The sequence below is a fragment of the Lentilactobacillus senioris genome (assembly GCF_026798195.1).
GTDB classification, from domain to species: Bacteria; Bacillota; Bacilli; order Lactobacillales; family Lactobacillaceae; genus Lentilactobacillus; species Lentilactobacillus senioris_A.
Genome location: NZ_JAPQEZ010000004.1, coordinates 1 through 57,208 on the forward strand (window position 1 = coordinate 1; position 57,208 = coordinate 57,208).

A 57,208-nucleotide genomic window follows, 5' to 3' on the forward strand; every position below is an offset into this window, starting at 1 on the left:
CACAGTAGTTAAGCTTCTGCACGCCGAGAGTAGTTGGGGGATCACCCCCTGCGAGGGTAGGACGTTGCCACGCTTTTTTTATTCCGGCATAGCTCAGTTGGTAGAGCACCTGACTGTTAATCAGGTTGTCGACGGTTCGAGCCCGCCTGCCGGAGTTGATTTACCTTTGTTTCATGCCGGCTTAGCTCAGTTGGTAGAGCATCGGTATCGTAAACCGAGGGTCACAGGTTCAAGTCCTGCAGCCGGCATATGAATAAGATCGCATAAAGAGTAGACGTAATNGATTTACCTTTGTTTCATGCCGGCTTAGCTCAGTTGGTAGAGCATCGGTATCGTAAACCGAGGGTCACAGGTTCAAGTCCTGCAGCCGGCATATGAATAAGATCGCATAAAGAGTAGACGTAATGTCTGCTCTTTTTTTGTCCATAATATTAAAGCAAAGCCCTTAAATCAGTTGATATTAAGTACTAACATCTATACCAATTTTTAATATATCATCAATATTCAAAATTGGTATAGATTCATTTTTAATATAAAATCTTTATATAAAGGCAAAAAATAAGATATTATCACTTGTGGTATATGTTTTAATTTGTTACTATACAGATGTAGATAAATTAAATCGATGAATGTAACGGAGGAAATAATAATGAAAACAGTTCTTTTAGTATGTGAAGCAGGTATTTCAAGTGATTTTTTGGCTAAGTCAGCTAAGATTTTTGTTGAAGGCTATCAAGCTCCTATTAACTATATAACTACAGATTTTGCAGAAGCCAATACATATTTAGATAATGATATTGATTTAATTTTAGTTGCTCCACAAGCTCAATATCATGATGAAATGGAAGAATTATCCAAGAGTGGTATTCCAGTTAGTCAAATTCCAGACGTTGTTTATGGTTGGGCTAATGGCGAAAAATTAGTTAAGTTCACGTTAAACGAATTAACCCTTCCTGAAGCACAAGCAATGTAATCATGGACATTGATGAATTAAATCAAATTTCGATGACGATGTTGTCTCGGGCGGGGAAAGCTAAACAACTTTTGAACCAGGCACTAGTTGCTATGGAACAATCTGAGGTTGATGAGGTAATAATTAGTAAATATTTGCAAGATGCTAAACAAACGCTGATAGAGGCTCATAAAGCCCAAAATCAAGCAATTAAGCATAGTGATACGTTAACTTACTCATTATTGTTTACGCACGCTCAGGACACATTAATGAATACTGAAGAGAGTTTATTTTTAGTTCAACACTTTATTAAAATTATAAATAGCAAACTAAAATGAGAAAAAATCAGACAAAATTAGAAAATGGCGACGTTTTCAATAGAAAAATTTGATTTTTTCTCATTTTTCTATTGTTTTACGATTTATTCAAGGCTATAATACTGTCTATGGTTTATTTGATAAACGAGAACTAAAAATATAATATTCGAAGCAATTATTATTATTCGGATTGACCCTGGAGGTATTACTTTATGCAAGATAAAACGCAAGAACGTTTAGACATGGAAAAAAAATCTGACGCTTCCTTCTTCGGCCAACCCCGTGGATTATCTACTTTGTTCTTTACTGAAATGTGGGAACGGTTTAGTTACTACGGGATGAGAGCCATCCTGTTGTACTACATGTACTTCAGTGTTTCCAAAGGTGGGTTAGGTTTCTCAGAAACCACTGCTGCTTCAATTATGGCGATTTACGGTTCATTAGTTTACTTATCATCAGTTGTTGGTGGTTATGTGAGTGACCGTTTGTGGGGAAGTCGTAGAACCGTCTTTTACGGTGGGATTCTTATCATGGCTGGTCATATTATTTTGGCCTTACCGATGGGGTCAGCCGCATTATTTGGTTCTATCGCATTAATCATTTTAGGGACTGGGCTATTAAAGCCAAACGTTTCTGAAATGGTAGGGGGTCTTTATACAGAAGAAGATACCCGTCGTGATTCTGGTTTTACCATTTTCGTATTCGGGATTAACTTAGGTTCCTTCGTGGCTCCATTATTAGTGGGTTACTTAGGAATGAACGTTAACTTCCACCTGGGTTTCTCATTAGCAGCTATTGGGATGGCCTTTGGTCTTCTTCAATACTACTTGGGTGGTAAGAAACACTTACCTAGTGGAAGTCTTTATCCTTCTGATCCATTGGAACCAGAAGACGCTAAGAAACTTTCTCTTCGAATCGTTATTGGAATCGTGGTCTTTGGCCTAATTCTATTAGTTCTTCAAATGATGGGCTCATTAAACATTAACAGCTTTATCACTCTCTTGAGTATCTTGGGTGTGCTTACTCCGATCGTTTACTTCATTATCATCTTGTCTAGCAAGAAGATTACCAAGACTGAACGGTCACGAGTGGTAGCTTACATTCCATTATTCATTGCCGCAGCTGTTTTCTGGGCTATTGCAGAACAAGGTTCAGTGGTATTAGCATTGTTTGCTGAAAACCAAACTAATAACCACTTCTTAGGCCTTAACATTCCTGCCGCTTGGTACCAATCATTAAACCCATTGTTCATCATGTTATACACTCCAATCTTTACCATTCTTTGGGTTAAATTAGGTAAACGCCAACCAAGTTCACCTACTAAATTCTCCACTGGGATGTTCTTTGCCGGTGCTTCATACCTTTTGATGGTATTACCAGTGATGATGTTTGGGGCTCATTCTAAAGTTAGTCCATTGTGGTTAGTAGGTAGCTGGGCAATTATTGAAATTGCTGAAATGTTGATTTCACCAGTTGGGTTATCTGTAACCACCAAGTTGGCTCCTAAGGCCTTCGAATCTCAAATGATGAGTATGTGGTTCCTAGCTAACGCAGCCGGCCAAGCCGTCAACTCTCAAATTGTTCGCTTCTTTACACCTGAAAACGAAATTGCTTACTTCACCATTATTGGTTTGGTAGCTATCGCGGCCGGAATTGTTTTAGCCTTGATGGTTAAACCAGTTAAGCGCCTTATGGAAGGTGTCAACTAAATAAAGTTTTAAAAAAGTGTTATCCTATGGGTAACACTTTTTTTGTGGGAGAAAAACATTGAAAATTGCCGTTTCTAGCGATATGCATTTAGATATTAATCATTTAGCAGTCAATGACGTTATCGACGCTCAGGCGGCTTATTTGCGTGCTCAGAGCGTCCGGTATTTTTTTATTGCTGGGGATACGTTTAATGACTTTACCTTAACTGAGGATTACGTAAAACGTCTGCAAGCAAAATTACCTACTACTACCGTGAAGTTTTTAGCGGGAAATCACGATATGCTGAGGGGGATAACGTATGATCAGCTAATGGCACAACCGGTACCGGAGTATTTTAACAATCAATTTGTTGATTTACCGGGAACTAATTGGCGAATTATTGGTAACAACGGGTGGTATGATTATTCTTTTGCTGATCAACTACAGCGTAGTCCAGAGCAATTCTGGCATTGGAAGAAAGCGTATTGGACTGATGGTCAAATTGATCAACCAATAACGGATCCTCAAAGAGAAACTTTAGTATTACAGCAAATTAAGTCTCAATTATCATCAGCACGAAAAGTTGGCAAACGAGTCGGATTAATCACCCATTTTGTACCCCACCATCACTTTATTCATTACACTAATGATGATCGCTTTTTTAACGTGGCAAATGGCATGTTAGGTAGTCGAAGATTAGAACAAACTATTGATCAGTATCACGTTCCGCTAGTGGTCTTTGGCCACCTACATAGACACTTTCAACCAATTACCATCAAGGATACTCGTTACTATAACCCGGCAATTGGGTATCGCGCGCATCGCCATGACGAGTGGCTAAAACGTGATTTTATCAGTGAGTGGAAGGCCCAAACAAATTTTTTTGAATTTTTTTGAGAAAAGTGGTTGACGAATCCTGGTTTATTTTGTATTATTATATTCGTTGGTTCGGTACGAAAGAACGAACGCAAGACATGGAGGGGTAGCGAAGTCTGGCTAAACGCGACGGACTGTAAATCCGTTCCTTCGGGTTCAGTGGTTCGAATCCACTCCTCTCCATTTTTAATATTGGGCTATAGCCAAGTGGTAAGGCAACGGGTTTTGATCCCGTGATGCGCTGGTTCGAACCCAGCTAGCCCAACTAAGTGATCACCAATGCGGAAGCGTTGGTGATTTTTTTATACCAAAAATTTAAGTTAGTGAGGTAAGATTATGAAAATTGGCTTTATCGGTGTCGGTGCAATGGCACAAGCAATTGTTCAGGGGCTTTTGCGAGCTGAATTCGTGCCAGCTTCAAATATTTTGGTTCATAGCGCTCGAAAGAATCATTACACGGCCTATGCTGATCAAAACGGATTAACAGCAGTGGCTTCAAATACTGAATTGGTAAAACAAAGTGATATCGTAGTTTTAGCGGTAGTTCCTAAAGTGGTTACTTCGGTATTAACTGAAATTAAATCAGCTTTAACTCCCAAACAAACGTTGGTTTCTATCGTTTCTGGTATCTCATTAGATCAATTAGCTCAAATGACTACTAATGACCAACCGATTTTACGCACCTTACCTAATATTAACTCTGAATTTGGGGCTGGCATGACGGCTGTAGCTGCTAACGATAATTTAACCGGGACTGCATTACAACAGGCTACAGATATGTTTGCTGCTACTGGAGAGGTTTTAGAATTAGCCGAGGATCAATTTGCAGTCTTTTCAGCTATCTCTGGTAGTGCGGTTGCCTACGTTGATTTCTTCATTGATGCTTTAAGCCGGGCAGGAGTAAAGTATGGGCTTAATAAACAGGTGGCGACAAAAATTGCTGCTCAAACTACTTTAGGATCTGCTAAATCACTGTTGGATGCTGATGTTAGTCCAGCAGAAATGATTGACCAGGTTTGTTCTCCAGGTGGCGACACCATTGCCGGGATCTTGGCAATGGAAAAAGCGGGCTTCTTAAGTTCTGTAGTTAGTGGAATTGATGCCACAATTGCCAAATCGACTGGAAAAACTGAAAGAGATTGAAATTTTGGTATAGACCATCTATAATTGATGATAGATTCCCACTGGGAAAAATTCAGGAGGTCTTACCATGAGTACTGTTTTGAAACACGCCAAAATTTATACCGGAGATCGGGTAATTGCAGATGGTTTCATTCGCTTTGGAGCCAAAATTGAAGCCGTAGGTCCAATGAGTGAATACGTAGCACTACCAGATGACGAAATTCATTATCTAAGAGATCGGGTGATCACCCCCGGTTTTATTGACGTGCATACGCACGGTGGCTACAGTTTCGATTCAATGGATGGTAATGCTGAAGAACTAGAGCAAATGGTTAATTTAATGGCTCAAGAAGGGGTTACCAGTGTCTTTCCTACCACAATGACCCAATCTACTGAAAACATTAATAACGCCATGAAGGCCATTAATGAAGTAGCCCAACACAATAAATTAATTCAAGGGGTCCACCTAGAAGGGCCGTTTATTGCGGCAATCTTTAAAGGTGCTCAACCTGAAAAGTATATTCAAGATCCTAATCCAGAACTCTTAGGTCAATGGAACGAACTTTCTGGTAACCGGGTTCGGTTAATTACTTACGCTCCAGAAGATAAGGGCGCTAAGGAATTTGAAGCTTACTGCTTGGAACATAATATTGTGCCTTCAGTAGGGCATAGTAACGCCACTAGAGAGCAACTTTTAAATAGTAAAGCAAGTCACGTAACCCATTTATACAATGCTCAGCGTGAATTTAAGCACCGGGAACCAGGAGTTACTGGCCATGCTATGTTAGAAGATAATATCTACACGGAATTAATTTGCGATGGCTTCCACATCGTTCCTGATATGATTAAGTTAGCTTATGAACAAAAGGGTCCCCACAGAATTGAATTGGTAACCGATTCAATGCGGGCTAAAGGGATGCCAGAAGGAATTAGTGAACTAGGCGGCCAAAAGGTTATTGTAAAAGATAAGCAAGCACGCCTAGAATCAGGTAATTTAGCTGGTTCAGTACTTCGATTTGACGATGCTTTCAGAAATATTATTGCATTTACTGGTTGTTCGATTGAAGAAGCTGTCTGGATGAGTTCTACTAATCAAGCTACCGAATTTAACTTACCTGAGAAGGGCCATTTGGAAGTTGGTTACGATGCTGACTTAAATGTATTTGACAAACAGCTACAAATTGAGCAAACTTATAGTTATGGTACAGCTGTAAGCGAAAAATAAAGGAGTGAGACGCTTTGGGGTTGCCAATTTATATTCAAATTCATAATGAAATCAAGCGCGATATTGAGAATGGGAAATGGCAAGTTGGTGACCGCATTCCGTCCGAGCGCGAATTGTCACTTAACTTTGGGGTTAGTCGGATGACGTTACGTCAAGCCATTCAAACGTTGGTTGACGAAGGAATTTTAGAACGCCGAGTCGGATCTGGGACATACGTTGCTAACCAAAAAGTTCAAGAAAAAATGTCTGGGGTAACTAGTTTTACTGAATTGATGGTGGCTTCCGGCAAGGAACCCGCTAGTAAAACTATTTCTTATCACACCATGGAACCATCGTTAAGTGAAATGGAAAAATTAAAGATTGATCAAGACGAACCCGTTTTACGAATGGAACGAATTCGTTACGGAGATGGAGTGCCCATTTGTTTTGAAGTGGCTACCGTCCCGGAAAAAATTGTTGCTGGTCTTGAGAAAAACGAAGTAACTAGTTCTTTATATCGGGCTTTAGAACAGAAAAAAGATCTGCGACTAGGTAAAGCTGAACAAACTGTCTCAGCGATGTTAGCTTCAGAACGAATTGCTGAATTTTTGGACATTAAGCGAGGAGACGCCATTTTACGATTGCGACAAATCTCTTATTTGCAAGATAATACGCCGTTTGAGTATGTACGGACTCAATACGTTGGCGATCGCTTTGAATTTTACCTGGAAAAGGGTTAATAAAAAGGAACCGAATTTATTTTCGGTTCCTTTTTATTTTGATCTGGGTCACTTTAACTAGATACTTGGGTAAAACCATTAGGCGGCCAATTCGTTTAGGATCGGATAAACCACGATAAAGCCATTCTAAATGAAGATCTTGCCATACTTGGGGAGCTCGTTTAACTGTCCCAGTGAGGACGTCAAAGGAACCTCCTAAACCAATCCAGACGGCATTGGCAGCGTGACGGTGCTTTTGGATAAATGTTTCCTGTTGGGGAAAACCAGTTGCAATAAAGACCATATCTGGTTGGGTAGTTGTGATTTCATCCACTAACGGTTGATCATCATCGAAGTAACCGTCGTGAATTCCGGCTACAACTAAATCAGGATAGTTATTTGCGAGAATCGTTTTTAATTTTTGAATAACTTCAGGCTTAGCTCCGATAAAGAAGGCGGACTTATGATTATTGTTGCCCCAAGTTAATAAATCAGTAAAAATATCATAGCCGGTGACCCGTTCTGGTAGTGGTGTATCTAGCATTTTAGCGCCAATGATAATTCCAATACCGTCCGCTACGATGGCGTCTGCACTTGAGATAGTTTTGCGGTATTCAGGATGCTGGTTAGCATACATTACAATTTCTGGATTAGCTGTGACAACAAAAGTATTTTGGTGATTGTTGATTTTAGTATGTAATTTTGAGGTGAATTCGGAGAGGGTAGTAACGTCAAATGGGATGTTTAAAATGGAAACGGTTTGCTTATTCATGAATTTTCCTTTCGCAAGTCATGTGAATTATTTCGTTTTAGGTTTTTTTCTGTCAAAATAATGATAGAATTAACTTATTGTACCTACTACTTACTTTAGATCTTCAAGGAGGATTTACGGGATCATGCCAGAAATTGACAATTTAACCCTTCATACGGACGCGTATGAAATTAATATGATGGATACTTATTTTGAACAGGGGATTGAAAATCGGCATGCTGTGTTTGAAGCCTATTTCCGCAAATTACCATTTGGTAACGGCTACGCGGTATTTGCTGGCTTGGAACACGTAATTGATTATATCCAAAATATTCACTTTACTGAAGATGATATCAGTTATTTGAAGTCAGTTGGCGACTATTCGCCAGCCTTTTTGGAATATTTAAAAAATTTTGAGTTTAAAGGAACTATCCGCTCCGCTTTGGAAGGGGATTTGGTTTTTAACAATGAACCAATCGTACAAGTCGAAGGTACGATTGCTGAGTGTCAATTAGTGGAAACGGCAATTTTAAACATTGTAAATTACCAAACCTTAATTGCTACTAAAGCTGCTCGCATTAGAACGGTTGCTGGTAGTGATCCGTTATTAGAATTTGGGAGCCGCAGAGCACAAGAAGTTTCGGCTGCTATTTGGGGGACTCGTGCTGCTATTATTGGTGGCTTTGATGCCACTTCTAATGTTTTAGCTGGTAAACAATTTGGGATTCCAATTAGTGGAACCCATGCGCATTCTATGGTGGAAGCTTATGGTAGTGATTATGCTGCTTTTAAAGCCTATGCGCAAACTCACCACGATTGTGTCTTCTTAGTAGATACTTATGATACTTTACGTAGTGGGATTCCTAGTGCCATTCGGGTAGCTCAGGAATTTGGCGATCAGATTGATTTTCAAGGGGTGCGAATTGATTCTGGAGATATGGCTTACATTTCTAAACGAGTTCGCCAAATGCTAGATGATGCTGGCTATCCTGATGCTAAAATTTACGCTTCCAATGATTTAGATGAACAAACCATTACCAGCTTGAAAATGCAGGGAGCTCGAATTGATATCTGGGGCGTAGGAACCAAAGTGATCACTGCATTTGACCAACCTGCTTTAGGCGCCGTTTACAAGATGGTCTCGGTAGAAGACGAAAATGGTGAAATGATTGACACCATTAAAATTTCTAGCAATGCTGAAAAAATTTCTACCCCCGGCAAAAAACAAGTTTGGCGCTTAACCGATAAAGCGGATGGCAAATCCGAAGGTGATTATGTGGCATTGGCCGATGAAGATCCACGAGAAGAAGATACCTTGTATCTATTCCACCCGCAATATACTTATATTAACCGGACCTTGGAAAACTTCACTGCTAGACCAGTATTGCAACCAATTTTTGAAGACGGCAAGTTAGTGTATGAATTGCCGACCTTACAAGAAATTACGGAATACGCTAAGGCTAATCGGCGGTCGCTATGGCCAGAATATAAGCGGGAATTAAATCCACAATTTTATCCGGTGGACTTGTCTAAAGAATGCTGGGACAACAAGAACCGAATCATTAAAAAAGTGCGCACTTACGTTGATTCTATCAATCCTAACGAATAGGAGGTTAACTAATGCGAACTAAACAAGCTGAAATTATTGCTACTTTACATGTTGCTACTAAAATCGATCCGCAAACAGAAATCAGAAGAACAATTGATTTCTTAAAAGAATACTTACGAGTTACCGGACTAAAGACGTATGTCTTAGGCATTTCTGGTGGTCAAGATTCTACGCTAGCTGGTAAATTAGCCCAATTAGCTGTTAACGAATTACGACAAGAAGATCAAGATATGGGCTATCAATTTATCGCTGTTCGATTGCCATATGGGGTACAGGCTGATGAGTCTGATGCGCTAGCCGCTATTGACTTTATCAAAGCCGATCAAACCATGCGAGTGGACATTAAAGCGGCTACGGATGCCGCCGTCCAGTCTTTGCAGACCAATCATTTGATGATTAGTGATTTTAATAAGGGAAATATCAAGGCTCGCCAGCGCATGATTGCCCAGTACGGGATTGCTGGTGAAACTAGTGGGGTAGTAATTGGCACGGATCATGCTGCGGAATCAGTTACCGGTTTTTACACTAAATTTGGGGATGGTGCCGCTGATATTACTCCGTTATGGCGACTCGATAAACGTCAAGGACGTCAAATGTTAGCAGAATTGGGAGCACCAGAACATTTATATGCTAAAGTACCAACTGCTGACTTGGAAGAAGAACGACCAGCCTTACCAGACGAAGTAGCATTGGGAGTTAGTTACGATGAAATTGACGATTACCTCGAGGGGCGTCCAGTTTCTGATCAAGCTGCTAAGACGATTGAGGGTTGGTACGACCGCACTGAACACAAGCGGCATTTACCCGTTACCATCTTTGATAATTTTTGGCGGTAGTTTTAAGTGACAAACTAAAAATTAACAGTTATAATAACTATAATCAAAAGGGAGTAACCGGCGGCCGTTGGCTGCGATTATCTCGTCAGCGTGAAACTTTACGGTTTCCGGGATGTCTTAAACGGTGAGACTTATGAATCCATATTTATGTGGGCTCATAAGTCTCTTTTTCTTTATAAGGAGGAAGCAGATGGCAAATCAAACTGAACAATTTTACCAGCAAGATAGCTCCACCGTTTTAAAAGCAATGCATAGTACTGAAACGGGTTTAACGGATCAACAGGTCTCAGAACGTCTTAATCAGTATGGACCTAATAAGTTGGTGGCTAAACGACGCACAACTTTAATCGAAAAATTTTTAGCACAGTTTAAGGATTTAATGATTATTATTTTGCTAATTGCGGCGGTTGTTGCCGGCATTGCCGGTGAACGTGCAGATGCCATCATTATTTTAACGGTGGTAATTTTAAACGCTGTCTTTGGAGTTTTTCAAGAAGCCAAAGCTGAAAATGCGATTGATTCCCTAAAGCAAATGGCTGCTCCCATGGCTACGGTGGTAAGAGCCGGCCACGAAACGCGGATTAATAGTGCTGAAATTGTCCCCGGCGACATTGTGTTACTAGAAGCTGGTGATATCATTCCGGCTGATATTCGTTTCTTAAGCGCCAACGCGTTAAAGGTTGAAGAAGCGGCGTTAACTGGTGAATCCGTTCCGGTTAACAAGCAAGTAGCTGCTATTGAAACCGCTGATTTACCATTAGGGGATCGTAAGGATTTAGGTTTTATGAACAGCAACGTTACTGCCGGCCGGGGATCAGGGGTGGTAATTGGTACTGGGATGCAGACGGAAGTGGGAAAAATTGCCACGATGTTAGATGCAGCTAGCGAAACCACTACGCCACTTCAAGAAAACTTGAAACAGTTAGGAAAAGTGCTGACCGTTTTAATTTTAATTATTGCCGTAGTGGTTTTCGGGATTGGAATGTTACGTGGTCAAGAATCAGTTTTAGATATGCTGTTAACTTCGATTTCATTAGCGGTAGCGGCTATTCCAGAAGGCTTACCAGCGATCGTTACCGTTACGTTAGCGTTAGGAACCCAACAAATGGCCCGTCATAAAGCATTGATTCGAAAATTACCAGCAGTGGAAACTCTGGGAAGTACCGACATTATTGCTTCTGATAAAACTGGGACACTGACTCAAAATAAAATGACGGTTGAAGCGGTATTTGTGAATCAACAATTTCATGGCGACGTAACTCAAGATTATGAAACAACTAAACCGTTAACGGCTGTGATGCTGTTAAATAACGATACTAAATTTGATAATGGTCAGCTCCTGGGGGATCCAACGGAAACGGCACTAGTTCAGTACTATTTAGATCAAAATTTAGAAGTGGAACAGTATATTAAAGAGAGACCACGGCTGGCAGAAATTCCGTTTGATTCGGAACGAAAACTTATGACGACGTTTAACCAATTACCAGACCAACGAATTTTGGTAACTTTTAAGGGGGCACCCGACCAATTACTCAAACGAGTAACCCAGATTGATGTCGATGGTCAGGTCCGTCCCATTACTGATGCAGATCGTGAATTAATCTTGGCAACCAATCATGATTTAGCGTCTGAAGCATTACGGGTACTGGCAATGGCATACCGAATTACCGACCAAGTACCAGCGGAAGCTGAGTTAACTTCTGAAAGCCAAGAACGTGATATGGTATTCGTTGGGTTAATCGGGATGATTGATCCAGAACGACCAGAAGTGTATCAGGCAGTTAAAGAGGCCAAGGCAGCTGGAATTGCTCCAATTATGATTACTGGTGATCATAGTGATACTGCCGGGGCCATTGCTGCTCGCTTAGGAATTTTAGATAATCAACGCGGTAAGGAACAAATTTTAACTGGGGCTGAATTGGACGAACAAAGTGATGCTCAATTTGAGCAAAACGTGGCTAAGTATACGGTATATGCACGAGTAGCCCCAGAACATAAGGTTCGGATCGTAAATGCTTGGCAGAAAAAGGGCAAGGTAGTTGCTATGACTGGTGATGGGGTTAATGATGCCCCAGCGTTAAAGGCAGCCGATATTGGAATTGGCATGGGAATTACCGGAACTGAAGTATCTAAAGAAGCCAGTGACATGGTACTAGCCGACGACAATTTTGCTACTATCGTTACCGCAGTTAAGGCCGGTCGTAAGGTGTTCGCTAATATTCAAAAAGCGTTGCAATACCTGTTATCAGCTAACTTAGGCGAAGTGCTAACCTTATTCGTGATGACTTTGATGGGGTGGCAAATTTTGGCACCGGTTCAAATTTTATGGATTAATTTGGTGACCGATACTTTTCCAGCCATTGCTCTGGGAGTTGAGCCAGCGGAACCAGGAATTATGAATCGTAAACCACGAGGTAGGAAGTCTAATTTCTTGTCCGGTGGGGTAATGAGTAATATCTTATATCAAGGGATATTAGAAGGGGCGATTACTTTAGGAGTTTACGCCTTTGCAATTACTTTTCCGGTACATCACAGTCCGGAATTAGCTCATGCAGATGCATTGACCATGGCTTACGCCACCTTAGGTTTATTACAGTTATTCCATGCAGTTAACTCTAAAACCATTCACCAATCTATCTTTAAGGTAGGAGTGTTTAAAAATAAATTCTTTAACTGGGCCTTGCTTAGTTCAGCGATTTTATTGGTGTTAACAATTGCAGTTCCTGGCTTTAACCAACTCTTCCATGTGACCGAATTAACAGCTTTTCAATGGTTAATTGTTGTATTCGGTGGTATCCTTATGGTATTAGTTGTAGAAATAGTGAAATTGGTTCAACGAAAAGTATTTCACTTAGAATAGGAGAATGATAATGAAACAAGCTAATGTTCAAGTTTATGCGGGGGTTTTATCACAAGTCATTGATTCCACTACTCAAAATGGTTCTGACTTAAACGATGACTTTGAAATTTTAAGAAAAGCTGTTGATGACAACAAAGTAGCGGATATTGATACTGCTGAATTAACTAAGATTCAAAAGCATTTCCAAGAGGGAACTGATATTTACAAGGAAAACCTCTTAAAATTAGAAAAAGTGGCGGTACCGGTTAAAATTTTGGGTCGCCACAAACAATTAATTAAGCATTATGAAGACTATACTAACGCTTGCCAGGCCATGACTGACAGCATCAATCCGGAAGCTAACAGTGTGGTAGTTGATATGTTTAACCAATCAGAAAAAGACCAAGAAGCTGCCATTGCTGCTATTTCGAACACTACTAGTCGAATTATGAGCGCAATGTAATTACTACATTAACGATTACCAGTTGGTAGTCGTTTTTGTTTCGCAAAAAGGAAGGTACTATGGCTGATCAAAAACTAACTCAACAAATTTTAACCCAGCTGCCGGAATTAAAGGCAGCTCAAATTAATGCCACCCTCGATATGCTAGGAGAAGGTGACACTGTTCCATTTATTGCTAGGTACCGAAAAGAACGGACTCAGAATTTAGATGAAGTCCAAATTCGGGCGATCATGGATACTGCCAACCAAATCCAAACGTTAAATAAACGTCGGGCGGATATTTTAAAACGAATTGAAGAGCAGGGGGCTCTCACCCCTAAGTTACAGCAAGCGATTAATGCTGCTGATAAAATGCAACAATTAGAAAACTTATATCTGCCATATAAACAAAAACGACGGACTAAGGCCACGATCGCTAAGGAATTGGGATTAGCGCCAATTGCGGAAGCCGTTTTTAAATTCGCTCCCCAATTAGATTCGCAAATTAATCAAATGATTAATCATAGCCCCGAATTACCGGATCGCGAAGCCGTTTTAGCTGGTGTCCACGAAATATTAGCCGAAACAATTAGTGAGCATGCTCAATTTCGGGATTGGATTTTAACTGCTACTCAAAAAAACGGTAATTTGGTAGTTAAAGTCAAAAAAGGCAGGCAAGAAAAAGATGAAGAGGGCAAGTACGAGCAGTATTATGACTTTAATCAACGACTCAAAGCTATTCCGGGATTTCGAACTTTAGCCATTAACCGCGGTGAAAAAGAGGGCATTTTAACCGTTAAGGTCGAGGCTAATACTGATGAAATTATTAATTACTTGCAATTTAAGTTAATTCAAAAACGTTCAGGTTTGGCAGCGGATTTACTTAATGAAGCTATCGATGCCGCTTATAAACGTTTTATTGGTCCAGCAATTGAACGAGAAATCCGGAATGAATTGACAGAAACTGCAGAAACTCACGCGATTACCGTTTTTGGAGAGAATTTATATCATTTATTAATGCAAGCCCCTTTAAAGGGAAAGATTGTTATGGGCTTTGATCCTGCTTACCGGACTGGATGTAAGCTGGCGATTATGGACGCTAACGGTAAATTTTTAGCCAAACAAGTCATTTATCCGCACAAACCTGCTGCCACCAGCAAACGAGAAGCCGCAATGCCAGCCTTTATTGATTTACTAGAGAAGTATCAAGTAGAAATGATTGCGATTGGTAACGGAACCGCTAGTCGAGAATCAGAACAATTTGTAGCGGAAGCTTTGAAAAAAATTAAGCGACCAATTTATTACGTAATTACTAATGAAGCCGGTGCTTCTGTTTACTCGGCTAGCCAAGTAGCTCGGGATGAATTTCCAGATTTCAACGTGGAAGAACGGTCTGCCGTTAGTATTGGCCGAAGAATTCAAGATCCACTGGCAGAATTAGTTAAAATTGACCCGCAAGCCATTGGGGTGGGCCAATATCAACATGATGTGTCCCAAAAACAGTTAACAGCTCAACTAGATCAAGTGGTCGAAACAGCGGTTAACCAAGTAGGGGTAAACGTTAACACGGCTAGTCCGGAGTTATTAATTCACATTTCGGGATTAACCAAGACCACGGCCCAAAATATCGTTAAATTCAGAAACGAAAATGGACCGTTTGCTTCTCGAAAAAATTTAGCTAAGGTTCCCCGACTAGGTCCCAAGGCATACGAACAATCGGTAGGTTTTTTAAGAATTATTGGAGGTCGATCACCGTTAGATAATACTGACATTCATCCAGAAAGTTATCCCCAAACGTTGGCTTTGCTGCAGGAGTTGGGATTAACGGAGGCTGATTTAGGTACTGAAGAATTAAAAGATCACCTAAACCAAATCGATATTGCCACAGTTAGTCAAAAGTTAGCAATCGGTGAACAAACGTTAATTGATATTATTGCTAGTTTGCAACACCCTGGACGAGATTTACGAGACGAGATGCCAGCGCCACTTCTAAGACAAGATGTCTTAACGATGGCAGATTTAAAACCAGGGATGAAGTTACAAGGAACGGTTAGAAACGTGGTCGATTTTGGGATATTTGTGGATATCGGAGTGAAACATGACGGTTTGGTGCATATTTCCAAGATGAGTGATCACTACGTTAGTTCTCCAGCTAAATTAGCCTCGGTGGGCGACATTGTGACGGTATGGATAGATTCAGTAGATGAAAAACGTAATAGAATTCAGTTAACGATGGTGGCTCCTGAATAGGAGAACAAATGACAAACGAACAATTACAGAAATTGGTAGAACAAATTTCTTTAGAATTTTTTGCTAAGCCATTTAAGCATCAAGCAACTTTTAATCCGCGTTTGAAAACTACTGGTGGACGTTACCACCTGACCAGCCATAACATTGACATTAATCCGTTAATGTTAACTGAATTTTCACGGGCAAATTTAATGGGAGTGGTCAAACACGAACTGTGTCATTATCACCTGCATTTGGCGGGGGTGCCCAGTAACCATCGAAATCAAGAGTTTAAATCCTTACTATTAGCAGTAGGGGGCAGTCGGTATGCTCCGCGAACGTCAAAAGTTAAGGTACGAGCAAAATTACACCACTACCAGTGCCTCAGTTGTGGTCAACAGTATGAACGTCAAAGACTAGTAAATACTGTTAAATATCGTTGTGGCAAGTGCCATGGCAAATTGAAGTTGATTTCGGCATAGGATGCCAGAATAGCTTATAATTAAAGAAAACATGTTGGAGGTTAGAATATGTCAAAAACAATTGTGCGAGTGCCAGCTTCTTCAGCAAACGTGGGATCCGGAATGGATTCCATTGGGGTAGCGTTTCATTTGTACTATACGGTCATTGTCGAAGAAGAGACTGACCGTTGGCAAATTAACCATGCTTTGGGTAGTAATATTCCTACAGATGAAAATAATTTGATGGTACAAACTATCTTACGAATTGATCCTAAAATTCATCCGCACCAACTAACGGTAATTTCAGATATTCCGATTGCTCACGGCTTAGGTTCTAGTACTACTGCCGTGGTAGCCGGAATTAAAATTGCTAACGTGTTAGGTGAGTTGAATCTATCGTTAGAAGAACAGATTGATCTAGGAGCTAAGTTTGAAGGCCATGCAGAAAACGTTGCGGCAGCCATGATGGGTAACATGGCCATTACCAGTTTTGATGGTAAACATGCTCAAGTGGTTAATGCTGAATTACCTGATGCTTCAGCACTGTTTTATATTCGTCCAGATGGAATCAGTGAAGCTGCCAGTCGGGCCAAGTTGCCACAAGAAATTGACTACTTGACGGCTATTCAGTCCAGCAGTGTTACTAATGTTTTTGTTGGCTTGGTATGTCAAGGTGAATGGGAAAAAGCAGTTCCTTTGGTTGAAAATGACCAGTTCCATGAACCATATCGATTGGATTTGGTTCCGGAGTTAAAAACTATTCGGGATAAAGCCCATGAATTAGGAATTTATGGGACTTACCTGAGTGGAGCGGGGCCAACTATTGCTACTTTTGGTGATTACACTAAATTAACGGAGTTGCGCATGGAACTCCAAAAGATGAATCTAAAAGGTAGTTTACGGATCATGAACGTTGACCATAATGGGACTGACGTTCGCGGAGAATAAAAAAAGCTTGCAGACAAGATAATTATTTGCTATAATTTTTCTTGTTGATGCGGCCATGGCGGAATTGGCAGACGCGCAAGATTAAGGATCTTGTCCGGATTTACCCGGGTGGAGGTTCGAACCCTCTTGGCCGCATAACTAAGGATCGAAGCAGCTTGCTTCGGTCTTTTTTGTGCCTTTAATTTAAAACGATTATTGTCAAATTAATTCTGGTTGGTTCTTTAAGAACATGCTATTGTAGAAATAGTAATATGGAGGAGGAGCAATTGATGCAAAATTTTATTTTTGATATTGATGGGACCTTAATTGATACTGAAAAAATGTATATAAAGCCGCTCTACGACGTTTTAGTTAAACGAGGATATGATATTACCTACGACCAAGCTGCTGCTACGTTTGGTATTACAGCTATTGATGCTTTAAAACGGTTAAACGTTACTGACCAAGATGCAGTGATGACTGAATGGAATCAGTTAATTCCGAATTATGCCAAGTACCTTAAAGTATATGCTGGTATTCCAGAATCTTTGGCAGAGTTAAAGCAAACTAAAAAATTAGCAATTGCGACTTCCAAAGTGCGAAGTGAATTCGAACGGGACTTTACTCCAATTGGCATCAACCACTACTTTAATGAAGTGGTAACTTCCGATGAGGTTGCTACCGGTAAACCAGCTCCGGATATGATTTTAAAGGGAATGGAAAAATTAAACGGAACTCCTGAAACTACGGTTTATGTGGGGGATACTGTCTATGATATGCAAGCGGCTCATAGTGCTAATGTGGCGTTTGCGTTAGCCGGATGGCGAACGCCAGCTGATGAAAATTTTCAGAAAGCCGACTATGTATTAAACCAACCTAACGATTTATTGAAGCTTTAGCTCTAAAAGAGGGTGAAAAATATTTTCACCCTCTTTTGTTTTGAAAGTTTAGTAAAACGTTACAACAAAAAGTTCTGAAATTTGAGAAAACTAAAATAAGTGGTGGTTGGAAGCGCTTTTTTATGCTAGAATAAAAACATACCCTTTGAACGGCTCAAATGCTGGTAGAATCTGTTTTCACAATTTGAATTTCATTTTCAAAAAGCAATTAGCCAATCACCAATGAGAGAGGAGGTGGATTGAATGTTATCAATTATTATTGCCAGCCACGGAAAGTTTGCAGATGGTATCAAGCAATCTGCTGAAATGATTTTCGGGCAACAAGAAAATGTAAGTAGCGTCACTTTTATGCCTGATGAAGGGCCAGATGATTTGCTCAAAAAATATAATGATGCACTTGAAAGCTTTGGCTCAGACGCATCAGTATTATTTTTAGTTGATCTTTGGGGCGGTTCTCCGTTTAATGCGGCTAGTCGAATCGTTGCAGAACATACTGATCACATGGCATTACTCACTGGGCTTAATTTGCCAATGCTAATTGAAGCCTATGCTTCTCGTTCAATGAGTTTGGATGAAATCGTCCCTCACTTGGAAGAAACAGCAAAAGAAGGCGTCAAGCACTTAGAATTAGTTGAAGATCAAGGAGATGATTTACTATGACGATGGATATTCGCCTAGCTCGAATCGATAGCCGCCTACTTCACGGCCAAGTTGCTACGGTTTGGACTAAATCTGTAACTCCCAATCGAATTTTGGTAGTTTCAGATACAGTTGCTAAAGACAACCTTAGAAAAACATTAATCACCCAAGCAGCTCCTCCTGGAGTCAAAGCTAATGTGATTACTTTGGATAAGATGATTCAAATCAACAAAGATCCGCGATTTGATGTCTTCAAAGCCATTATCTTAACTGAAACTCCAGCTGATATGCTTAAATTAGCTGAAGGTGGCGTTGATTTCTCACAAGTTGGAATTGACGTTGGAAGCATCGCCTTTTCAGATGGAATGACTATGTTAAATGACTCAATTGCTGTTGATAACGATATGGCAGCTCAATTGCGGAAACTTCATGATGATTTCAACTTAGATGTTTACGCTCAAAAAGTGCCTGCTGATAAAAAGCAAGACATGATGGAATTACTTAGTAAGAAAGGGTTCTAAGCCCCTGATATATTTATTGCTTACCGGTATTTAATCGGTAAGTTGTGTTTGAAATTATTATAAATTATCCCAGAAAGGGGAAAATTTTATGTTAAGTATCATACTAGTTATTATCATTGCTTTTTTAGCCGGTATGGAAGGTGTCTTGGATCAATGGCAATTTCACCAACCAATCGTAGCTTGTACTTTAGTTGGAATTGCAACCGGTAACATCGCAGCCGGAGTTGCCTTGGGCGGCTCCCTTCAATTAATTACATTGGGCTGGATGAACATTGGTGCTGCAATCGCTCCCGATGCTGCTTTAGCATCAGTTGTTTCTGCTTGGTTAGTTTGTGGCCCTTCAGGACTTTCAGTTCATGATGGGATTGCCATCGCTATTCCATTGGCCGTTGCCGGACAATTATTAACTATTTTGGTTCGGACCATCGTTGTTGGTTTGGTTCATGGTGCTGATAAGGCAGCTGAAGCAGGTAACGTTCGTCAAATGGAAGCTATTCATTTGACTGCTCTTAGCTTGCAAGGATTACGTATTGCTTTGCCAACTGCCGTAGTTATGTTAGCTAGTGCTTCTACCGTTCAAGCTGTTATGAAGGCTATTCCAGAAGTTATTACCAATGGTTTAAATATTGGTGGTGGGATGATCGTTGCCGTTGGTTATGCCATGGTTATTAACATGATGGCTACTAACGAATTATGGCCATGGTTCTTTATTGGTTTCGCTCTTGCAGCGGTTGATAAGTTGAACTTGATTGCAATGGGTATCATGGGTGTTTGTTTCGCCCTCATTTACATGCAATTAACACCAAAATACAATTCAAACAACTCAGGTAGCTCAGAAGATGCCGGTGATTCCCTCGAGGATGAACTTGACCGTGAGCTAGAAGACTTATAGGAGGGCGAAAAAATGGCTGATAATCCAACAACTGAAAATCAAAAATTGAAATTAACCCATGGTGACCTAGTAAGTACTTTCTGGCGTGCTGGTTTTGAACAAGCATCATGGAACTACGAACGAATGCAAAACTTAGGGTTTGAATATATTATGGCTCCAGCGATTAAACGTCTTTATCCTAATAAGGATGATCGAATTGCTGCCATGAAACGACACATGGAATTCTTTAACACCCATCCTTACATGCAACCAGCCATTACCGGGGTTGTATTAGCGATGGAAGAACAACGTGCTAATGGTGCTGACATTGATGATGCTGCTATCACCAGTGTGAAGGTCGGAATGATGGGACCTTTAGCCGGTGTTGGTGATCCAGTTTGGTGGGGAACTGTGCGACCAGTATTGGGTTCATTTGCTGCTAGTTTAGCGCTTAGTGGCTCTGGTTTGTTAGGACCGATCATCTTCTTTGTAGTTTGGAACTTACTCCGGTTAATTTTCTTCTGGCAAACCCAACAATTAGGTTATCGCCAAGGAACTAACATCACTTCTAGTTTAGGTGGCGGATTACTTCAAAAAGTAACTGAAGGAGCATCAATTCTAGGGATGTTCATCATGGGGGTTCTGGTTCCTAGATGGACTAACATGAACTTCCCAATGGTTATTTCTAAAATTACCACTGACGGTAAAACTAAAGTTACTACCTTACAAGATGTCTTTGACCAAATTCTGCCTGGTTTAATGCCATTACTATTAACTTTTGGATGTATTTGGCTTCTTCGGAAAAAGGTTAATGCTATTTGGATTATTTTAGGATTATTCGTTGTCGGTATTCTTGGCTACTGGTCCGGAATCTTAGGACTTTAATATTAAAAAAGTTTGGTATTCCATTGGGAATTACCAAACTTTTTAATTTACTGAAGTAAGGAGAAAATCCATGTTACCACGCTCTCATAAACCATTGAATGAAATTAACATTCTAACGGTGGATGCACGCTATATGCAGGACCAGATGAATGGTTTGCAAGGAACCGTTACGTTGGGAAACAATGGCATTGAATTTGAACGCCAATTCAAGAACGGTTTTATACAAATACCATATAATCAAATTGAACAGGTCCAAGTGCAAATTGCCTTTGGCAAATTTTATCGCGGATTCTATTTGATTACTAAAGACGGTAAGAAAATCAATATTTTAACTCGGAAAACTAAGCAGGTAATCCACGTCTTTAATCGAAAGCTACAAAGCGGACAAATTGTTCGTTATCGTCGTAATCAAAAGTAAATAAAAAACCGAGGATATATTATCCTCGGTTTTTTATTTACTAATATCCACCATTTGTAACTGGTTGCTGAGTAGTATCATAACCGGTAGTAGCAGAAGGATCGGTGTAACCAGTACCATAAGTACCGGTAGTATTAGAACCAGAATCAACTGCAGTTTTTTGATCATCCGTTAATTCTGAAGCTTTGGATAAATCCAGAACGGAACGTAATTTGTTAGTTACTTTGAGTAATTCATCGTCTGAAACCACTTGGTAAGCTAAATTATCGATCATAGCATCTTGGCCTTGAAGGGTTTGTGACTTGATGTGATGCGATGCATCACCATATTTGGCTCTAATGGCAATCATATCATCAAAAGTAAGGTCACTCTTAAAGTTGCCGTTTAATGATGACAGAATGTTCTTATAACGGGTTAGTGAGGAGATATTGATCATTTTCATCACTAATGCTTGAATAACTTGTTTTTGCCGTTTTTGGCGACCGTAATCACCCTTAGGATCATCGTCACGCATTCTAGAGTAATCTAAAGCTTGTTTACCGTTTAGGGTTACCTTTTGGCCCTTGGTTACGTTAGCGTGGCCATATTGGAACGTCAAAGGAGGGGTTACCGTAACTCCGCCAACCGCATCAACCATCGTTTTTAAACCACCCATGTTAATGATGGCGTAAAAATCAATTGGTACGTTTAACAGGTTTTGAACCGTTTTGACAGCTGTCCCGGCTCCCCCGATTGTATATGCCGCATTAATTTTTTCGTATGGCATAGAATCACCAGGAACAACCACCTTAGTATCACGAGCAATACTAGTTAAATAAACGGTTTCTTTTTCAGGATTGATACTTGCTAAAATCATGGTATCAGTTCGTCCAGTATCATGACGCCCCAGGGCACCAGTATCCGTACCTAACAATAAGATGTTTAAGGGTTTGCCGGATTTAATAACTGACGAAACGTTTCGTGATTTTTGAATATTGGTGGAGTCATAGGTTTCTTTAAAGGTTTTCTTGGCGCTTTTATATGCGCCGTATCCCCAAATCAACCCTGAACCAATTATGATTAGTAAAATGGCGAAAATGCTCCAACCAATCATCCGCCGTTTCTTTTGGTTCTTTTTCTTGTAGTGGGGCTTATTCTCAGATCTCCGGGAGTATACCGGATCAAAATCTTTTTTATTATCTTCAGATGGCATAGTCTATCCTCGTTTGCAAAATTATAAGAGAATTATATGGCATAATTCCCATTTATTTATCAGGTAGGGTACTTTTTTAAGCATTCTTTAACATTCTAACATAGTCCAGATGGAGGCCAAACGATTTTTACTTTGTGCTACAATAATTGATGTATTACTTATGGAAAAATAATTAATTTATGAGGAGTAAAGTTGTCGTGAAAAAAACTTTTGTTTACATAGCTATCTCTACATTAATGTTTAGTTCCATGGAAATTGTTTTGAAAACCGTAACTGGTCTTTACAATCCCATCCAATTAAATTTAATTCGATTTTTGATTGGAGGGTTAGTTTTACTACCATTAGCTCGACATGACTTAAAAGTGAATGGGCAAAAACTATCCTTATTTGATTATTCAATGTTTGCACTAACTGGCTTTTTGTGCGTTGTGGTTAGCATGACGTTATATCAACTAGCCATTATTTATGATTCACCAGCAACAGTGGCGGTATTATTTAGTTGCAATCCAGTATTTGCGTTAATGTTTGCTTTTTTACTTTTGCACGAACGGCTAGACCGAGCAGAAGTGGTGTCTTTGTTAATTACCATTATTGGACTAGTGGTCATCGTTAACCCAGCCAATTTAACTAATCCAATTGGAACTTCGTTAGGTGTTTTATCGGCCTTAACTTTTGGCTTTTACAGTATCATTTCTCGCTGGGCAGCCCTTAAAGACGATTTAGGGGGCATTCCCATGACGGCTTACACATTTATTGCTGGAGCGATAGAACTGTTTATTCTAGTTTCTATTAGTCATATTCATGGCGTTAGTGCTTGGTTAAATCAATCTAGTTGGTTAAAAAGTTTTAGTAATATTCCAGTTTTAACAAACATTACACCGGAACACTTCTTAGTATTATTTTTTATTAGTGTCTGCGTAACTGGTGGCGGCTTTGCCTTTTACTTTTTAGCAATGCAACGGGGCGGCGTAGCCATGGCTTCGTTGGTCTTTTTCATTAAACCAGCTTTAGCTCCCATTTTAGCTATGCTTTTAATTCATGAACGGTTGACTACTAACATGATAATCGGAATTTTAATTATTATTTTAGGATCCGTAGTTTCTTTCGTTGATAATCAACGACAACAAGCAGTGTCTTAAATAGTGTCAAAAAGAGGCCTTTTTTGCTACAATGTGCACTAAGAGAAATGAGAGTAAAGAGGGAACTATCATGACATCGTTAATTATTACTAGACATGGCGAAAGTCAAGCTAATCGGGATAATATTTTTACCGGTTGGAGTGATGTGGATCTGACTTCTAAGGGATATCTACAGGCACAACAAGCAGGGCAGTTAATTCAAGATACTGGCCTAGATTTTACTGCTGTTCACACCTCGATGCTAAAACGGGCAATTATTACCGCTAATATTATTTTGACAGAAATCGATCAACTTTGGTTGCCAGAATATAAATCTTGGAGATTAAATGAACGGCACTATGGTGCTTTACGTGGCCAAAACAAGCAAGTGGTGGCCCAAAAAGTGGGAACAGCTCAAGTTAAAATTTGGCGGCGAAGCTTTGAAACTGTGCCACCGTTGTTAGCCACTCCGGATTATGATAAGCGGTATGCGAAACTAGGAGTAACAATTCCACGTGGAGAAAGTCTGCAGATGGCTCAAAAACGGTTATTACCTTACTGGCAAGATCAGATTGCTCCGCGCCTGTTAGATGGTCAAAATCAATTAATTGTGGCTCATGGTAGTACTATGCGGGCCTTAATTAAGTACCTAGAAAATATCTCGGATGAAGAAATTAGTTTAGTAGAAGTCCCTAATGGAGAACCGATTAGATACGATTTTGATGAGCATTTAAACATTATTAAAAAAACTTTTTTGCAGTAAATAACTAGCCCGTAAGGCTTTTCATGAAAAAGAAAAACAAAAGGGTTGTATTTTTTATTGGCTGTGATAATATAGTCCTTAAATAAAATCCAGTGACGAGAACCAGTAGTAAATTAGCGATTATTCAGAGAGCAAGTGGTTGGTGTGAACTTGCTAATCGTCTTTACGAAGACATCTTACCAGGAGATGGGGTATTCACGTACTTCATCCGCTCTTAGATGAAAAAAGAGCGATATCTTTTGAGTATCTATCAAGGTGGTACCGCTCGCGAGCCCTTGTACACTATTAAGTGTGCAGGGGCTCTTTTTGTATTTTCATACATAAAAAGAGCTTGACGGAGTACCAACTATATTAACGTTTAGGAAGGGATGTAATTTTTATGGTTGAAAGAACTACTTATGCGGGACTTGTAAATGAAAGTTACCTTAATCAAAAGGTAACACTCTTCGGTTGGGTTGATCGCCGTCGTGACTTAGGAAAGCTAATTTTTATTGATTTGCGTGATAGAGAGGGCATCGTTCAATTGGCCTTTAACGAAGACCGCTCTAAAGAAGCATTTAGCGTTGCTAAAGAAGTAAGAAACGAATACGTTATCAAAGTGGTTGGTGAAGTTGTTAAGCGTGCAGAAGGACAAGAAAACCACGATATTAAGAGCGGAAACGTTGAAGTTAACGTTGAAGAAGCCACCATTTTAAATACTAGTGAACCACTACCATTTGAAATTCGTGACGATGCTGACGTTAACGAAGATTTATTATTAAAATATCGGTACCTTGAATTACGTCGTCCAAGTATGCAACGGGGACTTCGTCTTAGAAGTACCATTACTCGGGCTGTTCGTGAATTTTACGACAACAATGGTTTCTTAGATATTGAAACTCCTGATTTGGCTAAATCTACTCCTGAAGGAGCTCGGGACTACTTAGTACCTAGCCGAGTATCTAAAGGTCATTTCTACGCATTGCCTCAATCACCACAACAATACAAACAATTGTTGATGGGCGGGGGCTTTGATCGTTACTACCAAATCGCTCGTTGCTTCCGTGATGAAGATTTACGTGGTGACCGCCAACCAGAATTTACTCAAATCGACGTGGAAACTACTTTCTTAAGCCAACATGACATCATGGACTTAACTGAAGGTATGTTGAAAAACGTAATGAAAAAAGCCTTGAACAAGGATATTGAAACTCCATTCCCACGAATCAGCTGGCAAGAATCAATGGACCGTTTTGGTACTGACCAACCAGATGCTCGTTTCGCAATGGAAATTCAAGATGTTACTGAAATCATTAAGGGTGCTGAGATTGCTACTCCAGCCTTTGAAGATTCAGAACACGAAATTTTAGCACGGGCCATCGTTGCTGAAGGGGCTGCTGATAAATATTCTCGTAAGGATATTGAAGCAAAAGAACAATACCTTGAACGTTATGGTGTTAAGCGTTTGGTATGGGCTAAGGTTGAAGCTGATGGTTTCAGTGGTTCATCTGCTAAGTTGCTTACTCCAGTTTACAAAGAATTGACTGAACGTTTAGGTGCCAAAGAAGGCGACATTATCTTTATGGTCTTTGATCGTTTCAAAGTGGTATCTGACTCATTAGGTGCTCTTCGGGTTAACTTGGCTAACGAACTTAACATGATTCCAGAAGACGTTTACAAGTTCCTCTGGGTAATCGATTGGCCATTGTTTGAATACGATGAAGGTGATCAACGTTGGGTTGCAGCTCACCATCCATTTACTGCTCCAAACGAAGGTGACGAACATTACTTAGATGAAGGCGAAGATCCTCATAAAGCCCATGCTCAAAGCTACGATATCATCTTGAACGGTTTGGAACTTGGTGGTGGATCCATTCGTATCCACAATGCCGAATTACAAGAAAAGATGTTCCGGGCGCTTGGCTTCACTAAGGAAAGTGCTTACGCTCAATTTGGTTACTTCATCAATGCGTTGAAGTTTGGTTTCCCACCTCATGGTGGTATTGCTCTTGGCTTAGACCGATTTGCTCGTCTCTTAGCTGGTGCCGATAACATTCGTGAAGTGATTGCGTTCCCTAAGAATTCTAAAGCTGTTGAACCAATGACTCAAGCTCCGGCTGAAGTTAGCGAAGAACAACTAAAAGAATTAGGAATTAAGCTAGATTTAGATCCAGAAATTAATGAGTAGTTATCTACTTTACAATTAAATTGGTATACTTTAAGAAAGCCCTTATAAATAATAGGGGCTTTTTTTGTACATTTGATTATTAAAACCTTTCAATGAATAATGATAGTGTTATGAAAATGCTTAACTCGCTTTTACCCTTGTAATAACTGACACAAACAGGTAAAATAATGGTCGGAAAGTGGATACGATTACAACAAGTCCCGCAATCTTGTTTTTATTGTTCTTTCAGTTTCCGAGAGATAATTTTGGCCAATTTTATTTCGTATGTTTCAGAAATTATATATATTACAAAGGAGTACTTTCTCATGGCAGATACAGCACTTGATAAATTTGAATCAATTGATGGCTCCAAATTAGGTGAACTTTCACACCTATCAAACTTTGAAGTTACGGCAGATTTCCGTAAAATCGCCCCAGATAACTTGAACGGCAACGAACCAATCGATGTTGGTCGTGGTAACCCTAACTGGATTAACACTACTGCTCGTTTGGCTCAAGGTCGGATGGTTGAATTTGGTATCAAAGATTCAGAACGGACTTTCACCAAAGACAACGGCTCAATGGCTGGTTACATTGAAATGGACGGGATTGAAGATCGTTTCAAAGAATTCATGAACCCAGAAAATCCTGCTGACCAACTTCTTTTGAATACAGTTAAATACGCTACTGATGAACTTGGTATTAATGGTGACGAAATGGTTCACGAAATGGCTGATGGAGCTATTGGTAACCATTATCCAGTTCCTTCACGTTCATTGGTTAATGTTGAAAAGATTCTTAACAAGTATCTTGAAAAGGCATTATACCGTGGCGCTGAATTAGCTAATGAAACTGAATTGTTCCCAACTGAAGGTGGAGCTGCATCAATGGTTTACATCTTCAACGAAATGAAACTTTCACACATCTTGGAACCAGGTGATAAGGTTGCCATCAACACCCCAATCTTTACTCCATACTTGGAAATTCCTATCTTGAAGGAATACAACTTGGAAATTGTTCCTTTGCTTTCTAGTGAAGACAATGATTGGCAAATGACTGATGAACAATTGGATCAATTGAAAGATCCTAGCATCAAGGCATTCTTCGATGTTAACCCTACTAACCCTGCCGCTCGTGCATTTAGTAATCACGCTCTTGACAAGATCAAAGAAGTTGTTGAAGCAAATCCTAAGTTAACTATCGTTACTGATGATGTTTATGGTACCTTTGCTGAAGGCTTTAAGACTATTTACTCAGTTGTTCCTCACAACACTTTATTAGTTTACTCATTCTCTAAACTATTTGGTGTAACTGGACACCGTCTTGGTCTTACTGCTGCCCACAAGGATAACGTATTTGATCAAATTATTGCTGAAAAGACAGCTGCAGATCCTGAAATCAAGGCTGAATTTGAAGATCGTTACTCTAAAGTTGTTACTGATCCATTGCACATGAAGTTCATCGACCGGATGGTTGCTGACAGTCGTGCAATTGGTTTGTATCACGTTGCTGGTTTGTCAACTCCACAACAAATCATGATGGAATTGTTAGCTGCTAACAACTTGACTGTTGGCGATGACACTTATCTTGATGCTTCTCGTGAAGTAGTTGGCGAACGTTACAACGCCTTCTGGAATGGTTTGGGCGTAGATGCTGACGAATCTGAAGGTAACACTAAGTACTACACACTTATCAACATTCCTACTTTGATGGAAAAATCATACAACAAGGACTTTAGTGATTGGTACGTTAAGAACTACAACTACCTTGACTTCTCTTACCGTTTGGTACGTGAATTCGGTGCTGTAATTATGGACGCTTCATCATTTGGTGCTAACAAAGGTTATGTTCGGATTTCATTAGCTAACATGCCAACTGAAAGTTATGCTAAGATTGCTGAATACATGAAAGAACTTTTGGCTCAGTACTATGCTGAATACCAAAAAAACAATAAATAATAATAGTAAGAGTGGTCTTTAATTATGAGTGGAATTGGTCAATTTTTTGTTGCTAATCCAGTTATTTCAATCTTCATTTGTTTGGGACTGGGTTACATTTTAGGACGGGTTAAGTTTGGCTCGTTCACTTTAGGTGCCACTGTTGGTGTCCTAATTGTATCATTGATCTTTGGTCAAATTGGTGTATTTACTCGAGACACTGTCTTAGGTGATATCTTCTTTGACTTCTTCATGTTTGCAATTGGGTATCGAGTTGGACCTACTTTCGTTTCAAGTATGAAACGTTTTGGGATGAAGATTATTATTTCAAGTTTCTTGTTCTTAATCTTCGCCTTCTTAACTGCCTGGGCTTGCTTCAAGATCTTTAACGTTGGCCCTGGTGTTGCCGCTGGTACAATTGCCGGTGCTTTGACTCAATCAGCCGTTATTGGTAGTTCTTTGGAAACTATCCAAAAATTACCTATTTCTGGTTCATTAAAAGCATTGTACAGTTCTCAAATTCCAATTGTTTACGCGTTGACTTACGTATTTGGTACTATCGGGGTTCTTATCTTCTTGCGGGACCTTGCACCAAAGATGTTACACATCAACGTTAAGGATCAAGCTACTAAAGTTGCTCGTGAAATGAACTTTACTGCAGCTGTTCCTAGTATGACTCGGATCCGGACTTATGATGTTGTGGATAATTCAACTTTTGTTGGTAAGACCCTTGCTGATATTATGAATAGCTTGGATGCAACTAAGGTTCAATTATTAGGTGCCGTTCGTAACGGTAGTGATTTGAAAGATAGTGATGCTTTGCAAGCTAACGACGTTGTTACCTTTGCAGGTTACGCTAACGATCTTTCAGATACTGTTACTGGTACTGGTTTGCATGAAGTAATTAATGATGACACTAAGAAATTTAGTGAAAAATTCTTTATCTTGGGTAAAAACTTTACTAAAGATGGTATCGTTGCCCTTGAAAAGAAGGGAATCTTCGTTAACTTAATGGATCCTGCAGAAGGTAACATGCGTACTTTAGATGACCTTCATGCTGGTAGCCCAATTGGGTTAACTGGTGATTTTGCTGCAGTTAAATCAGAACTTAGTTCATTAGGTAAGTGGAAAGCTTCTGCTAGCGCTATTAACTACGCTATGTTCTGTTTAGGTATTGCAGCCAGTGCTGCTTTAGGTGTTGTTGGTACCAAGGTCGGTGGTGTTCCATTGGCTCTTGGTGGTGGTACAGGTAGTGTGATTGTTGGTTTGATCTTGAGTATTTGGCAAGATAAGAATCAATACATTGACTCTATTCCTGACAACATCATGGAATTCTTCCAAAGCTTTGGTTTGAACATCTTTATCGTTACGGTTGGTTTGTCAGCCGCACGGACTTTCGTTTCAGCCTTCAAGTCACTTGGAATTTCCGTTTTCTTAATTGGTGCAATTATTTCAATCCTTCCACATATCATTACTTTGTATGTTGATAAGTGGATATTGAAGATGGAACCCGTTGCTTTGATTGGTTCATTAACCGGTGCGGATACACTTTCTGCTGGGTTGAATGCCATTACTGAAGCTTCTGGTCCAGAAGGTGGCCCTTACTTCGCTGCTACTGTTGCTCCAGCTTACGTTATTGGTAACATTTTCTTAACGTTAATGGGACCTATCTTCTTAGTATTACTTGCCTAATAGCATTTAATAATAAGCAAAAAGCCTTAAATTCGATTAATTTCGAATTTAAGGCTTTTTTTGTGGAAATGATTATTTTAAGCTAAGGCTCCCATTGGGTCCCAAGGAGCTAATTCAATCGGTTCTTGTTCTTGGGCTGCTTGTATTTCATCAGGCATAAAGTTTTTGTTTACCACGATTTGATAAACAAATTGATCCATCCAGTCATCACTCATTACAAAGTAACCTTTATTACCAACTTTTTTACCCCAGCTATTTTCAACTTTCCACTTAGTAGGTTTACCATCTACTAAGTCAACGCCGGTAATGACCATAGCGTGAGTCATCAGACTTTCACCGTAGTCCAAACGAGCCCCTTTAGAAAGGGAAAGGTCGGTATCAAATAATTCATCTGGAGCGTAAAGAGAAGTATCCATAATACCCTTTTGAGAGTTAGAACTTTGACCTACATCACTACCAAACCATACGGATTCACCGCGTTTTAATTGTTCAATAGCTAGTTGTTTCAAATCGTTCATTTCTAGATTAAGATGCTTAACTTGGCGACCACCAACCACGTTACCTAACATTTCGACAGTGTAAGTTTTCATGAAAGGTTTGTTATCAGTGGGGGAGTTAATCAAAGAAACGTAGTTAGTTAAATCTACATCAATATATTTTTGGAAAAATGCTCGAGGGGTAAGATTTTGATCAATATGATATTGGCTATCTTTATCTCGGTATTCAAAATCAAATTGTTGTGTAGGTTCCCCTAATGTATAGGCCAACATACGATAGATATCATTTAACATGTCAGTTTTAGTAGCAAGTAACTTAGCATCGCTTGTATCAGCAGCTACTAATTCTCGTAAAACTGCAGCATTGTGCCGTAGTTTAAGGTTAAGGAATTTGTTTAATTGTGCTGATTTTTCGCTACTAAAAGTTTCTGGCATAGCAGACTTAGGAACGATCCCGTATTTTTCAATTAAGGCACATAACATGTCCCACTGACCGCCATCTTGTTGCGGCGTAGCCATTAACCAAGCTACTTTGCGAGAATCAAGGGGTTCATTGGCAGTTTTAATAACGTTATCTAAAAAGAAGTTAGCTTTTTCAAACTTATCCCAAAAGTTGATGTAGTTTTGAGAAAGTTCGAAATCATCGCTCATTTTAAAGTTAGTCATTAATTTGTGCCGCATTGTATTTAACGCTGCAAACATCCAGCAACGACCGCTTTGCTTTTGGTCGGCTACGTCTCCAGTAGCTAAATCAATTGAAAAAACGGGATTCATAGTTACCTCGGAAGCAAAATCGGCACTAGTGGCCAAAATTCCTTGATGGGTAACGGCCCGTTCGATTACTTTGGCTTCCTTTTTGGCATCTAGATTATTTTGAAACTGATTAATTTGATCAAAACTGATAGCAGCTGACAAAAAAATCCCTCCTTAAATTTTAATGAGTACATTGTACTCTGATTAACATAAATAAAAAAGGGACTTGATCAATAGACAATTACTAGTCTTTGATCCGTCCCGCAAATACAATATTAAATTATGGGCGAGCTTTTAAAACTTCAGGACCGTTATTGTGACCAACGATCACAATATTAACTAAGTCTAAGAATAAACCGTGTTCCACGATACCGGTCATGCTGTCTAAATCTTTAGCCAAGGCATGGGGATCATCGATGTGACCTAAATGTAAATCAATTACATAATTTTTGGAATCGGTCAAAACATGTTCTGAGCCGTTTAATCTGAATTCTGGTTTGTAACCTCGATTGGCAAGGCGTTTGATAAGTTGGGTACTGCCATAAGGGATAACTTCAAGTGGTAGTGGGAAAGAGCCCAATTCATCAGCCATTTTACTTTCATCAACAATCCACATATTTTTACGGGAGTTAATGGCTACGATTTTTTCCCAAAGATGAGCGGCGCCGCCTCCCTTAATTCCTTGGAAATTTTTATCGATTTGATCAGCCCCGTCGATGGTTAAATCAATGTGATCAACTTCATCTACATCTTTAATAGTGATTCCTAAGTCGCGAGCTTGCTTAGCTGTTCGTTCTGAGGTGGGAACGCCCACAATAGATAAGCCTTCTTCTTGAACTCGTTTACCTAAAGCGTCAACTAGATATTTAACGGTTGACCCGGTTCCTAGTCCAACAACGGTGTTATTTTCAACGTATTTAGCTGCTTCTTGACCAACTAATTGTTTCAGTTCGTTTTGATTCATGGAGTGCCTCCTGCTGTTTATCGTTTAAGGTTTTACTAACGTCCATTTTGCAGGTTTTGTTAAGTTTTGTCAATTAATGTTAAAAAGTTGGTCTTTAGTTTATAATTAGAACGGTAAACGAAAGGATGATTTGATGACTCGAGGCTTCGAAGTAGTTTCTAAATACCAGGATCAGGCAATTAACTTACCTAAACGGGCTACCAAACAAGCAGCCGGTTATGACTTTGAAAGTGCGGTAGACATGGTACTACCGTCTATTTGGCGTTTTCCATTTTTAAAGGCTTTGGCAACTATTAAAAGTACTAAAGAATTAAGTGCTCAAGAAATTAGTGATGCTAATGCGACTTTAAAACCGTATTTAATTCCAACGGGGATTAAAGCATTTATGCAACCTAACGAAGTATTAATTATTGCTAATCGTTCCAGTAATCCACTTAAGCGCGGTTTAGTAGTGCCCAATGGTATTGGAGTAATTGATGCCGATTACTATAATAATGATGCCAATGAAGGCGAAATTTTTATTCAAATGGTAAATTTGGGAATTACTGATTTAAAAATTAAAAAAGGTGATCGAATTGGACAGGGAATTTTTATGCCTTATTTAACCACTGACAGTGATAATGAAGATCTAAAACAAACTCGTTCCGGAGGCTTTGGTTCTTCCGGTAAATAATTAACGAATCGGAGGATAGTTTAGTGGCGAAATCAAAAACGCAATTTGTTTGCCAAAACTGTGGGTATATATCCCCACGTTATTTGGGCCGGTGTCCTAACTGTGGTGAATGGAACACTTTAGTAGAAGAAGTAGTTACCCAAACTAAAGCAAATACTGCTACGGGATTACGACGGACGGGTACTAGTAATGTACAACCGGAATTATTAGGTGAAGTAAAATTTGAAAATGAGCCTCGAATTCAAACGGATTTAGAGGAACTTAACCGGGTATTAGGTGGTGGAGTGGTTCCTGGATCACTAGTCTTAATCGGGGGAGATCCCGGAATTGGTAAATCAACATTACTATTACAGGTTTCTAGTCAGCTAAGTCGAAAAGGCAAAATTTTGTACGTGTCTGGAGAAGAAAGTGCTAACCAGATTAAAATGCGAGCTGATCGACTCAACGTTAATAGTGACCAACTTTATATTTATCCCCAAACTAATATGGATGAAATTCGGGCTACCATTAATGAATTAAAACCGGATGCAGTGGTAATTGACTCAGTTCAGACCATGCAAGAACCCGAGGTGCAATCAGCTACTGGTTCAGTAGCCCAGGTTAGAGAAGTGACGGCTGACTTAATGAAAATTGCTAAAGGCCAAGGTATTACTGTCTTTGTAGTGGGACACGTAACTAAGGGCGGAGCAATTGCCGGCCCCAAAATTTTGGAACATATGGTGGATACCGTTTTATACTTTGAAGGGGACCTAAACCATTCTTACCGAATTTTGCGGGCGGTTAAAAACCGATTTGGTTCCACTAATGAATTGGGTGTTTTTGAAATGCGCGAAGGTGGTTTGGCGGAAGTTACTAATCCATCAGAAATTTTTCTAGAAGAACGATTAAAAGACGCCACCGGATCCGCCATTGTGGTCTCCATGGAGGGAACCCGACCAATTTTGGTTGAAATCCAAGCGTTAATTACCGCTTCAGTTTTTGGAAATGCTCAACGAACTGCTTCCGGAGTGGATCGAAACCGTGTTTCTTTGATTATGGCAGTGCTAGAAAAACGAGCCGGATTAATGTTACAAAATCAGGACGCTTATCTGAAGGCTGCTGGGGGCGTGAAGCTTAACGAACCGGCTATTGATTTAGCTATGGCAATTAGTATTGCTTCGTCGTACAAAGACCGGGGAACTAACCCTAGTGAATGTTATGTGGGAGAATTGGGATTAACCGGTGAAATTCGCCGGGTGACTAGAATTGAAGAACGGGTGGCAGAAGCTGCCAAATTAGGATTTAATAGAATTATGGTGCCAGCTAATAATTTGCAAGGGTGGACGCCTCCAAAAAACATTGAAGTAATTGGAGTTTCCACTTTGTCTCAAGCACTTAAATTAGCGTTAGGTTAAATGATAAAGGAGGTGAAATGATGAGACGCAAGGGAGTTGTTAGATTAATTTTTACAATTGCTGGAGCAGCAATCGGGGCGAGTTACTTTCCCATTTTTTGGATGGTATTGCAACTTAGCTATGGTACCTTGTTCAACAACATGTTTACCAATGCCATTTTAGGAGCCATTATCTTTTATATTATTTCGTTGTTGCTGGACAAACAAGTGCTAAAGGTAGTAGATCAATTAGAGACGTCGTTAGCTAAACAAAATCCAATCTCTTTGTTATTTGGAACTTTGGGAATGATTGTAGGATTAGTGGTGGCTATTTTAATTTCGACTGTCTTTTTCCGGGCTCACACGTTCTTCTTGAACACTTTAGTACCGGCTATTTTGATGCTGGTGTTAGGTTATGTGGGATTGCGGTTAGGTTCAACACAAAGTGGTCGGTTTAAGCGAGTATTTCAATCACGCAAAAAGGCTGAGGAAGAAGCGGACTTAGACGAAAAAATTATTGATAAACCCATTGATGAAAATTATCATCATTACAAAATTTTAGATACTAATATTTTAATTGATGGTCGAATCTACGATATTGTCAAAACTGGTTTCTTAGAAGGGACGTTGTTAATTCCTAACTTTGTCTTGTATGAACTACAATATATCGCTGATTCTAGCGACAGTGTTAAACGGGTTCGGGGCCGGCGAGGATTGGATATTTTGAATAAATTACAAAGTGAAAAATTAATGCCGGTTGAAACCTACGAAGGTGACTATGATGACATTGATGAAGTTGATAGTAAATTAATTCAATTAGCTAAAGATGTTAATGGAGTAATTGTTACTAACGACTACAACTTAAACAAGGTAATTCAGTTCCAAAATGTTCAAGTTTTTAACATTAATGCCTTAGCTAATGCGTTACGCCAAAAGATCGTTCCGGGCCAAAAACTAAACGTAATGGTTGTTAAAAACGGAACCGAACGACAACAAGGGGTAGCTTACCTAGACGATGGAACCATGGTAGTAGTTGAAGATGGTCGTTATTTCTTAAATCAACATATCGATGTAGTGGTAACTAGCGCTATTCAAACTGACGCTGGGAAGATGATTTTTGCTAAACCAGAACATTCTACTAAAGGAATTAGTGATACTAAAGATCCTAAAAGTAAAGAAAATACCCATAATCCTAAGAGAAACGGGAAGTAAGCAGTTCAACCCTTTATTTTTAGGGCGGAGCATTGTACACTAAAACTACTAACTTAATTTAAAAAACTAGAAAGAGGCGTTAAAACATGGCAAACGATGCAATTCGGGTTCGATACGCACCAAGTCCTACTGGACATTTGCATATCGGTAACGCGCGGACGGCAATTTTTAATTATTTGTTTGCGCGACACAATAAAGGAAAGTTCATCATTCGAATCGAAGATACTGATACGAAGCGAAATGTTGAAGATGGTGAACGCAGCCAATTAGAAAACCTTAAATGGTTAGGATTAGATTGGGATGAAGGTCCTGACAAACCGGGTGATTTTGGTCCTTACCGCCAATCAGAACGTCAAGATATCTATACGCCACTAATTCAACAATTAATGGATGAAGATAAAGCTTACGAATCTTACCGGACTGAAGAAGAATTAGAAGCTGACCGAGAAGCTCAAAAAGCACGTGGTGAAATGCCTCATTATGAATACGAATATGCTGGTATGTCTGATGAAGAACGCCAAGCTGCTATTGAGGCTGCCCGGGCTAAGGGACTTAAACCCGTTATTCGATTCCGAGTTCCTAAGAACCATGATTTTGCTTGGGATGATATCGTTAAGGGAAACGTTTCCTTTAACTCTGATAGCATCGGTGGTGACTTCGTTATCGCTAAGCGTGATGGGATGCCTACTTATAACTTTGCCGTTGTGGTAGATGATCATTTGATGAAAATCAGCCATGTCTTTCGTGGTGATGATCACGTTGCTAATACGCCTAAACAATTAATGATCTATGAAGCCTTTGGCTGGCAAGCTCCTCAATTTGGTCACATGAGTTTAATCATCAGTGCCGATACGGGCAAGAAGCTAAGTAAGCGAGACGAAACTGTGCTTCAATTTATCGAACAGTATAGAGACTTAGGCTACCTACCAGAAGCAATGTTTAACTTCATTGTGTTGTTAGGTTGGTCACCAGTTGGTGAAGATGAAATCTTTTCAGTTAAGGACTTTATCAAGATGTATGACGAAAATCGCTTGAGCAAGTCCCCAGCTAAGTTTGACTCCAAGAAACTAGAATGGATCAATAACCAATACGTTAAAGCTAGTGATGAAGATGTTGTTATGGATTTAGCATTGCAACAATTAATCAAGGCTGGTAATCTTCCTGCTGATCCAGATACTAAGACCATTGAATGGGCTCGGAAGCTAATTAACGTTTACAAGCAACAAATGAGTTACATGGCCCAAATTAACGAAATGGCAGAAGTTTTCTTCCACGAACCAGAAATGGTTAGCGGGGAAGCTTTAGCCGAAATTCAAAACGAAACTGCTCCAGTAGTTTTAAAAGAATTCCGCGATCGAATTGCTTATTTACCAATTTTTGATAAAGTTCAAATCTTGGCTACCATTAAGCAAATTCAAAAAGATACCGGAATTAAAGGTAGAAAACTCTGGATGCCAATTCGAATTGCCGTAACTCATGAAATGCACGGCCCTGAATTGCCAGAATCAATCGAATTAGTTGGAAAAGAAACTGCAGTTAAGCATGTTCAACAAACATTGGATCAACTTGAAGCCAATAATTAATTAATCAAAAAATATTTATTAATTTATGAGGTCCGTTGAATGTCAACGGGCCTCATTTCAATTTACGAATTTAAATTCTAGAATTAACGCCGATTTGTGCTATGATTTCAATAAATACCGATGAATCGAGGAAAAAGCCATGTTACAAATTTTTAACACCCTGACCCGGCAAAAAGAAACTTTTAACCCACTCAACCCCGGAGTTGTTAATATGTATGTTTGTGGCCCCACCGTTTACAATTATATTCACATGGGTAACGCTCGTAGCGTCATCGCTTTTGATACTATTCGACGCTACTTAGAATACCGTGGTTATCAAGTTAATTACGTTTCTAACTTTACCGATGTTGACGACAAAATGATCAAGGCTGCAAAGGAAAATAATACGACTGTTGAAGCCATTGCTGACAAGTATATTGCTGCTTTTTATGAGGACACTAAGGCCCTTAATATCCAACCAGCTACTAAAAATCCACGGGCCACTGATAATATTGCTGAAATTATTAGTTTTGTTTCCGAATTGATTGAAGCTGGTTACGCTTATGATGTAGACGGTAACGTTTACTATCGAGTTCGAAAATTTCCAACATATGGCGAATTAGCTCATAAAAACATTGATGAATTAGAAGTAGGGGCTAGCCAACATGTTGATGTAGCCAACGGTGAATTTGCTCAAAAAGAAGATCCGGTGGACTTTGCCCTTTGGAAAAAGGCGGATGATGGTGAAGTGGCCTGGGACTCTCCTTGGGGACCGGGACGGCCTGGCTGGCATATTGAATGCTCTGTGATGTCTACTCGTTATTTAGGGGACACCATTGACATTCATGGTGGTGGTGAAGATTTAATTTTCCCTCATCACGAAAATGAACGAGCTCAAAGTGAAGCTAAGACCCACCACCAATTTGTAAAGTATTGGATGCATAACGGCTTCGTGACGGTTGGTGATGATAACGAAAAGATGAGTAAATCATTGGGTAACTTTGTTACGGTTCATGACTTATTAAAAGAAGTGGACGGACAAGTCATTCGGTTATTAATGTCGACCACGCACTATCGACGGCCTATCCAATACAACAACGCTAGCTTGCAAGAAGCCCAAAGCAATTTTAAGAAGCTACAAACTGCTTTTAATAACGTCATTTACCGGCAACAAAATGCCGAAGCCGGCAACGATCCTAAGGTCGAACAGGAAATTCGTCAAATTGTGGCCGACTTTACAGATGCGATGGATGATGATTTTAACGCCCAAAACGGGATTGCGGCAGTTTATGAATTGGCCAAATTTGCTAACGTTTATACTCAACGAGAATTGGTTTTTGCAGGCACCCTTCAATTCTTAGCCAAAACCTTACAAGATTTAACTGCTATCTTTGGGGTGGTATTGAGCGCGGAAACTATTTCGGATGAAGATATTGAGGCTTTGATCGCTGAACGAGAATTAGCTAGAAAAAATAAAGATTTCATCAGAAGTGATGAAATTCGTGAAGAACTTAAAGCCCAAGGAATTGTATTGGAAGATACACCACAGGGAACCCGATTCAGAAAGGAATCATAAACTTACATGGAGACTTATCAACAACTTAACGGAGTAGCATTAGCTTATATGGGTGATGCAGCTTATGAAGTATATATTCGTCAGCATTTAATTGAGCAAGGACTAACTAAACCTACTAAGCTGCACCACGTGGCTACTAACTACGTTTCTGCCAAGGCTCAAGCGGCCTTAATTCGGCAAATGGAAACCGATCAATATTTAACCGATACGGAATGGGATTATTTTAAACGTGGCCGTAACGCTAAAAGTTACACTCACGCTAAAAACACCGATGTACTAACTTATCGAGTTTCGACCGGTTTTGAAGCGGTGATGGGGTACTTATACCTTAGTGGACAACAGGAACGTTTAGCTGAAATTGCGGCTTGGTGCATACAACAAGTGGAAGGAGGAAATTTACGTCATGAAACCAAATAATGAAGAAGAAAATAATGACTTTGTGATTGGGCGTCACCCAGTAGTTGCCGCTTTGCAAGCTAAACAAGAAGCAAATAAATTATTTTTGCAAACCGGCATTAACGAAAAGGATCCGGTGATTGCTAATGCTTTAAAGATTGCTAATAAACAACACCTAGTAATTTCACGAGTACCTAAGCAAAAGCTAGATCTAATGACTGACCGACAAAACCATCAGGGAATTGTGTTAGCCGTTGCAGCCTTTGACTATGCTACGATTGATGATTTGTTTACTAACGCAGAACAAAAAAACGAAACTCCATTTTTTGTGATTTTAGATAATATTGAAGATCCTCATAATTTAGGGTCTATTATTAGAACTGCTGATGCTGCTGGAGTTCACGGAGTAATTATTCCCAAACGACGAGCAGTGGGGTTAACTTCCACGGTGGCCAAGACTTCTGCTGGGGCTATAGAACGAGTGCCAGTGGCTCGAGTTACTAATTTAACTAACGCAATTAATGAACTTAAGGAGCGGGGAGTCTGGGTCTTTGGAACTGATATGCACGGGACAGACTACCGTCGTTGGGATGCCAAGGGAGCCGTAGCTTTAATTATTGGAAACGAAGGTAAAGGCATTTCGCCACTAGTTAAAAAACAAGTGGATGAAATGTTAACTATTCCAATGGTCGGTGATATTCAAAGCTTAAACGCCAGTGTTGCTGCTAGTGTTCTTATCTATCAAGGATATAATGCTAGACATCCTTTGAACTAAGGTGATGTTATGAAAGAGGATCTGTTAATTGTCGATGCTTATAATATGATCGGCAACTGGCCAGAGTTAAATAAATTAAAACTAAGTGGCAGACTGGAAGAAGCTCGAGATCAGCTGTTATTTACGTTGTCGCAGTATAAAAAATATCGAGATCTTAATATGATTGTAGTGTTTGATGCGATGTATGTTCCTGGTAACGCCAAAAGTTTTCGACAGTATGATATGGAAATTATTTGGACCAGTAAGGACCAAACAGCTGATAGTTATATTGAGGCTTTAGCCCGGCAAAAGCAAAGTAGATTTGTTCAGGTAACGGTAGCTACTAGTGATCAGGCGGAACAATGGACCGTCTTTTCAGCAGGGGCATTAAGAATTCCGGCCCGTGAATTGTTATCAGATGTTAAGCGAGCAGAACGAGAAGTTAATCAAGAAGCCAAGGTGATTGCTGATCGGGGTCAAATCTTTCGCCGCTCACCATTTACCGCTAATCAATTATTGTCTTTGGAAAAGCTGCGGGATGAATTGAGTCATCGAGGTCATAAATAAATTTATATTTGAAGATGTTAGTGGTTATATTTTGAGGCGATGAAACTCACGTTCGCTTGTTGAAAACGATCACATGAAATAATCTGAACCTATTCTGATAAGGGAGGGTTCATTTCATGGAACAAACAAACCTTGATTTAATTAACCGGGCTGCAGCAGGTGACGATTTAGCAATTTTGCAATTATTTAATACTTATCTGCCAATCGTAAAAAAACTGCAGTCAGAGTTTTACATTACTAACTTCGAGGCGGATGATTGGTATCAAGAAGCCCAAATAACGCTATTTCGTTCAACTCAAAAATTCGACTCCACCAAAAACGTCACTTTTGGGAGTTTTTATAAACGCAATCTGCACAACCGGGTGATTGATTTAATTCGGGAATCTCAAGCTAAAAAACGAATTCCCCAGTCTGAATTACACTCCATTGAGGCTAGGGAACAATATTACGTGGAAACGATTCAGGACCATCAAGATATCATGCCCGATTTAAAGGTGTTACTGGTGGAATCAATTGTAGAGGCTTTTGGTCAATTTTCACAGTTAGAAAAACAGACGTTTATTCAAATGTTGGAACATCCAAAAACACCGCACCAATTTTCAGCAGCCACTAGGAATGCTTTTGACCGGTGCCGAAAGAAATTTTACGATACTGTTGATTGACTGAAGTTAAGATCAATGTTAGTATGAACTGTGATTGTCAGGAGGAAGTTAAATGGCCTACAAAAAAGTAGCGTTAGCTTGTTCGGTTTGCGGGTCTAGAAATTATACGATTCCTACAAATCCGAATCGAACTAACCGTTTAGAAATTAAAAAATTCTGTAAGTATTGTGGTCAACATACGTTGCACCGCGAAACCAAGTAATCTTGCCGGGGAGGAAAAAACGATGAAATTCATTAATTTTTTAAAGAGCGTCGTTCAAGAAATGAAAGAAGTTACCTGGCCTAATGCCCAAGAAACTAGAAGAGATACGTCAACTGTTGTTGGCACTTCGATTTTGATGGCAATCTTTTTAGGCTGCGTTGATTGGTTCTTTCAATGGGCTTTGCAATTATTTGCATAGTCACTACCCGAATAGTTTGGTATACTAATACTGAAGCACGATCAAAACCTGTTAAGCAACAGGTTTTTTTGTTGGATTAAAAAGGAGAATATGATGGTCGAATCAGCTGAAAAGAAATGGTACGTATTACATACGTATTCTGGATACGAAAACAAAGTTAAAATGAACTTGGATAGCAGAAAGCAATCCATGGGAATGGAAGATAACATTTTTAGAGTCGTTGTTCCTGAACAAGAAGAACACGAAACTACTAAGAGTGGCGAAGACAAAGTTAAAATGGACAAAACTTTCCCTGGCTACGTGTTAGTGGAAATGGTCATGACTGATCAAGCATGGTACATTGTGCGAAACACTCCAGGGGTTACCGGCTTCGTGGGTTCCCATGGACAGGGTAGTAAACCAACACCATTGTTGCCAGAAGAAATTGATCATGTTTTGAAGATGATCGGTATGAATGCTCGTCACGAACAATTAGATGTCGAAGTAGGCGATTCCGTGGAAATCGTGGATGGAGCCTTCTCTGGCTTAACTGGTAAAATTACCGAAATTGATAACGAAAAAATGCGCTTGAAGGTTAACATTGATATGTTTGGTAGAGAAACTAGTACTGAACTTAAATTTGACCAAATCGACCCAATCGTTTAGAAAATTTAGGTAAGTAATTGTCGCTAGGAAAAAGATGTGGTATACTCAGGTGGTATGTTTTTGCATACTGATAAACGTGGGAGGAGAAATCTAATCTCCACTTACCACACACGGACTTAAGGAGGTATGTCTCGTGGCTAAAAAAGTAGCTAATATTGTTAAATTGCAAATCCCTGCGGGCAAAGCAACACCTGCCCCTCCAGTTGGTCCTGCTTTAGGTCAAGCAGGTATCAACATCATGGGCTTCACTAAGGATTTCAATGCGCGGACTGCTGATCAAGCAGGTATGATCATTCCAGTTGTTATTACTGTGTATGAAGATCGTTCATTTGATTTCATTACTAAGACCCCACCTGCTGCTGTTTTGCTCAAAAAGGCTGCTGGTGTTGAACACGGTTCCGGCGAACCTAACACTAACAAGGTTGCAACTGTAACCAAGGATCAAGTTAAGCAAATCGCTGAAACTAAAATGCCAGACCTTAACGCTGCTGACGTTGAAGCAGCTATGCGCATGGTCGAAGGTACTGCACGGAGCATGGGCTTCGTAGTTGAAGACTAATTTAAGTTAGTCTTTGGGTAGCTTTGATGCGTAGCTGACGCGTCGCGTGGGAGGTTGAACCCGTTATAACCACATTGCAAGGAGGAAAACACACATGGCTCGTAAAAGAGGAAAACAATATCAAGATGCCTTAAAGCAAGTAGATCAAGATAAAGCATACGCCGTAAATGACGCTGTTGAATTGGTTAAAAACATCGACTTTGCTAAGTTTGATGATACTGTAAGCATCGTATTTAATTTAAACGTTGATACTAAACAAGCAGACCAACAACTTCGGGGGGCAGTTGTCCTACCTAACGGTACTGGTAAAGACCAAACCGTTGTTGTATTTGCAAAGGGTGACAAGGCTAAAGAAGCCGAAGAAGCCGGTGCAGATTTCGTTGGTGAAACTGACTTAGTTGAAAAAATTCAAGATGGCTGGTTAGACTTTGATGTCGCTATTGCTACTCCTGATATGATGGCTCAAGTAGGTCGTTTAGGTCGAGTATTGGGACCTAAAGGCTTAATGCCAAACCCTAAGACTGGTACTGTTACCATGGACGTTGCTAAGGCAGTGTCTGACTCAAAAGCTGGTAAGGTTACTTACCGGACTGACCGTGATGGTAACGTAGCAGTTCCTGTTGGTAAGGTTTCATTTGACGCTGACAAATTGGCTGGTAACATCAAGACAATTGCTGATGTAATTGTTCGTGCCCGTCCAGCTGCTGTTCGTGGTACTTACGTAAAGAACGTTTCAATTTCATCTACCTTTGGCCCTGGGGTTGAAGTAGATATTGAATCAATCTAGTTTGTACTAGTTGGAATTAAATTCCGAAAAATCCCTATGTTGACGATTTTTTGCCAATATGGTAAAATCATCTTTGTTATATTTCTGCCTAAGACTCAGGTGGCGTAAGCCTTAATATCCTGCCGAGGAAAGTTTCTTTTCCTATGTCTACGGTGGCATAGGGATTTTTTATTAAATCCCAACGAAAATTTTGGGAGGTGAATTTCGTGAGTGAACAAGCTATTGCTGTTAAAGCAAAACAAGTTGAAGAAATTGCAGATCAATTAAAGAATGCATCTTCTGTTGTAGTTGTTGATTACCGTGGCTTAACCGTTGCTGAAGTAACTGATTTACGGAAGCAATTGCGTGATGCTGGTGTTAGCATGCAAGTTATCAAGAACAAGATCTTGATGCGGGCCGCTGAAAAGGCTGGTTTTGATGGTTTGAAGGATACCTTTGTTGGTCCTACTGCCGTTGCTTTTGGTTCTGAAGATCCAATCGCCGCTGCTAAGATTTTGCATAACTTTGCAAAAACTGCTGAAGCACTTGAACTTAAGGGTGGTATCATCGACGGCGAAGTTGCTTCTGTTGAAGAAATTTCAACATACGCTACTTTACCAAGTCGCGAAGAACTATTGTCTACCTTGGCAAATATTCTTCAAGCACCTGTACGTAACGTTGCATACGCCGTTAAGGCAATTGCAGAAAAGAAAGAATCTGACGATGGCGACGCTGCCTAGTCAATACTAAAATTCCAATTATAAGTGGAGGAAAATACAATGGCTTTTGATAAAGACAATATTATCGACCAATTAAAAGAAGCTTCAATTACTGACTTAAACGACTTAGTTAGCTCAATCGAAGAAGAATTCGGTGTTTCAGCTGCTGCTCCTGTAGCTGCTGCTGGTGCTGCTGGTGCCGACGCTGGTGCTAAGGATTCATACGATGTTGAATTAACTGAATCTGGTGACCAAAAAGTTAAGGCTATCAAGGTTGTCCGTGAAATCACTGGACTTGGCTTGAAAGACGCTAAGGGTCTTGTTGATGGCGTTCCTTCTGTTATCAAAGAAGGCGTTTCTGAAGACGAAGCTAACGACATCAAGGCTAAACTTGAAGAAGTTGGTGGCGTAGTTACTCTTAAGTAATTTCGCTTAAAAAGCTCATTTCCTAATGGAAATGGGCTTTTTGTTTTCCTAAAATTTAGTGGAAATGTTTGCTATGCGGATCCTTTTGGTGGAAAATAAGGGTATAAAAATATACTCCAAACAAAGGGGAAGAATTTATGGCAATTTTAGTACTAGGCGGAGCGGGTTATATCGGTTCGCATACCGTAGACAGATTAGTTAATACTGGCAATGATGTGGTGGTGGTGGATAATTTATCGACTGGTCATCAATCAGCTGTAGCTGAGGATGCCAGATTTTACGAGGGAGATGTTCGGGACCAAGACTTTCTGGAAACCGTTTTTGCTAATGAAACTATCGATGCGGTAATTCATTTTGCGGCCTTTTCAATAGTACCTGAGTCAATGAAAGCCCCCTTGAAATATTTTAACAATAACGTGGGTGGTTTAATTACGTTATTAGAAGTAATGAAAAAACATAACGTTGATAAACTTATTTTTTCATCATCAGCAGCTACATATGGAGAGCCGACTAGGGTTCCAATCGAAGAATCTGATCGGCAAATTCCAACTAACCCGTATGGTGAAAGTAAATTAATGATGGAAAGAATCATGCACTGGTGTGATCAGGCTTATGGCATTAAATTTGTAGCTCTTCGCTATTTCAACGTGGCGGGAGCCAAAGCCGATGGTAGTATTGGTGAAGATCACCAGCCAGAAACGCACTTAGTACCCATTATTTTGGAAGTAGCCGCTGGTAAACGTGATCAGTTAACGATCTTTGGTGATGATTATGACACTGCCGATGGTACCTGTGTGCGAGATTATGTTCACGTAGAAGATTTAGCCATGGCTCATATTTTGGCGGTGAGCTACTTGGAAAATGGTAATCCTAGCCGAGCCTTTAATTTAGGTTCTTCTACCGGTTTTTCTAACTTACAAATGCTACAAGCATCCCTAAAAGTCACAGGTCAGGCAATTCCTACGGTAATGGGGCCTAGAAGGGCTGGAGATCCTAGTACCTTAGTGGCAGCTAGTAAAGAAGCTCGTGAAATCTTGAATTGGCAACCGGAATATGATGACGTCGAAAAAATTATTCAAACCGCTTGGAATTGGTATCAAAAACATCCTAGTGGTTATGAAGACTAAAAAAACAGTCAGGAAATCTTTCCTGACTGTTTTTTTAGATTTTTTTACCAAAATTATAATCGGAATCCTGCATAGATTCTACGTTTCCTAGTAAGTAACCATTACCTACTTGAGAAAAGAAATCATGATTGGCAGTGGTGGTTGAAATTCCGTTCATAATAACCGGATTAACATCTTCATTAGTGTCCGGGAAAAGGGGATCTTGACCTAAATTCATTAGAGCTTTATTAGCATTGTAACGAATGAAGGTCAGCACATCTTCTGTCCAACCAACTTGGTCATAAAGAAGGTGATTATAGTTTTCTTCATTTTCATATAGTTTATAAAGGAAATCGTACAACCAGTCCTTGAGTTCAGCTTGATCCTCATTAGATAACTGGTTGTAGCCAATTTGAAATTTATAACCAATGTAAGTACCATGAACGGATTCATCGCGTAAAATTAGCTTGATGATTTCAGCTACGTTAGAGAGCTTATTGTGGCCTAGATACCACAGCGGTGTATAAAAACCTGAATAAAAAAGAAAAGTTTCTAAAAAGACACTGGCGATTTTCTTTTTTAGTGGGTTAGGCTCATCTTTATAGATATCTCTAATCTTTAAGGTTTTATTTTGGAGTAGTTCCTCGGTATCGCTCCAATCAAAAATTTCTTCAATTTCATCTGGCGAGTTTAAAGTTGAAAAAATAGACGAGTAACTTTTAGCATGAACGGATTCCATAAATTGGATGTTGTTTAGTACGGCGGTTTCATGCATTGTTACGGTATTTTTTCGTAGAGAAGCCATTCCTTCTTGAGATTGTAGGGTGTCTAGCAGGGTAAGACCACCAAAAACGTGGCCTACTAACCAACGATGATCGTCGTCTAAGGTCCGCCAATCAGCTAAATCGTTGGAAAGGGGAATTCTGGTATCCAGCCAAAACTGTTCGGTTAATTTTTCCCAGGTGGCTTTATCAATTGCGTCGTCAACTGCATTCCAGTTAATGGCGTTATAATTATCAGTCATGTTAGTGTTCCTCCGTTAAATTACACAACTTTCACATTGATTGGCGCCCACTTCTCCTTGGTCGTCAGTAAATGTGCGAATGTAATAGATTGATTTAATTCCTTTGTAATGAGCATAGTTTCTTAAGATATTTAAATCTCTGGTGGTCATTTTGTCTGTGCGGCCATTTTTCCATTCATATAGTCCTTCAGGAATAGTTGAACGCATAAATAAAGTAAGACTCATACCTTGATCGACGTGCTCTTGGGCGGCCGCATACACATCAATTACTTTTCGCATGTCAATATCATAAGCCGATTGATAATAGGGCATGGTATCGTTAGAGAGGTAAGGGGCCGGATAGTAAATTTTACCGATCTTAGATTCTTGGCGTTCTTCAATTTTATTAATAATAGGGTGCAAACTAGCAGTAGTGTCATTAATGTAGGAAATGGAACCATTAGGAGCCACTGCCAGTCTGTTTTGATGGTATAAACCGTTTGTCATCACGGCTTGCTTAAGTTTTTCCCAATCAGCTGGTTGAGGAATAAAGACACCCTCAAAAAGAGATTTTACTTTATCAGAAGTAGGACCATAAGAATGGGTTAAATACTTATCAAAGTAACTTCCATCAGCATACTTGCTTTGTTCGAAGTTTACAAAAGTTTGGTTTCTTTCTTTAGCAATTTGGTTAGAGGCCATTAAAGTCCAATAATTTAAGAGCATAAAGTAAACGCCGGTAAATTCGATGGATTCCGGAGAACCGTAATGAATATGGTTTTTAGCTAAAAAGCTATGTAAGCCCATGGCACCTAAACCAATAGAATGAGCTTCCTGGTTTCCTTTTTGAATGGAAGGAACTACGTCAATATTAGAATGATCGGTTACAAAGGTTAAAGCTCGCACCATGGCTTCAACTGAATGACCAAAATCGGGAGAACTCATGAGGTTATTAATGTTAGTAGAACCTAAGTTACAAGAAACATCTGTACCTAACTGAGTATACTCTTGACGATCATTAACCGTTGAAGGGGTTTGAACTTGCAAAATTTCTGAGCAAAGATTGCTCATAACAATTTTACCATGAATTGGATTGGAATGATTAGCGGTATCAATGTTAATTACATACGGATAGCCGGATTCTTGTTGTAACTTACTGATTTCAGTTTCTAAATCACGAGCTTTGATTTTTTTCTTGTGAATATTTTCGTTGGCCACTAAATTATCATATTCCTTAGTGATATCCACATACGAAAATGGAGTATTATATTCACGTTCCACATCGTACGGACTAAAGAGATACATGTCTGCATCTTCTTTAATTAGGTCGTAGAATTTATCTGGTACAACAATTCCTAGTGATAGGGTCTTTAGTCGAATTTTTTCATCAGCATTTTCTTTTTTAGCGCCTAAAAAGGCAATGATATCAGGATGAAAAACGTTTAAATAAACCACACCGGCACCTTGGCGTTGACCGAGTTGATTAGAATAAGAAAAGCTATCTTCTAATAATTTCATAACTGGGACCACGCCAGAGGCTGCTCCTTTAATGTGCTTAATTGGATCGCCGGCTCCACGAAGGTTAGTCAAATTAATGCCGACCCCACCACCGATTCTAGACAATTGAAGAGCTGAATTGATAGTCCGACCAATGGTGTTCATATCATCAGTAGTTTGAATTAAGAAGCAAGAAACCAATTCTCCACGCCGCTTTCTGCCCGCATTTAAAAAGCTAGGGGTAGCTGGTTGGTATCGTTGGTGGATAATTTCGTCAGCTAGGTCCATAGCTAATTGCTGATCGCCATCAGCAAAATAAAGAGCGTTAACGGCTGCTCGATCAATAAAACTTTCTAAATAGTGTTCTTTATCATCAGTTTGTAATGCGTACTGCGCGTAAAATTTGTAGGCGGCCATAAATGATTTGAAATGAAAATCTTGACTGTTTAAGTAGTCGTATAATCTTTCAATGAAACTCAGTGGGTATTTAGTTAAAAAATCAGTTTCGTAATATTGATTTTTAGTTAGGTAATCTAAACGTTGTTTTAAAGAATCAAATTTAATTGTGTTTGGTTCGACGTTTTCTGCAAAAAAAGCTGCAAGGGCTTCTTGATCTTTATTGAGCGGAATCTGGCCGTCAATAGGGATGTTAATTTGATTATTTAAATCAAAATACGTCACGTCTTCTAATTTAGTTAATGCCATTGGAAATTACCCGCTTTCTAATTTTTAAAAAAATAAGCGAGACCTGAAGTGGTTTCGCCGTTTTAGTACCGTCTTTTTATGGTAGAATAGTGACTATCGTTATTAATCACTAACCTGCAACTGCTTGAAGTTGTTGGGGACGAAAACCGCTAAAAGCAGGTTGTCCTTCGATTTCAATTACTGGAAGAGACTGGAAACCGTTAGATTTCAAGTAGTTAATGTATTCTGGTTGTTCGTTAATGTTGTGTTCTTCAAAGACAACGTCATGTTCTGTAAGGTAACGCTTAGTCATCTTGCATTGCATACAGTTGTTTTTGGAATAAATCGTTACTTTGGCCATGTGATTCACCTTCTTTTTATTCGTTAACTTTTGACATGCTTTTAGTCTACACTAAAAAAAAGAAATTGCAATTTAGAAAAACCACAAGATATGGTGTTAAAAACGGTTTAATGCCACTAAATATTGACTTTAATCGCACTTGAAAAAAACTATTAAAATTTGGAGAGATTATTATGACAGAACAGCAATACTATTATTCGACCAATCCAACTACTGAACATAACTTAATTTCATGGCCATATGAACTACGAGGATATAACTTTACGTTTACTACAGACAACGGAGTGTTCTCTAAACACTTAGTGGATTATGGTAGTCGAGTCATGATTGACACGGTTGATTTAACTAATTTACCAGCTGGTCCGATCTTAGATTTGGGGACAGGGTACGGTCCGGTAGGAATCACTGTAGCCACTGAACTACCTGACCGCCAAATCGATATGGTCGACGTTAACGAACGGGCATTGGGCTTGGCTAAACAAAATGCTGCCGCTAATCACGTGACTAACATTCGAATTTTTAGTAGTGATGTTTATGCTGGCGTTAAAGATCAGCAATACGCAGCTATTATTACTAATCCACCAGTACGAGCTGGCAAGAAGGTAGTGGATCAAATGTTGTCAGAAGCGATTGATCATTTAGTAGTGGGGGGCAAACTCACTGTCGTTTTGCAGAAAAAGCAAGGGGCCCCGTCTGCTAAAAAATTAATGGAACAAATTTTTGGTAATTGTTTGATCTTAAAACGCAGTAAAGGCTATTACATTTTGGAAAGTACCAAAAAGGAGTAACTTAAGTGAACGAAACTGATTACATGAAGTTGGCCTTAGAGGAAGCTCAAAATGCTGCCTTAATTGGTGAAGTTCCTATCGGTGCGGTAGTCGTTTACCAGGGCAAAGTAATTGGCTGGGGCCATAATTTAAGGGAACATTTAGAAGATGCGACGGCCCATGCCGAATTGTTAGCAATTCAAGAAGCTTGCCGTTATCTAAATAGTTGGCGATTAATAGATTGTGATTTATACGTTACAATCGAACCATGCTTAATGTGTGCGGGCACCATTGTGAATTCTAGAATTCGCCGCGTGTATTTTGGGGCAAGAGACCCTAAAGCGGGGGCAACCAAAAGTTTGTACGAGGCGTTAGAAGATTCTCGGCTTAATCACCAAGTCGAGGTTCATGAAGGCTTGTTGGCCGCTGAAGCTGGCCAGGTAATGCGAGATTTTTTCAAAGCAGCACGAAAGCGTAAGAAGGCTGCCAAGAAAAAACTGAAAAAGAGCTAGTCTTTTAACCTTAAAAAGTGTATACTAATTATTGCCGTAAGGCCTTGAGGCAAAAATCAGCTTACGAATCGTGTCAGGTCCGGAAGGAAGCAGCACTAAGTATCCTTGATTTTGTGCCTCTTGTTTTTTATAAAAAATGAGGTTGCTTTTAGGCAATCGATACTAAAACCAAAATTCAATACCCAAAATGGGTATTGAATTTTTTTCTACAAAAATATGGTTGAATTAGAACTCATTTTGTTTGAAATTGATCACTCTGATTGGTGGTCAAATCGTTAATTTCATAATATAATTATTTAGATGTTTTGATTAGTGAAACGACAAAAGGAGACTTTCGATGAGTTATCAAGCTTTATACCGAGTTTGGCGACCGCAACGGTTTGATGAAATTGTGGGCCAATCTATTATTACTCAAACGTTAAAAAATGCACTGATTACTCAACGAATTAGTCATGCCTATTTATTTACGGGTCCTCGTGGAACAGGGAAAACCTCGGCAGCTAAGGTTTTTGCTAAAGCCGTCAATTGCCACTATTTAAAAGACGGAGAACCCTGTAACGAGTGTGAAACCTGTAAGGCTATCACGGCTGGGCGTTTAAATGATGTCATTGAAATTGATGCGGCCTCTAACAACGGGGTTGAAGAAATTCGAGATATTAGAGATAAGGTGAAATACGCTCCTACTCAAGCGGACTACAAAGTGTATATCATTGATGAAGTTCATATGTTATCTACCGGAGCGTTTAATGCGTTATTAAAAACGTTAGAAGAGCCCCCAGCTAACGTTATTTTTATTTTAGCGACTACTGAACCTCATAAAATTCCAGCCACCATTATTTCACGGACACAAAGATATGATTTCAAACGGATTCAACCGCAAGTGATTTTGGAACGAATGGAATACATTTTGGGTCAAGACCAAGTAACCTACGATGATGATGCTTTAAAAGTAATTGCTAAAGCGGCTGAAGGTGGGATGCGAGACGCATTAAGTATCTTAGATCAGGCAATGGCTTACGGAGACCAGGCTGGAGTATCATATGATAATGCTTTGCAGGTAACGGGGAGTGTTACTAATCAATTATTGACTGATTATTACACCCAGATAGTTGCCAAGGATACTAAAGCAGCCTTAGTATCGGTTCAAAAAGTTCTAAGTGATGGTAAAGATGCTCAGCGCTTTTTAGAAGACGTGACGGCTTATAGTCAAAATTTATTGCTATATCAACAGGATCCAGAGATGGTTAATCAAATGGAGCTGGGAATCATTGATGAACAGTTTAAACAAATTAGTGCTCAAATAAGTCCAGAAATTATTTATCAAATGATTGATGAATTAAATGAAGTAGCTAATTCCATGCGTTATTCCATGCATCCAGATGTGTATTTAGAGGTTTTAACCGTTAAATTAACTCACTTAACGACTGAAAAAGTAGTAACTACGGTTGACGCTACAAGCGATAATCAAGCAGAAATTAACCAGTTGCAACAACAAGTAAAACAATTGCAAGAACAACTAGCTAGCTTACAAAATAACCAAGTGACTGCGACTCCTGTTTCGGCTCCGGTAAAAAAAGCTCCTGCTAAGTCAACCAATAACATCAAAGTTGCCTTGAACAAGGTGTATCCGGTGCTAGATCACGCTACTAGATCGGCTCTAGACTACCAAAAGGCAAACTGGGCTGATTTATTAACTACCTTATCAGTGACCCAACGAGCGGTTATGCATGTTTCTAAACCAGTCGCTGCTAGTGAAGATGGTGTCATTGTAGCGTTTGATTACTCATTTTTATTTCAAAAAGCACAGTCTGATCAAGAATTAGTGGATGCTTTAGAAAACGGCTTAGATCGAGTTACTGGTCGTAGTGTGAAAGTGGTCTTTGTTCCAGAAAATGAATGGCCACAAATTCGTAAGGATTACTTAGTAGGTAAACAAAACAACGGAAATACTTCAGAAGTTACTGGCACTGAAACACCTGAATCAAAACAAACTGAAACGGTGCCACCAATTGTTGAAAAAGCCGAAGAATTATTTGGCAGTGAAATTTTAGATATCAAAAATGATTAGGATATAACGGAGGATTTATAATTATGAATGGTATGAATATGAACAAGATGATGAAGCAAATGCAAAAGATGCAAAAGCAACTTTCTGCAGAACAGGAAAACTTAAACCAACAATCATTTATTGGCAAAGCCCCTGGCGAAATGGTAGTTGCTACATTTAGTGGTGATCGTAAATTAACAGATCTCCAAATTAAACCGGATGCAATTGATCCTGATGATCCAGAAATGTTATCTGATTTGGTATTATCGGCGGTTAATGATGGACTCCAACAAGTGGCAGCGGCTACAGAACAAACCCTTGGTAAATACACTAAAGGCATTCCCGGAATGTAAGAAGGAATTTAAATGCAATATCCAGAACCAATTGCTAAGTTAATTGACAGTTATATGAAGTTACCAGGAATTGGGAATAAAACGGCGACTAGATTAGCGTTTTATACCCTTGATATGGATGAAACTGATGTCAAAGATTTTTCTAAAGCTTTACAGGCCACGAAGGACGACTTACATTTTTGTTCAATTTGTGGCAACATCACTGAGGCGGATCCGTGTGAAATTTGTACCGATAAAACTAGGGATCAAAGTCAAATTTTAGTGGTGGAACAACCTAAAGACGTGATGGTAATGGAACGAATGCACGAATACCATGGCCTTTATCATGTTTTACAAGGGGTTTTATCACCAATTGAAGGTAAAGGACCAGAAGAATTAAACATTAAATCACTGATTAAGCGACTCCAAGATAATCCAGCAGTCAAAGAAGTAATTGTAGCAACTAATGCAACTCCAGAAGGCGAAGCAACTGCTATGTATCTGAGTCGACTAATTAAGCCGGCTGGAATTAAAGTTACTAGGTTAGCTCATGGATTATCAGTGGGAGCCGACATTGAATACGCCGATGAAATGACCTTGTTTAAGGCTGTCGAAGGTCGAACGGAGTTGTAAGATTATGAAATTATCATGGTTTCACCGGCAAGGTGTTAAAGAAGAATACGATCAAAAGCTATTGGATTTAGTTAATACACTCAAAGAAGAGTGGGATTATGATCGCCGGACCCAAGAAGCGGTTGCGGATGGTCAAATCGATTTGGATTTAGAGGCAGAAACCATATTAGCTAAACAAAAATTTTTCTTTATTTATAGAGAGGCCCGTTTACGCCGGGTTAAGAACACAACCATTCAATCTTCAGTGATCAATTATGATCCGTACGAATAATTCTAATAGAGGTGAGTGACTTTTCCGCCAAGTAAGCGATCAGGTAAAAATCCGATAGTTTCAATGGAAGAAGGGTCACTCTTTTTAATTATAAAGAGGGGTAATATGGGACACAGAGGCAAATTTATTAGTTTTGAAGGCCCGGATGGAGCCGGTAAAACTTCTGTTTTAACAGCAATTCAAGCGCGCTTAGCACCTAAATTAGGTAAGAGATTGATAGTGACTCGTGAGCCGGGTGGTGATCCTATCGCCGAACAAATTCGAGCGGTCATTTTAGATCGAAAGAACCAAGCGATGGATGTGAGAACGGAAGCACTGTTATATGCTGCTTCACGCAGACAACATGTAGTTTCTACAATTTTACCAGCGTTAGAAAACGGGCAATTAGTTTTATGTGACCGGTTTGTGGATAGTTCGATTGCGTATCAAGGCGCTGGTCGCAAAATCGGAGAGCAATCGATTGCTGAAATCAATCATTTTGCCACTCAAGGCTTACTACCGGCTAAGACTATTTATTTTGATATTCCGGTAAGTATGGGCCTAAAAAGAATTGCTCAACACCGAGATACTAAAAAAATTGACCGCTTAGATGTGGAAACCGTTGATTTTCATGAACGAGTTCATGCCGGTTATGATCGATTAATTAAACAAAATCCTGATCGTTACGTAGTTATTGATGCTAGTCAAGAACTAGACGTAGTGGTTGAAGAAGTACTATCAGCTATTAAGGTAGTGACCCCAGAATATTTCGATTAAGAAAGGTGAGAAATCAATATGAAATTAGTAATTGCGATCGTTCAAGATAAAGATGCGAGTCGTCTAAGGTCAACCTTTGTTGCTAATGATATTGTGGCAACTAAGTTTGCAACTGCTGGTGGTTTTTTACGGGCTGGTAATACAACTTATTTTGTAGCAGTAGATGACGATAAAGTGGAGTTAGTTTTACAATTGATTAAGGAAACTTGCTCTGCTCGCAAGCAATATATGACTCCGCCAGTTAGTATTAGTGGCGATGGTGCTGAACAAACTTTTCCTATTGAAGTAGAAGTGGGCGGCGCAACGGTGATGGTATTACCTATTGATGCTTTTCATCAATTTTAGGAGTAAACAATGATTGAAGAAATTCAAACGCGTCAAACTGAAATTGTTCAACAATTCATGAATTTGGTGGCTAATAATCAATTATCCCATGCCTATTTATTCACGGGAGAAGCCGGAGCCGGTCAATTAGAAGTAGCTGAATTGGTAGCTATGCGGCTTTTTTGTAAAAATGTCCAAAATAACTTACCATGTGGCGAATGTTCAGAATGTTTACGAATTTTAAATCAAGAACATCCAGACGTGGTGATGGCCAAGCCAGAAGGCTTAAGTATTAAAGTTGATCAAATTCGGTTTATTAAAAGTGAGTTTTCTAAAAGTGCCGTTGAAGGACAACAAAAAGTATTTATTATTGAAGCTGCTGATAAAATGACCATTGGGGCTGCTAACAGTCTCCTAAAATTCATTGAAGAACCAGCGGGGACGGTAGTGACTTTTCTAATTAGCCCGGAAAAACAGTTAATTTTACCCACAATTGTTTCTAGAACTCAGGTGGTAGAATTTAAAGCAGTGGCTAATAACTTATTAACTGCGAAGCTTACTCAATTAGGAGTGGCTCCTAGTCAACAATCACTTTTGCTGAGTTTGACTAACGATTTAAACCAAATTAAAGAATGGATCCAAGACGATTGGTTCACTAAAATCGTCAATCAGGTAATTAAATGGGATGAATATTTGATTTCGGGAAATCCACAGGCCTTTTCTCAAATTCAAATGAAAATTATGCCCCTGGTTTCTAACCGCGATCAACAACAATTAGTATTTCAATTAATTGTGGCGTTATGGCAAGAAACGCTATTAGTTAAATACGGCCAAGATATTAAAGAAGTTAAATTTCAGGGGGCTAAGCAGCAATTAACGCAAGCAGCTTCTATGAATACCGGACAATTATTACTAGGGTTAAAAGAGATATTAAATATGAAGGCTATGGTGGATGTAAACGTTAGTTTTCAAAATATTTTGGAAAGTACGACGTTAAACATCCTGGCAATTTTTGAGTAAATGGTAGGGTGGTAAAATTTGGATAAACAAGAAGCATATCAAGCATTGCAAGATTTAGACCAACAATTAAGCCAGGTAGCTAGTCAATTTTCTGATTTACATGAAACGCTGACTACTTTACTGGAAAAAAACGCCGAATTAGAAATTGAAAATCAACATTTAAGAGAACGGGTAAACCAAATTCAAGCTAAAGAAGAAGAGGACGACGATGAACATTTATCCTCCTCTCGAAAAAATTTAGAAAAGCTATATAATGAAGGCTTTCACGTTTGTGGCCAATTTTATGGCAAGCACCGTGAAGAAGGCGAAAATTGTATTTTTTGCATGGATGTCATTTACGGTCGACGGTAAGGTAGGAGAAAAAAGTGCAGACACAATCTAGTTTTGAACAACATTCTGGGAATGGAACCTTATTTTTGGTACCTACGCCCATTGGTAATTTAAGCGACATGACTTTTCGGGCGGTCGAAACATTAAAAACGGTGGATCTAATTGCGGCCGAAGATACCAGAAATACCCAAAAACTTTTAAACCATTTTGAAATTGAAACTCACCAAATTAGTTTTCACGAACATAATACAACTGAACGAATTCCGGAATTAATTGCTAAACTACAAGCAGGACTTAACATTGCCCAAGTTAGTGATGCGGGAATGCCTTCGATTAGCGATCCTGGTAAAGAACTAGTTAAAGCAGCCGTAGAACAAAATCTACCAGTAGTACCACTTCCGGGAGCTAATGCTGGAGTGACAGCATTAATCGCTTCGGGAATTAATCCACAACCGTTTTATTTTTATGGTTTTTTGCCCCGAAAAGACAAAGATCAACGACAAGAATTAGCAAAACTAGCCCAACGAGAAGAAACTACCATCTATTATGAGGCCCCTCATCGATTAACTAAAACTCTCAAAAATATTGTGGCAGAGTTTGGCGAACACCGACAGGCAGTTTTAGGACGGGAATTAACTAAAAAACACGAAGAATTTATTCGTGGTAGTTTGGCAGAGTTATTAACCTGGGCTACTAGTGAAAACGTGCGGGGAGAGTTTGTGATTATTATTGCTGGTAATGATGATCCGGTAGAAGAAGCACAGCCAGAATCGTTGTTAACGCCAGTTGAACAAGTGCAACACTATATTGCTGAGGGAATGGCAACTAATGCGGCAATTAAAGTAACGGCTAAAGAGCGAGAACTACGACGTCAAGATTTATATAATCAATTTCACGATATTAAGTAAGGAAGTAAAGACAGTGGCAAAAAAATACAGTTTAGATCATCAAGTTTTATATTATGAAGGAGACGTCACCAACCAAATGACCATTGCGATGTTGTTAAAC

The 57,208-nt window shown here is 39.5% G+C and carries 61 protein-coding genes, 6 tRNA genes, 1 other RNA gene and 1 other annotated feature (1 of these 69 cut by a window edge); of the genes, 61 read left to right on the forward strand and 7 right to left on the reverse strand.

The features are described 5' to 3' along the window. Window positions 1-82: 82 nt before the first annotated feature. From OXT66_RS06080 to OXT66_RS06135, 12 genes are all read left to right on the forward strand, one after another. A tRNA-Asn gene (locus tag OXT66_RS06080) sits at window positions 83-155 on the forward strand. Between the two features lie 20 nt (window positions 156-175). Then, window positions 176-248: transfer RNA gene (locus tag OXT66_RS06085), tRNA-Thr, on the forward strand. A 52-nt stretch (window positions 249-300) separates the two neighbouring features. After that, window positions 301-373 (forward strand) — tRNA-Thr (locus OXT66_RS06090). Window positions 374-649: 276 nt separating this feature from the next. Beyond that, window positions 650-973, forward strand: a complete 324-nt coding sequence (locus OXT66_RS06095) for a PTS sugar transporter subunit IIB (protein WP_268596495.1) — start codon at window positions 650-652, stop codon at window positions 971-973. Window positions 974-975: 2 nt separating this feature from the next. Then, window positions 976-1,290, forward strand: coding sequence for a PTS lactose/cellobiose transporter subunit IIA (locus OXT66_RS06100; protein WP_268596496.1), 315 nt, complete (start codon window positions 976-978; stop codon window positions 1,288-1,290). 191 nt (window positions 1,291-1,481) lie between these two features. After that, window positions 1,482-2,978 carry a peptide MFS transporter gene (locus OXT66_RS06105; protein WP_268596497.1) on the forward strand — a complete coding sequence of 499 codons (1,497 nt, stop codon included), beginning with the start codon at window positions 1,482-1,484 and terminating at the stop codon, window positions 2,976-2,978. Window positions 2,979-3,036: 58 nt separating this feature from the next. Next, window positions 3,037-3,855 carry a metallophosphoesterase gene (locus OXT66_RS06110; protein WP_268596498.1) on the forward strand — a complete coding sequence of 273 codons (819 nt, stop codon included), beginning with the start codon at window positions 3,037-3,039 and terminating at the stop codon, window positions 3,853-3,855. 79 nt (window positions 3,856-3,934) lie between these two features. Continuing rightward, a tRNA-Tyr gene (locus OXT66_RS06115) sits at window positions 3,935-4,017 on the forward strand. A gap of 10 nt (window positions 4,018-4,027) precedes the next feature. Continuing rightward, window positions 4,028-4,099 (forward strand) — tRNA-Gln (locus OXT66_RS06120). Between the two features lie 71 nt (window positions 4,100-4,170). After that, entirely contained in the window at window positions 4,171-4,977 is an 807-nt protein-coding gene (proC, locus tag OXT66_RS06125; protein ID WP_268596499.1) for a pyrroline-5-carboxylate reductase, read from the forward strand. Between the two features lie 67 nt (window positions 4,978-5,044). Beyond that, window positions 5,045-6,181: an N-acetylglucosamine-6-phosphate deacetylase gene (nagA, locus tag OXT66_RS06130; RefSeq protein ID WP_268596500.1), complete on the forward strand. Its 1,137-nt coding sequence runs from the start codon at window positions 5,045-5,047 to the stop codon at window positions 6,179-6,181. A 14-nt stretch (window positions 6,182-6,195) separates the two neighbouring features. Next, window positions 6,196-6,900 (forward strand): GntR family transcriptional regulator, encoded by a 705-nt coding sequence (locus OXT66_RS06135; protein WP_268596501.1) that lies wholly within the window; start codon window positions 6,196-6,198, stop codon window positions 6,898-6,900. A gap of 16 nt (window positions 6,901-6,916) precedes the next feature. Here the strand turns inward: OXT66_RS06135 and OXT66_RS06140 are convergent, their stop codons facing one another. After that, complete coding sequence (locus OXT66_RS06140; protein WP_268596502.1) at window positions 6,917-7,651, reverse strand: WecB/TagA/CpsF family glycosyltransferase; 735 nt, start codon at window positions 7,649-7,651, stop codon at window positions 6,917-6,919. Between the two features lie 124 nt (window positions 7,652-7,775). Here OXT66_RS06140 and OXT66_RS06145 point away from each other — a divergent pair, with 124 nt between their 5' ends. From OXT66_RS06145 to OXT66_RS06210, 14 genes are all read left to right on the forward strand, one after another. Then, window positions 7,776-9,239, forward strand: coding sequence for a nicotinate phosphoribosyltransferase (locus tag OXT66_RS06145; RefSeq protein ID WP_268596503.1), 1,464 nt, complete (start codon window positions 7,776-7,778; stop codon window positions 9,237-9,239). An 11-nt stretch (window positions 9,240-9,250) separates the two neighbouring features. Beyond that, window positions 9,251-10,075: an ammonia-dependent NAD(+) synthetase gene (gene nadE, locus OXT66_RS06150; RefSeq protein WP_268596504.1), complete on the forward strand. Its 825-nt coding sequence runs from the start codon at window positions 9,251-9,253 to the stop codon at window positions 10,073-10,075. A gap of 190 nt (window positions 10,076-10,265) precedes the next feature. Beyond that, window positions 10,266-12,935 (forward strand): calcium-translocating P-type ATPase, PMCA-type, encoded by a 2,670-nt coding sequence (locus tag OXT66_RS06155; RefSeq protein WP_268596505.1) that lies wholly within the window; start codon window positions 10,266-10,268, stop codon window positions 12,933-12,935. A gap of 10 nt (window positions 12,936-12,945) precedes the next feature. Then, window positions 12,946-13,377 carry a hypothetical protein gene (locus OXT66_RS06160; RefSeq protein WP_268596506.1) on the forward strand — a complete coding sequence of 144 codons (432 nt, stop codon included), beginning with the start codon at window positions 12,946-12,948 and terminating at the stop codon, window positions 13,375-13,377. A gap of 59 nt (window positions 13,378-13,436) precedes the next feature. Then, complete coding sequence (locus OXT66_RS06165; protein WP_268596507.1) at window positions 13,437-15,605, forward strand: Tex family protein; 2,169 nt, start codon at window positions 13,437-13,439, stop codon at window positions 15,603-15,605. An 8-nt stretch (window positions 15,606-15,613) separates the two neighbouring features. After that, on the forward strand, window positions 15,614-16,066 hold the full coding sequence (locus OXT66_RS06170; RefSeq protein WP_268596508.1) for a SprT family protein: 453 nt from the start codon (window positions 15,614-15,616) through the stop codon (window positions 16,064-16,066). 48 nt (window positions 16,067-16,114) lie between these two features. Continuing rightward, window positions 16,115-16,993 carry a homoserine kinase gene (gene thrB / locus OXT66_RS06175; protein WP_268596509.1) on the forward strand — a complete coding sequence of 293 codons (879 nt, stop codon included), beginning with the start codon at window positions 16,115-16,117 and terminating at the stop codon, window positions 16,991-16,993. A 49-nt stretch (window positions 16,994-17,042) separates the two neighbouring features. Then, window positions 17,043-17,128 (forward strand) — tRNA-Leu (locus tag OXT66_RS06180). 134 nt (window positions 17,129-17,262) lie between these two features. Beyond that, a complete protein-coding gene (locus OXT66_RS06185) occupies window positions 17,263-17,871 on the forward strand; it encodes an HAD family hydrolase (RefSeq protein WP_268596510.1) in 609 nt (202 codons plus the stop codon). Window positions 17,872-18,114: 243 nt separating this feature from the next. Next, a complete protein-coding gene (locus tag OXT66_RS06190; RefSeq protein ID WP_268596511.1) occupies window positions 18,115-18,531 on the forward strand; it encodes a PTS sugar transporter subunit IIA in 417 nt (138 codons plus the stop codon). Beyond that, window positions 18,528-19,031 carry a PTS system mannose/fructose/N-acetylgalactosamine-transporter subunit IIB gene (locus tag OXT66_RS06195; protein WP_054669517.1) on the forward strand — a complete coding sequence of 168 codons (504 nt, stop codon included), beginning with the start codon at window positions 18,528-18,530 and terminating at the stop codon, window positions 19,029-19,031. Before OXT66_RS06190 ends, OXT66_RS06195 begins: the two co-directional genes overlap by 4 nt. A gap of 88 nt (window positions 19,032-19,119) precedes the next feature. Then, window positions 19,120-19,923 carry a PTS mannose/fructose/sorbose transporter subunit IIC gene (locus tag OXT66_RS06200; protein WP_268596512.1) on the forward strand — a complete coding sequence of 268 codons (804 nt, stop codon included), beginning with the start codon at window positions 19,120-19,122 and terminating at the stop codon, window positions 19,921-19,923. 12 nt (window positions 19,924-19,935) lie between these two features. Further along, window positions 19,936-20,787 carry a PTS system mannose/fructose/sorbose family transporter subunit IID gene (locus tag OXT66_RS06205; RefSeq protein WP_268596513.1) on the forward strand — a complete coding sequence of 284 codons (852 nt, stop codon included), beginning with the start codon at window positions 19,936-19,938 and terminating at the stop codon, window positions 20,785-20,787. Window positions 20,788-20,857: 70 nt separating this feature from the next. Beyond that, a complete protein-coding gene (locus tag OXT66_RS06210; RefSeq protein ID WP_268596514.1) occupies window positions 20,858-21,205 on the forward strand; it encodes a DUF956 family protein in 348 nt (115 codons plus the stop codon). A gap of 40 nt (window positions 21,206-21,245) precedes the next feature. Here OXT66_RS06210 and OXT66_RS06215 read toward each other — a convergent pair whose 3' ends face one another. Then, window positions 21,246-22,397, reverse strand: coding sequence for an LCP family protein (locus OXT66_RS06215; protein WP_268596515.1), 1,152 nt, complete (start codon window positions 22,395-22,397; stop codon window positions 21,246-21,248). 197 nt (window positions 22,398-22,594) lie between these two features. On the opposite strand from OXT66_RS06215, the gene OXT66_RS06220 reads away from it, so the two are divergent. From OXT66_RS06220 to OXT66_RS06240, 5 genes are all read left to right on the forward strand, one after another. After that, window positions 22,595-23,536, forward strand: a complete 942-nt coding sequence (locus OXT66_RS06220; RefSeq protein ID WP_268596516.1) for a DMT family transporter — start codon at window positions 22,595-22,597, stop codon at window positions 23,534-23,536. A 70-nt stretch (window positions 23,537-23,606) separates the two neighbouring features. Further along, on the forward strand, window positions 23,607-24,278 hold the full coding sequence (locus OXT66_RS06225) for a 2,3-bisphosphoglycerate-dependent phosphoglycerate mutase (RefSeq protein ID WP_268596517.1): 672 nt from the start codon (window positions 23,607-23,609) through the stop codon (window positions 24,276-24,278). A 379-nt stretch (window positions 24,279-24,657) separates the two neighbouring features. Further along, window positions 24,658-26,445 carry an aspartate--tRNA ligase gene (gene aspS / locus OXT66_RS06230; RefSeq protein WP_268596518.1) on the forward strand — a complete coding sequence of 596 codons (1,788 nt, stop codon included), beginning with the start codon at window positions 24,658-24,660 and terminating at the stop codon, window positions 26,443-26,445. A gap of 305 nt (window positions 26,446-26,750) precedes the next feature. Continuing rightward, window positions 26,751-28,382 carry a bifunctional aspartate transaminase/aspartate 4-decarboxylase gene (locus OXT66_RS06235; protein WP_268596519.1) on the forward strand — a complete coding sequence of 544 codons (1,632 nt, stop codon included), beginning with the start codon at window positions 26,751-26,753 and terminating at the stop codon, window positions 28,380-28,382. Between the two features lie 24 nt (window positions 28,383-28,406). Then, the gene (locus tag OXT66_RS06240; RefSeq protein WP_268596520.1) at window positions 28,407-30,053 is read left to right on the forward strand and encodes a YidE/YbjL duplication; all 1,647 of its coding nucleotides are present in this window, start codon (window positions 28,407-28,409) and stop codon (window positions 30,051-30,053) included. 77 nt (window positions 30,054-30,130) lie between these two features. Here OXT66_RS06240 and OXT66_RS06245 read toward each other — a convergent pair whose 3' ends face one another. Both OXT66_RS06245 and rpiA read right to left on the reverse strand, forming a co-directional pair. Beyond that, a complete protein-coding gene (locus OXT66_RS06245; RefSeq protein ID WP_268596521.1) occupies window positions 30,131-31,465 on the reverse strand; it encodes a C1 family peptidase in 1,335 nt (444 codons plus the stop codon). A 118-nt stretch (window positions 31,466-31,583) separates the two neighbouring features. Continuing rightward, window positions 31,584-32,267 (reverse strand): ribose-5-phosphate isomerase RpiA, encoded by a 684-nt coding sequence (gene rpiA, locus OXT66_RS06250; RefSeq protein WP_268596522.1) that lies wholly within the window; start codon window positions 32,265-32,267, stop codon window positions 31,584-31,586. A 133-nt stretch (window positions 32,268-32,400) separates the two neighbouring features. Between rpiA and OXT66_RS06255 the strand changes: the two genes are divergently transcribed. The 17 genes from OXT66_RS06255 (at window position 32,401) to galE (ending at window position 45,684) form a co-directional block, all read left to right on the forward strand. Then, window positions 32,401-32,940 carry a dUTP diphosphatase gene (locus tag OXT66_RS06255; protein WP_268596523.1) on the forward strand — a complete coding sequence of 180 codons (540 nt, stop codon included), beginning with the start codon at window positions 32,401-32,403 and terminating at the stop codon, window positions 32,938-32,940. Between the two features lie 23 nt (window positions 32,941-32,963). Next, the gene (gene radA / locus OXT66_RS06260; RefSeq protein WP_268596524.1) at window positions 32,964-34,334 is read left to right on the forward strand and encodes a DNA repair protein RadA; all 1,371 of its coding nucleotides are present in this window, start codon (window positions 32,964-32,966) and stop codon (window positions 34,332-34,334) included. Window positions 34,335-34,351: 17 nt separating this feature from the next. Next, window positions 34,352-35,524, forward strand: coding sequence for a PIN/TRAM domain-containing protein (locus OXT66_RS06265; RefSeq protein ID WP_419146382.1), 1,173 nt, complete (start codon window positions 34,352-34,354; stop codon window positions 35,522-35,524). Between the two features lie 86 nt (window positions 35,525-35,610). Continuing rightward, the gene (gene gltX, locus OXT66_RS06270) at window positions 35,611-37,107 is read left to right on the forward strand and encodes a glutamate--tRNA ligase (RefSeq protein ID WP_268596525.1); all 1,497 of its coding nucleotides are present in this window, start codon (window positions 35,611-35,613) and stop codon (window positions 37,105-37,107) included. 139 nt (window positions 37,108-37,246) lie between these two features. Further along, the gene (gene cysS / locus OXT66_RS06275) at window positions 37,247-38,662 is read left to right on the forward strand and encodes a cysteine--tRNA ligase (RefSeq protein ID WP_268596526.1); all 1,416 of its coding nucleotides are present in this window, start codon (window positions 37,247-37,249) and stop codon (window positions 38,660-38,662) included. A gap of 6 nt (window positions 38,663-38,668) precedes the next feature. Then, the gene (locus tag OXT66_RS06280) at window positions 38,669-39,079 is read left to right on the forward strand and encodes a Mini-ribonuclease 3 (protein WP_268596527.1); all 411 of its coding nucleotides are present in this window, start codon (window positions 38,669-38,671) and stop codon (window positions 39,077-39,079) included. Continuing rightward, a complete protein-coding gene (gene rlmB / locus OXT66_RS06285; protein ID WP_268596528.1) occupies window positions 39,066-39,833 on the forward strand; it encodes a 23S rRNA (guanosine(2251)-2'-O)-methyltransferase RlmB in 768 nt (255 codons plus the stop codon). Before OXT66_RS06280 ends, rlmB begins: the two co-directional genes overlap by 14 nt. Window positions 39,834-39,842: 9 nt before the next feature. Further along, window positions 39,843-40,379 (forward strand): NYN domain-containing protein, encoded by a 537-nt coding sequence (locus OXT66_RS06290; RefSeq protein WP_268596529.1) that lies wholly within the window; start codon window positions 39,843-39,845, stop codon window positions 40,377-40,379. 116 nt (window positions 40,380-40,495) lie between these two features. Beyond that, a complete protein-coding gene (locus OXT66_RS06295; protein ID WP_268596530.1) occupies window positions 40,496-41,041 on the forward strand; it encodes a sigma factor in 546 nt (181 codons plus the stop codon). A 52-nt stretch (window positions 41,042-41,093) separates the two neighbouring features. Continuing rightward, window positions 41,094-41,243 carry a 50S ribosomal protein L33 gene (gene rpmG / locus OXT66_RS06300; RefSeq protein WP_268596531.1) on the forward strand — a complete coding sequence of 50 codons (150 nt, stop codon included), beginning with the start codon at window positions 41,094-41,096 and terminating at the stop codon, window positions 41,241-41,243. A 22-nt stretch (window positions 41,244-41,265) separates the two neighbouring features. Next, window positions 41,266-41,442, forward strand: coding sequence for a preprotein translocase subunit SecE (secE, locus tag OXT66_RS06305; RefSeq protein ID WP_268596532.1), 177 nt, complete (start codon window positions 41,266-41,268; stop codon window positions 41,440-41,442). 93 nt (window positions 41,443-41,535) lie between these two features. Further along, complete coding sequence (nusG, locus tag OXT66_RS06310; protein ID WP_268596709.1) at window positions 41,536-42,087, forward strand: transcription termination/antitermination protein NusG; 552 nt, start codon at window positions 41,536-41,538, stop codon at window positions 42,085-42,087. A 133-nt stretch (window positions 42,088-42,220) separates the two neighbouring features. Beyond that, complete coding sequence (gene rplK, locus OXT66_RS06315; RefSeq protein ID WP_056978061.1) at window positions 42,221-42,646, forward strand: 50S ribosomal protein L11; 426 nt, start codon at window positions 42,221-42,223, stop codon at window positions 42,644-42,646. Window positions 42,647-42,740: 94 nt separating this feature from the next. Continuing rightward, window positions 42,741-43,433, forward strand: a complete 693-nt coding sequence (gene rplA, locus OXT66_RS06320) for a 50S ribosomal protein L1 (protein WP_056978062.1) — start codon at window positions 42,741-42,743, stop codon at window positions 43,431-43,433. Window positions 43,434-43,502: 69 nt separating this feature from the next. Further along, window positions 43,503-43,612 (forward strand) — a sequence feature (ribosomal protein L10 leader region). A 27-nt stretch (window positions 43,613-43,639) separates the two neighbouring features. After that, on the forward strand, window positions 43,640-44,152 hold the full coding sequence (gene rplJ, locus OXT66_RS06325; RefSeq protein ID WP_054669468.1) for a 50S ribosomal protein L10: 513 nt from the start codon (window positions 43,640-43,642) through the stop codon (window positions 44,150-44,152). Window positions 44,153-44,191: 39 nt separating this feature from the next. Further along, window positions 44,192-44,557: a 50S ribosomal protein L7/L12 gene (rplL, locus tag OXT66_RS06330; RefSeq protein ID WP_054669465.1), complete on the forward strand. Its 366-nt coding sequence runs from the start codon at window positions 44,192-44,194 to the stop codon at window positions 44,555-44,557. A gap of 137 nt (window positions 44,558-44,694) precedes the next feature. Next, window positions 44,695-45,684 carry a UDP-glucose 4-epimerase GalE gene (gene galE / locus OXT66_RS06335; protein ID WP_268596533.1) on the forward strand — a complete coding sequence of 330 codons (990 nt, stop codon included), beginning with the start codon at window positions 44,695-44,697 and terminating at the stop codon, window positions 45,682-45,684. A gap of 34 nt (window positions 45,685-45,718) precedes the next feature. On the opposite strand, the gene nrdF is transcribed toward galE, so the two are convergent. The 3 genes from nrdF to nrdH all read right to left on the reverse strand — a co-directional run bounded on the left by nrdF (window position 45,719) and on the right by nrdH (window position 49,208). Continuing rightward, complete coding sequence (nrdF, locus tag OXT66_RS06340) at window positions 45,719-46,687, reverse strand: class 1b ribonucleoside-diphosphate reductase subunit beta (RefSeq protein ID WP_268596534.1); 969 nt, start codon at window positions 46,685-46,687, stop codon at window positions 45,719-45,721. 15 nt (window positions 46,688-46,702) lie between these two features. Beyond that, a complete protein-coding gene (nrdE, locus tag OXT66_RS06345; protein ID WP_268596535.1) occupies window positions 46,703-48,868 on the reverse strand; it encodes a class 1b ribonucleoside-diphosphate reductase subunit alpha in 2,166 nt (721 codons plus the stop codon). 109 nt (window positions 48,869-48,977) lie between these two features. Beyond that, window positions 48,978-49,208 (reverse strand): glutaredoxin-like protein NrdH, encoded by a 231-nt coding sequence (gene nrdH / locus OXT66_RS06350; RefSeq protein WP_268596536.1) that lies wholly within the window; start codon window positions 49,206-49,208, stop codon window positions 48,978-48,980. A gap of 173 nt (window positions 49,209-49,381) precedes the next feature. On the opposite strand from nrdH, the gene OXT66_RS06355 reads away from it, so the two are divergent. The 13 genes from OXT66_RS06355 to OXT66_RS06415 form a co-directional block, all read left to right on the forward strand. Further along, a complete protein-coding gene (locus tag OXT66_RS06355; protein WP_268596537.1) occupies window positions 49,382-49,996 on the forward strand; it encodes a class I SAM-dependent methyltransferase in 615 nt (204 codons plus the stop codon). Between the two features lie 5 nt (window positions 49,997-50,001). Continuing rightward, window positions 50,002-50,487 (forward strand): tRNA adenosine(34) deaminase TadA, encoded by a 486-nt coding sequence (tadA, locus tag OXT66_RS06360; RefSeq protein WP_327059002.1) that lies wholly within the window; start codon window positions 50,002-50,004, stop codon window positions 50,485-50,487. 35 nt (window positions 50,488-50,522) lie between these two features. Continuing rightward, an RNA gene (ffs, locus tag OXT66_RS06365) (signal recognition particle sRNA small type) lies at window positions 50,523-50,620 on the forward strand. A gap of 204 nt (window positions 50,621-50,824) precedes the next feature. Beyond that, entirely contained in the window at window positions 50,825-52,555 is a 1,731-nt protein-coding gene (dnaX, locus tag OXT66_RS06370; RefSeq protein ID WP_268596538.1) for a DNA polymerase III subunit gamma/tau, read from the forward strand. 20 nt (window positions 52,556-52,575) lie between these two features. Then, complete coding sequence (locus OXT66_RS06375) at window positions 52,576-52,887, forward strand: YbaB/EbfC family nucleoid-associated protein (RefSeq protein WP_268596711.1); 312 nt, start codon at window positions 52,576-52,578, stop codon at window positions 52,885-52,887. 12 nt (window positions 52,888-52,899) lie between these two features. Then, window positions 52,900-53,499 (forward strand): recombination mediator RecR, encoded by a 600-nt coding sequence (recR, locus tag OXT66_RS06380; protein ID WP_056978068.1) that lies wholly within the window; start codon window positions 52,900-52,902, stop codon window positions 53,497-53,499. A 4-nt stretch (window positions 53,500-53,503) separates the two neighbouring features. After that, window positions 53,504-53,770 carry a YaaL family protein gene (locus OXT66_RS06385; RefSeq protein ID WP_268596539.1) on the forward strand — a complete coding sequence of 89 codons (267 nt, stop codon included), beginning with the start codon at window positions 53,504-53,506 and terminating at the stop codon, window positions 53,768-53,770. A 105-nt stretch (window positions 53,771-53,875) separates the two neighbouring features. Then, entirely contained in the window at window positions 53,876-54,526 is a 651-nt protein-coding gene (gene tmk, locus OXT66_RS06390) for a dTMP kinase (protein WP_268596540.1), read from the forward strand. An 18-nt stretch (window positions 54,527-54,544) separates the two neighbouring features. Further along, the gene (locus OXT66_RS06395; RefSeq protein WP_268596541.1) at window positions 54,545-54,871 is read left to right on the forward strand and encodes a cyclic-di-AMP receptor; all 327 of its coding nucleotides are present in this window, start codon (window positions 54,545-54,547) and stop codon (window positions 54,869-54,871) included. Between the two features lie 9 nt (window positions 54,872-54,880). Beyond that, entirely contained in the window at window positions 54,881-55,870 is a 990-nt protein-coding gene (gene holB / locus OXT66_RS06400) for a DNA polymerase III subunit delta' (protein WP_268596542.1), read from the forward strand. 18 nt (window positions 55,871-55,888) lie between these two features. Continuing rightward, the gene (locus OXT66_RS06405; RefSeq protein WP_268596543.1) at window positions 55,889-56,221 is read left to right on the forward strand and encodes a DNA replication initiation control protein YabA; all 333 of its coding nucleotides are present in this window, start codon (window positions 55,889-55,891) and stop codon (window positions 56,219-56,221) included. A gap of 14 nt (window positions 56,222-56,235) precedes the next feature. Beyond that, complete coding sequence (gene rsmI / locus OXT66_RS06410) at window positions 56,236-57,108, forward strand: 16S rRNA (cytidine(1402)-2'-O)-methyltransferase (RefSeq protein ID WP_268596544.1); 873 nt, start codon at window positions 56,236-56,238, stop codon at window positions 57,106-57,108. A 13-nt stretch (window positions 57,109-57,121) separates the two neighbouring features. Further along, on the forward strand, window positions 57,122-57,208 hold the 5' end (the start) of the coding sequence (locus OXT66_RS06415) for an acyl-[acyl-carrier-protein] thioesterase (protein WP_268596545.1). Its footprint extends 672 nt past the window's final position; the window shows 87 of its 759 coding nt (coding positions 1-87); its start codon is at window positions 57,122-57,124; its stop codon lies beyond the right edge, outside the window.

Excerpts from the sequence above, each read along its gene's own strand:
- OXT66_RS06210 (WP_268596514.1), top strand. The coding sequence starts at position 20,858 with ATGTTACCACGCTCTCATAAACCATTGAATGAAATTAACATTCTAACG.
- OXT66_RS06095 (WP_268596495.1), top strand. The coding sequence starts at position 650 with ATGAAAACAGTTCTTTTAGTATGTGAAGCAGGTATTTCAAGTGATTTT.
- cysS (WP_268596526.1), top strand. The coding sequence starts at position 37,247 with ATGTTACAAATTTTTAACACCCTGACCCGGCAAAAAGAAACTTTTAAC.
- OXT66_RS06255 (WP_268596523.1), top strand. The coding sequence starts at position 32,401 with ATGACTCGAGGCTTCGAAGTAGTTTCTAAATACCAGGATCAGGCAATT.
- OXT66_RS06205 (WP_268596513.1), top strand. The coding sequence starts at position 19,936 with ATGGCTGATAATCCAACAACTGAAAATCAAAAATTGAAATTAACCCAT.
- OXT66_RS06155 (WP_268596505.1), top strand. The coding sequence starts at position 10,266 with ATGGCAAATCAAACTGAACAATTTTACCAGCAAGATAGCTCCACCGTT.
- rpiA (WP_268596522.1), bottom strand. The coding sequence starts at position 32,267 with ATGAATCAAAACGAACTGAAACAATTAGTTGGTCAAGAAGCAGCTAAA.
- holB (WP_268596542.1), top strand. The coding sequence starts at position 54,881 with ATGATTGAAGAAATTCAAACGCGTCAAACTGAAATTGTTCAACAATTC.
- rplL (WP_054669465.1), top strand. The coding sequence starts at position 44,192 with ATGGCTTTTGATAAAGACAATATTATCGACCAATTAAAAGAAGCTTCA.
- nrdH (WP_268596536.1), bottom strand. The coding sequence starts at position 49,208 with ATGGCCAAAGTAACGATTTATTCCAAAAACAACTGTATGCAATGCAAG.
- OXT66_RS06355 (WP_268596537.1), top strand. The coding sequence starts at position 49,382 with ATGACAGAACAGCAATACTATTATTCGACCAATCCAACTACTGAACAT.
- OXT66_RS06190 (WP_268596511.1), top strand. The coding sequence starts at position 18,115 with ATGTTATCAATTATTATTGCCAGCCACGGAAAGTTTGCAGATGGTATC.
- nrdE (WP_268596535.1), bottom strand. The coding sequence starts at position 48,868 with ATGGCATTAACTAAATTAGAAGACGTGACGTATTTTGATTTAAATAAT.
- OXT66_RS06385 (WP_268596539.1), top strand. The coding sequence starts at position 53,504 with ATGAAATTATCATGGTTTCACCGGCAAGGTGTTAAAGAAGAATACGAT.
- thrB (WP_268596509.1), top strand. The coding sequence starts at position 16,115 with ATGTCAAAAACAATTGTGCGAGTGCCAGCTTCTTCAGCAAACGTGGGA.
- nadE (WP_268596504.1), top strand. The coding sequence starts at position 9,251 with ATGCGAACTAAACAAGCTGAAATTATTGCTACTTTACATGTTGCTACT.
- proC (WP_268596499.1), top strand. The coding sequence starts at position 4,171 with ATGAAAATTGGCTTTATCGGTGTCGGTGCAATGGCACAAGCAATTGTT.
- OXT66_RS06160 (WP_268596506.1), top strand. The coding sequence starts at position 12,946 with ATGAAACAAGCTAATGTTCAAGTTTATGCGGGGGTTTTATCACAAGTC.
- tmk (WP_268596540.1), top strand. The coding sequence starts at position 53,876 with ATGGGACACAGAGGCAAATTTATTAGTTTTGAAGGCCCGGATGGAGCC.
- OXT66_RS06295 (WP_268596530.1), top strand. The coding sequence starts at position 40,496 with ATGGAACAAACAAACCTTGATTTAATTAACCGGGCTGCAGCAGGTGAC.
- OXT66_RS06240 (WP_268596520.1), top strand. The coding sequence starts at position 28,407 with ATGAGTGGAATTGGTCAATTTTTTGTTGCTAATCCAGTTATTTCAATC.
- OXT66_RS06165 (WP_268596507.1), top strand. The coding sequence starts at position 13,437 with ATGGCTGATCAAAAACTAACTCAACAAATTTTAACCCAGCTGCCGGAA.
- OXT66_RS06200 (WP_268596512.1), top strand. The coding sequence starts at position 19,120 with ATGTTAAGTATCATACTAGTTATTATCATTGCTTTTTTAGCCGGTATG.
- nrdF (WP_268596534.1), bottom strand. The coding sequence starts at position 46,687 with ATGACTGATAATTATAACGCCATTAACTGGAATGCAGTTGACGACGCA.
- rlmB (WP_268596528.1), top strand. The coding sequence starts at position 39,066 with ATGAAACCAAATAATGAAGAAGAAAATAATGACTTTGTGATTGGGCGT.
- OXT66_RS06265 (WP_419146382.1), top strand. The coding sequence starts at position 34,352 with ATGATGAGACGCAAGGGAGTTGTTAGATTAATTTTTACAATTGCTGGA.
- recR (WP_056978068.1), top strand. The coding sequence starts at position 52,900 with ATGCAATATCCAGAACCAATTGCTAAGTTAATTGACAGTTATATGAAG.
- rplA (WP_056978062.1), top strand. The coding sequence starts at position 42,741 with ATGGCTCGTAAAAGAGGAAAACAATATCAAGATGCCTTAAAGCAAGTA.
- OXT66_RS06170 (WP_268596508.1), top strand. The coding sequence starts at position 15,614 with ATGACAAACGAACAATTACAGAAATTGGTAGAACAAATTTCTTTAGAA.
- OXT66_RS06145 (WP_268596503.1), top strand. The coding sequence starts at position 7,776 with ATGCCAGAAATTGACAATTTAACCCTTCATACGGACGCGTATGAAATT.
- OXT66_RS06105 (WP_268596497.1), top strand. The coding sequence starts at position 1,482 with ATGCAAGATAAAACGCAAGAACGTTTAGACATGGAAAAAAAATCTGAC.
- rpmG (WP_268596531.1), top strand. The coding sequence starts at position 41,094 with ATGGCCTACAAAAAAGTAGCGTTAGCTTGTTCGGTTTGCGGGTCTAGA.
- OXT66_RS06185 (WP_268596510.1), top strand. The coding sequence starts at position 17,263 with ATGCAAAATTTTATTTTTGATATTGATGGGACCTTAATTGATACTGAA.
- OXT66_RS06225 (WP_268596517.1), top strand. The coding sequence starts at position 23,607 with ATGACATCGTTAATTATTACTAGACATGGCGAAAGTCAAGCTAATCGG.
- nagA (WP_268596500.1), top strand. The coding sequence starts at position 5,045 with ATGAGTACTGTTTTGAAACACGCCAAAATTTATACCGGAGATCGGGTA.
- dnaX (WP_268596538.1), top strand. The coding sequence starts at position 50,825 with ATGAGTTATCAAGCTTTATACCGAGTTTGGCGACCGCAACGGTTTGAT.
- aspS (WP_268596518.1), top strand. The coding sequence starts at position 24,658 with ATGGTTGAAAGAACTACTTATGCGGGACTTGTAAATGAAAGTTACCTT.
- OXT66_RS06290 (WP_268596529.1), top strand. The coding sequence starts at position 39,843 with ATGAAAGAGGATCTGTTAATTGTCGATGCTTATAATATGATCGGCAAC.
- secE (WP_268596532.1), top strand. The coding sequence starts at position 41,266 with ATGAAATTCATTAATTTTTTAAAGAGCGTCGTTCAAGAAATGAAAGAA.
- gltX (WP_268596525.1), top strand. The coding sequence starts at position 35,611 with ATGGCAAACGATGCAATTCGGGTTCGATACGCACCAAGTCCTACTGGA.
- OXT66_RS06280 (WP_268596527.1), top strand. The coding sequence starts at position 38,669 with ATGGAGACTTATCAACAACTTAACGGAGTAGCATTAGCTTATATGGGT.
- OXT66_RS06215 (WP_268596515.1), bottom strand. The coding sequence starts at position 22,397 with ATGCCATCTGAAGATAATAAAAAAGATTTTGATCCGGTATACTCCCGG.
- OXT66_RS06395 (WP_268596541.1), top strand. The coding sequence starts at position 54,545 with ATGAAATTAGTAATTGCGATCGTTCAAGATAAAGATGCGAGTCGTCTA.
- nusG (WP_268596709.1), top strand. The coding sequence starts at position 41,536 with ATGGTCGAATCAGCTGAAAAGAAATGGTACGTATTACATACGTATTCT.
- OXT66_RS06195 (WP_054669517.1), top strand. The coding sequence starts at position 18,528 with ATGACGATGGATATTCGCCTAGCTCGAATCGATAGCCGCCTACTTCAC.
- galE (WP_268596533.1), top strand. The coding sequence starts at position 44,695 with ATGGCAATTTTAGTACTAGGCGGAGCGGGTTATATCGGTTCGCATACC.
- OXT66_RS06100 (WP_268596496.1), top strand. The coding sequence starts at position 976 with ATGGACATTGATGAATTAAATCAAATTTCGATGACGATGTTGTCTCGG.
- OXT66_RS06140 (WP_268596502.1), bottom strand. The coding sequence starts at position 7,651 with ATGAATAAGCAAACCGTTTCCATTTTAAACATCCCATTTGACGTTACT.
- OXT66_RS06235 (WP_268596519.1), top strand. The coding sequence starts at position 26,751 with ATGGCAGATACAGCACTTGATAAATTTGAATCAATTGATGGCTCCAAA.